At 73.6% G+C, this 46550-nt stretch carries 35 protein-coding genes and 2 pseudogenes; 12 read left to right on the forward strand and 25 right to left on the reverse strand.

Features of this window, described 5'->3' with window-relative positions; translation table 11 throughout:
• Positions 1–157 precede the first annotated feature (157 nt).
• Positions 158–1321, forward strand: a complete 1164-nt coding sequence (locus tag ACGFWJ_RS34830) for a serine hydrolase domain-containing protein (RefSeq protein ID WP_392956667.1) — start codon at positions 158–160, stop codon at positions 1319–1321.
• Positions 1322–1323: 2 nt separating this feature from the next.
• On the opposite strand, the pseudogene ACGFWJ_RS34835 reads toward ACGFWJ_RS34830, so the two are convergent.
• From ACGFWJ_RS34835 to ACGFWJ_RS34850, 4 genes and pseudogenes are all read right to left on the reverse strand, one after another.
• Positions 1324–1479, reverse strand: a pseudogene (locus tag ACGFWJ_RS34835) (MarR family transcriptional regulator); the annotation flags it as partial.
• 165 nt (positions 1480–1644) lie between these two features.
• Positions 1645–3336, reverse strand: coding sequence for a hypothetical protein (locus ACGFWJ_RS34840; RefSeq protein ID WP_392956668.1), 1692 nt, complete (start codon positions 3334–3336; stop codon positions 1645–1647).
• Positions 3333–4055: an ABC transporter ATP-binding protein gene (locus ACGFWJ_RS34845; protein WP_392956669.1), complete on the reverse strand. Its 723-nt coding sequence runs from the start codon at positions 4053–4055 to the stop codon at positions 3333–3335. The genes ACGFWJ_RS34840 and ACGFWJ_RS34845 overlap by 4 nt, the downstream gene beginning before the upstream one ends.
• Positions 4056–4141: 86 nt before the next feature.
• Positions 4142–5038, reverse strand: a complete 897-nt coding sequence (locus ACGFWJ_RS34850) for an NAD-dependent epimerase/dehydratase family protein (RefSeq protein ID WP_392956670.1) — start codon at positions 5036–5038, stop codon at positions 4142–4144.
• A 151-nt stretch (positions 5039–5189) separates the two neighbouring features.
• Between ACGFWJ_RS34850 and ACGFWJ_RS34855 the strand changes: the two genes are divergently transcribed.
• Positions 5190–6149, forward strand: a complete 960-nt coding sequence (locus ACGFWJ_RS34855; RefSeq protein WP_387864847.1) for a GlxA family transcriptional regulator — start codon at positions 5190–5192, stop codon at positions 6147–6149.
• A gap of 25 nt (positions 6150–6174) precedes the next feature.
• On the opposite strand, the gene ACGFWJ_RS34860 is transcribed toward ACGFWJ_RS34855, so the two are convergent.
• Together ACGFWJ_RS34860 and ACGFWJ_RS34865 are read right to left on the reverse strand one after the other, a co-directional pair.
• Positions 6175–6726, reverse strand: coding sequence for a GNAT family N-acetyltransferase (locus ACGFWJ_RS34860; RefSeq protein WP_392956672.1), 552 nt, complete (start codon positions 6724–6726; stop codon positions 6175–6177).
• Positions 6727–6787: 61 nt separating this feature from the next.
• The gene (locus ACGFWJ_RS34865) at positions 6788–7948 is read right to left on the reverse strand and encodes an FAD-dependent monooxygenase (protein WP_392956674.1); all 1161 of its coding nucleotides are present in this window, start codon (positions 7946–7948) and stop codon (positions 6788–6790) included.
• Positions 7949–8093: 145 nt separating this feature from the next.
• Between ACGFWJ_RS34865 and ACGFWJ_RS34870 the strand changes: the two genes are divergently transcribed.
• Positions 8094–8810, forward strand: a complete 717-nt coding sequence (locus ACGFWJ_RS34870; RefSeq protein ID WP_392956676.1) for a TetR/AcrR family transcriptional regulator — start codon at positions 8094–8096, stop codon at positions 8808–8810.
• A 356-nt stretch (positions 8811–9166) separates the two neighbouring features.
• On the opposite strand, the gene ACGFWJ_RS34875 is transcribed toward ACGFWJ_RS34870, so the two are convergent.
• From ACGFWJ_RS34875 to ACGFWJ_RS34885, 3 genes are read right to left on the reverse strand one after another with little or no spacing between them, the layout of a single operon-like run.
• Positions 9167–9952, reverse strand: coding sequence for a heme ABC transporter ATP-binding protein (locus ACGFWJ_RS34875; protein ID WP_392956677.1), 786 nt, complete (start codon positions 9950–9952; stop codon positions 9167–9169).
• A complete protein-coding gene (locus ACGFWJ_RS34880) occupies positions 9949–11025 on the reverse strand; it encodes a FecCD family ABC transporter permease (protein ID WP_392956678.1) in 1077 nt (358 codons plus the stop codon). Before ACGFWJ_RS34880 ends, ACGFWJ_RS34875 begins: the two co-directional genes overlap by 4 nt.
• Positions 11022–12065, reverse strand: a complete 1044-nt coding sequence (locus ACGFWJ_RS34885) for a hemin ABC transporter substrate-binding protein (RefSeq protein ID WP_392956680.1) — start codon at positions 12063–12065, stop codon at positions 11022–11024. Before ACGFWJ_RS34885 ends, ACGFWJ_RS34880 begins: the two co-directional genes overlap by 4 nt.
• A gap of 130 nt (positions 12066–12195) precedes the next feature.
• On the opposite strand from ACGFWJ_RS34885, the gene ACGFWJ_RS34890 reads away from it, so the two are divergent.
• Together ACGFWJ_RS34890 and ACGFWJ_RS34895 are read left to right on the forward strand one after the other, a co-directional pair.
• Positions 12196–13602 (forward strand): HtaA domain-containing protein, encoded by a 1407-nt coding sequence (locus tag ACGFWJ_RS34890; RefSeq protein WP_392956681.1) that lies wholly within the window; start codon positions 12196–12198, stop codon positions 13600–13602.
• Positions 13603–13646: 44 nt separating this feature from the next.
• Positions 13647–15206, forward strand: coding sequence for an HtaA domain-containing protein (locus ACGFWJ_RS34895; RefSeq protein WP_392956683.1), 1560 nt, complete (start codon positions 13647–13649; stop codon positions 15204–15206).
• A gap of 459 nt (positions 15207–15665) precedes the next feature.
• Here the strand turns inward: ACGFWJ_RS34895 and ACGFWJ_RS34900 are convergent, their stop codons facing one another.
• Positions 15666–16127 (reverse strand): hemerythrin domain-containing protein, encoded by a 462-nt coding sequence (locus tag ACGFWJ_RS34900; RefSeq protein ID WP_392956684.1) that lies wholly within the window; start codon positions 16125–16127, stop codon positions 15666–15668.
• Positions 16117–16917, reverse strand: coding sequence for an alpha/beta hydrolase (locus ACGFWJ_RS34905; protein ID WP_392956685.1), 801 nt, complete (start codon positions 16915–16917; stop codon positions 16117–16119). Before ACGFWJ_RS34905 ends, ACGFWJ_RS34900 begins: the two co-directional genes overlap by 11 nt.
• Before the next feature lie 483 nt (positions 16918–17400).
• On the opposite strand from ACGFWJ_RS34905, the gene ACGFWJ_RS34910 reads away from it, so the two are divergent.
• Both ACGFWJ_RS34910 and ACGFWJ_RS34915 read left to right on the forward strand, forming a co-directional pair.
• Positions 17401–18009 carry an ArsR/SmtB family transcription factor gene (locus tag ACGFWJ_RS34910; RefSeq protein WP_392956687.1) on the forward strand — a complete coding sequence of 203 codons (609 nt, stop codon included), beginning with the start codon at positions 17401–17403 and terminating at the stop codon, positions 18007–18009.
• Positions 18006–19313, forward strand: a complete 1308-nt coding sequence (locus ACGFWJ_RS34915) for an MFS transporter (RefSeq protein WP_392956688.1) — start codon at positions 18006–18008, stop codon at positions 19311–19313. The genes ACGFWJ_RS34910 and ACGFWJ_RS34915 overlap by 4 nt, the downstream gene beginning before the upstream one ends.
• A 336-nt stretch (positions 19314–19649) precedes the next feature.
• On the opposite strand, the gene ACGFWJ_RS34920 is transcribed toward ACGFWJ_RS34915, so the two are convergent.
• Positions 19650–19970, reverse strand: a complete 321-nt coding sequence (locus ACGFWJ_RS34920) for a hypothetical protein (RefSeq protein WP_392956689.1) — start codon at positions 19968–19970, stop codon at positions 19650–19652.
• 92 nt (positions 19971–20062) lie between these two features.
• Positions 20063–20737: a heme oxygenase (biliverdin-producing) gene (locus ACGFWJ_RS34925; RefSeq protein ID WP_392956691.1), complete on the reverse strand. Its 675-nt coding sequence runs from the start codon at positions 20735–20737 to the stop codon at positions 20063–20065.
• Here ACGFWJ_RS34925 and ACGFWJ_RS34930 point away from each other — a divergent pair.
• Positions 20736–21254, forward strand: a pseudogene (locus tag ACGFWJ_RS34930) (HEAT repeat domain-containing protein); the annotation flags it as partial. The gene ACGFWJ_RS34925 and the pseudogene ACGFWJ_RS34930 overlap by 2 nt on opposite strands.
• Positions 21255–21320: 66 nt before the next feature.
• Here ACGFWJ_RS34930 and ACGFWJ_RS34935 read toward each other — a convergent pair.
• Positions 21321–21485, reverse strand: a complete 165-nt coding sequence (locus ACGFWJ_RS34935) for a hypothetical protein (protein WP_392956714.1) — start codon at positions 21483–21485, stop codon at positions 21321–21323.
• A gap of 169 nt (positions 21486–21654) precedes the next feature.
• Positions 21655–21870: a cold-shock protein gene (locus ACGFWJ_RS34940; protein WP_387641639.1), complete on the reverse strand. Its 216-nt coding sequence runs from the start codon at positions 21868–21870 to the stop codon at positions 21655–21657.
• A gap of 186 nt (positions 21871–22056) precedes the next feature.
• Between ACGFWJ_RS34940 and ACGFWJ_RS34945 the strand changes: the two genes are divergently transcribed.
• Entirely contained in the window at positions 22057–22821 is a 765-nt protein-coding gene (locus ACGFWJ_RS34945; protein WP_392956693.1) for a methyltransferase domain-containing protein, read from the forward strand.
• A gap of 39 nt (positions 22822–22860) precedes the next feature.
• On the opposite strand, the gene ACGFWJ_RS34950 is transcribed toward ACGFWJ_RS34945, so the two are convergent.
• On the reverse strand, positions 22861–23808 hold the full coding sequence (locus ACGFWJ_RS34950; RefSeq protein WP_392956694.1) for a hypothetical protein: 948 nt from the start codon (positions 23806–23808) through the stop codon (positions 22861–22863).
• 202 nt (positions 23809–24010) lie between these two features.
• Between ACGFWJ_RS34950 and ACGFWJ_RS34955 the strand changes: the two genes are divergently transcribed.
• Complete coding sequence (locus ACGFWJ_RS34955; protein ID WP_392956696.1) at positions 24011–25180, forward strand: serine hydrolase domain-containing protein; 1170 nt, start codon at positions 24011–24013, stop codon at positions 25178–25180.
• Positions 25181–25246: 66 nt separating this feature from the next.
• On the opposite strand, the gene ACGFWJ_RS34960 is transcribed toward ACGFWJ_RS34955, so the two are convergent.
• The 3 genes from ACGFWJ_RS34960 to ACGFWJ_RS34970 form a co-directional block, all read right to left on the reverse strand.
• A complete protein-coding gene (locus ACGFWJ_RS34960; RefSeq protein WP_392956698.1) occupies positions 25247–26326 on the reverse strand; it encodes an arylcarboxylate reductase in 1080 nt (359 codons plus the stop codon).
• Positions 26323–27285, reverse strand: a complete 963-nt coding sequence (locus ACGFWJ_RS34965; RefSeq protein ID WP_392956699.1) for an ACP S-malonyltransferase — start codon at positions 27283–27285, stop codon at positions 26323–26325. Before ACGFWJ_RS34965 ends, ACGFWJ_RS34960 begins: the two co-directional genes overlap by 4 nt.
• Positions 27286–27654: 369 nt before the next feature.
• Positions 27655–28416: a thioesterase II family protein gene (locus ACGFWJ_RS34970; RefSeq protein WP_392956701.1), complete on the reverse strand. Its 762-nt coding sequence runs from the start codon at positions 28414–28416 to the stop codon at positions 27655–27657.
• A gap of 470 nt (positions 28417–28886) precedes the next feature.
• Between ACGFWJ_RS34970 and ACGFWJ_RS34975 the strand changes: the two genes are divergently transcribed.
• Both ACGFWJ_RS34975 and ACGFWJ_RS34980 read left to right on the forward strand, forming a co-directional pair.
• The gene (locus ACGFWJ_RS34975; protein WP_392956713.1) at positions 28887–30713 is read left to right on the forward strand and encodes a BTAD domain-containing putative transcriptional regulator; all 1827 of its coding nucleotides are present in this window, start codon (positions 28887–28889) and stop codon (positions 30711–30713) included.
• A gap of 102 nt (positions 30714–30815) precedes the next feature.
• Positions 30816–31478 carry a class I SAM-dependent methyltransferase gene (locus ACGFWJ_RS34980; RefSeq protein ID WP_387641617.1) on the forward strand — a complete coding sequence of 221 codons (663 nt, stop codon included), beginning with the start codon at positions 30816–30818 and terminating at the stop codon, positions 31476–31478.
• 50 nt (positions 31479–31528) lie between these two features.
• Here ACGFWJ_RS34980 and ACGFWJ_RS34985 read toward each other — a convergent pair whose 3' ends face one another.
• The 6 genes from ACGFWJ_RS34985 to ACGFWJ_RS35010 all read right to left on the reverse strand — a co-directional run.
• The gene (locus tag ACGFWJ_RS34985; RefSeq protein WP_387641615.1) at positions 31529–32629 is read right to left on the reverse strand and encodes an HAD-IIIC family phosphatase; all 1101 of its coding nucleotides are present in this window, start codon (positions 32627–32629) and stop codon (positions 31529–31531) included.
• A 35-nt stretch (positions 32630–32664) separates the two neighbouring features.
• The gene (locus tag ACGFWJ_RS34990; RefSeq protein ID WP_392956703.1) at positions 32665–33780 is read right to left on the reverse strand and encodes an acyl-CoA dehydrogenase family protein; all 1116 of its coding nucleotides are present in this window, start codon (positions 33778–33780) and stop codon (positions 32665–32667) included.
• Positions 33773–34054 carry an acyl carrier protein gene (locus ACGFWJ_RS34995; protein WP_392956705.1) on the reverse strand — a complete coding sequence of 94 codons (282 nt, stop codon included), beginning with the start codon at positions 34052–34054 and terminating at the stop codon, positions 33773–33775. The genes ACGFWJ_RS34990 and ACGFWJ_RS34995 overlap by 8 nt, the downstream gene beginning before the upstream one ends.
• A gap of 68 nt (positions 34055–34122) precedes the next feature.
• Entirely contained in the window at positions 34123–34992 is an 870-nt protein-coding gene (locus tag ACGFWJ_RS35000) for a 3-hydroxyacyl-CoA dehydrogenase family protein (RefSeq protein WP_392956707.1), read from the reverse strand.
• 17 nt (positions 34993–35009) lie between these two features.
• On the reverse strand, positions 35010–41276 hold the full coding sequence (locus tag ACGFWJ_RS35005; protein ID WP_392956709.1) for a type I polyketide synthase: 6267 nt from the start codon (positions 41274–41276) through the stop codon (positions 35010–35012).
• A 31-nt stretch (positions 41277–41307) separates the two neighbouring features.
• Positions 41308–46550: type I polyketide synthase (locus ACGFWJ_RS35010; RefSeq protein WP_392956711.1), on the reverse strand; the 5243-nt coding region annotated here is incomplete at its 5' end.

The following is a 46550-nucleotide window of genomic DNA, read 5'->3' on the forward strand; positions in this document are numbered from 1 at the left end:
CGGGGGGGGGGGGGGCGGGCCGGGCGCGGGGGGGGGGGGGGGGGGCCCGGGGGGGGGCCCCGCCCCCCCCCGCGCCCCCGCGGGCCGCCCCCCCCCCCCCCCCCCCCCCCCCCCCCCCCCCCCCTCCGCCCTTCCTCTTCCCACCCGTGGAGTCCCGATGAACGAACACACCCCGCAGCGCACCGCGCGCCGCACCCGCATGGTGCGGTACGCCACGACGGCCACGGCCGCCGCCGGGCTCGCGCTGACCGCTCTCGCCCCGACCGCGGCCTCCGCCGCACCGCGCCCGGACTCCGTGCAGCAGCGCCTCGACGCACTGGTGAAGGACGACGGGATGCCCGCCGCCCTCGCCACCGTCAAGGGGCGCGACGGCCGCAGCCGCACCTACACCGCCGGTGTCGGCGACCTGGCCACCAAGGCCAAGGTCCCGGTCGACGGGCAGATCCGGGCCGGCAGCAACACCAAGGCGTTCACCGCCGTCGTCGTCCTGCAACTGGTCGCCGAGGGCAGGATCGGCCTCGACACGGCCGTCGACACCTACCTGCCGGGTCTCCTGCGCGGCGACGGCATCGACGGCCGGAACATCACCGTCCGCCAGCTGCTCCAGCACACCAGCGGCCTGCCCGACTACCTGGACGCCCCCGCGCTGGCCGACTTCGTCCCCATCCAGTACCGCTACTTCGAGCCGCGCGAACTCCTCGACGGGGCACTGGCCCAGAAGGCGCTGTTCGCCCCCGGGGCCGACTGGATGTACAGCAACACCAACTACCTGGTGGCCGGCCTGCTGATCCAGAAGGTCACCGGCCGCCCCTACGACGAGGAGGTCACCAAGCGCGTCATCGACCGGATCGGCCTGCGCCACACGTACGTCCCGGCCCCCGGGGAGACCGCCCTCCGCGAGCCCCACCCGCACGCCTACCTGGCCGCCGAACCGGGCGTGCCGCGCTTCGACTACACCGAGATGGACTCGTCGATGGCCTGGTCCGCGGGGGCGGTCGTGTCCACCGACACCGACCTCAACACCTTCTACAGCGCACTCCTGACGGGCCGCCTGCTGCCCGCCGACCAGCTCGCCCAGATGCGCACCACGGTCCCCGCCGAGCTCCTGGGCCCCGGTGTCCGCTACGGCCTCGGGATCCAGAGCAGGCCACTGACCTGCGGCGGCCTCGCCTGGGGCCACGGCGGCACCTCCGCGGCCCACAAGAACCGGGGCGGCGTCACGGAGGACGGCCGCGCCGTCAGCATCACCGTCACCACCGTCCCGGACGCACCCACCGCCAAGCACATGACGGACGCGGTCGACGCGGCCCTCTGCCGCTGACTCCCGCAGGCCCTGTTCGCCCTCGATGCGAGGACTTCCTCACGACTCGGCGCCGCGGCACCGCCGTTCACCCGCTTGAGGACCCAGTACGGCGGCTGCGTGACGTCGACCCTGGCATCTCGCAGGTGCCGGGTGAGGGCCGCGTGGGCCAGGCCGGACCTGCTCCGCTCATGTCCCGCCCCGCCGAGGCGAGTTGACTGCGCCGGCCGCCCGCCCACGTCGCGAACGTGCCGAAGACGTCCGTCGGTTGATCCGGCGGTCCTCCCACACACCGCAGGGCCGGAAGGCTGTCCTCGCAGCCTCCCGGCCCTGCCGTCCGCCCGCTACAGCTGGCCCACCGTGCCGAGCCGGGTCTGGGCCGGGAGTTTGGCCGCTCTGCCCTTTGCCCAGTGGAACAGGGCGATCGCCACCGTCAGGGCGATCGCCACGGACTGGGGCAGGGAGCCCGCCGAGCCACTGCGCAGGGCTGCCGAGAACGGGACGGCCAGCACGGGGACCGCGACGGCGGGGCCGGCGGCGTGCCAGGCGGTGAAGAATGCGAGGCCGCTGCTTCCGCCGCCCGAGGCCGCGGAGCGGTAGAGCAGGTCCTGGCGGGCGGCGCCGCGGCAGGCGTTGACCAGGCCGGCGGCGACCAGGGGCGGGACGGCGACGAGGGTCAGCCAGGCGGTCGGGCCGCCGCCGAGGGCGAGCACGGTCGCGCAGCCGGCTGCGGCGAGGGCGAGGCCGAGGGCGGTGGGCACCACGGCGTGGCGCAGCATGAGGCCGGCGAAGGGGTACGGGGACCAGGAGGCGCGGCGGACGTCGTCGGTCTCGATCCGGGCGGGCTCGAGGAGTTGGGCGACGGCCAGGTAGTCGAAGGCGAGGGCGACGGCGGTCACGGCCCAGGACAGGACGCCCTGGGTGTCGTGGGCGAGGACGGCGCAGAACACGGCGGGGACGGTGAGCAGGACGGCGCGTCCGAGTCGGGCGGGTGCGCGGAGCAGGGAGAGGGTGTCGCGCCAGTACAGGATCAGCCAGGGCTGTCGGGGTGCGGGCAGTCGGACCCGGAGCTGTCGTCCGCTGCCGGACGCGTTGGTGACGGCGAGCCGCGCGGCGCGGAGTTCGACGGTCTGCAGCGCGGCCAGTACCCCGGCCGCGGTGCGGGCGCGTTCGCGCAGCAGGGGCAGCGGGAGGGTGGCGGCGGCCCGGTCGGCGAGCACCAGGCAGGCGACGGTCGGCAGGACCAGCAGGGCGGCGGCGATCGCGCCTCCGGGGACGGCGGCGGGTGTCGGGGCCAGCGCGGCGAGCGCGGCCCAGCCCCACGGGCCGGACCACAGTTCCACGCGTTCCAGCCAGTGGACGGGGTGCCCGGCGACGGCCAGCGCGCTCTGTGCCGCGAGTGCCAGGATCAGCACGGTCACCACGGGGGTCAGCCGGCGCACCCAGCGGGCGGCCCGGGGGCTGCTCTGCACCAGCAGGCCGGCGCAGACACCGAGCAGCGGCAGGCAGGCCCCGCCGGCCAGGCACCAGCCGAGGGCGGCGGGCAGTCCGACGCGCACGGTCAGGCCGAGTGCCACCATGCCACCGACGGCGATCACCAGCCCGGGGAAGAGGGCGAGTCCGCAGGAGAGCCAGAACCAGGGCCGCAGCACCGGCCGGGGTCGGACGGGGTGGGCGAGCAGCCAGTCGGTGGTGGCGCGCGGGGGTACGACCGGCCCGCGCCAGAGTCCGTCGCGGACGGCGATCAGCAGGGTCGCGAGTCCGGCGGCGGCGATTCCGCTGGGCATGGCGGCGAGCAGGTCGGGGCCGTGCGCGGTGTAGTCGGCGCCCAGCGAGGCGTGGAGGAAGAGGCCGAAGCTGGGGATGCCGCCCCAGATCACCAGGATGAGTACGGTGCAGTAGAGCGCGAAGGCGGCTTGCTTGGCCCGGTTGCGCCGGTGCGGTGCGCGCAGGGCGCGCAGCAGTGCGAGTGCTTCCTCGGTCCAGTCGTCGTCCGCCGTCCATTCAGTGACGGAGTCGGCCTCGGCGCCGCTCACCGGGCGTCCACCGATGCGGCGAGGACGGTCTCGGGTGCGCCCTGCCGGACGATCCGCCCGTCCTCCAGCATCACCACCCGGTCGGCGACCTCGAGTGCGAGGTCGGTGTGGTGGGTGACCAGCAACACCGCGACGCCGTCGGCGAGTTCGGCCTTCAGGAGTTCGGCGAGCCGCCGTCGTGCCTCGGGGTCGAGGCGCTGTTCGGGTTCGTCGAGCAGCAGCAGGTCGCGGGGGCGGACGAGTGCGCAGGCCAGCAGCAGGGCCTGCATCTGGCCGGAGGAGAGGGCGGAGGGCAGCGCGTCGGCCCGTTCGGTGAGCGACCGGTTCTCGAGGACCTGCGCGACCCAGTCGGCGGCGTCGGCGACGCCGTGGGCGACGGCGACCAGCAGGAGGTGTTCGCGCACCGTGAGGTCGGGGTAGCAGGCCACGGTGTCGCCGACGACGGCGACCCGGGCGCGTATCCGGGGGTCGTTCTCGTTCATCGCCAGGCCGTCGAACCGGACGGTTCCCGCAGTGGGCAGGTCACGGCCGGCGGCCACCCGCAGCAGCGTCGACTTTCCGGACCCGTTGTGGCCGACCAGTGCGACGCACTCTCCGGCCGCGAGGTCGAGGTCGACGGGGTGGAGCACTTCCCGGTCGCCGTACGACCGGCTCACCCCGGTCAGCTGCAGCAGCGCCTTTCGCGCGGTGGCGCGCGGAGCGGCGGACTTCTTGGCCATGTGGACGACGCCTCTCGACAAGTGGATCGCCCACAGTATGGCCCGCTTCCGCCGCACCGCGTTCCGGTCGCCCCGTGCGGGGCCCGTCAGGCGGTCAGTGCTTCGCGCAGTGTGGAGGCCTTGAGGCCGAAGGTGTCGCGGATGTCACTGTCGTCCACCTGGAACGGGCGGTCGGACATGTAGCTCATCTCGATGAACTCCCGCCACAGCGGCTCGCCGAGCGACATCAGGGTCATCTCCCGTTCGGTGAGCGACTCCAGGCGCGGTTCGGGTGCTCCGTGCAGCTCGGCGAGGACACTGGCGGCCTGGCGCGGCGTGGCCGTGATGACCGGCGCGTTCCAGGCCCGGCCCCAGGCCCGCTCGTCGCGGGCGACCGCGACCAGTGCCGTGGCGACGTCCTCGGTGTAGGAGAACGAGTGCACCGCGTCGGGGTTGCCGTGGACAAGGGCCAGCTCGCCCGCCCGGACGCGCGGGGCGACGAGCAGCGTGAACGCCGAGACGGCGCCGGGGCCGAGGTACTGGCCGGCCCGGACTTCGGTGGCGCGCAGCCGCCCTTCCCGGTGGGCCTGTTCGGCCTGCCGCCACAGTTCGGCCCGTACCCGGCCCTTGCGGGTGTGCGGGGCCAGCGGGGTGCGTTCGGTGATCGGGCCGGTGGTCTGCTGGTAGCCGTAGAGGTTGCCGAGCATCACGTAGTCGGCGCCGGCCCGTTCGGTCGCGGCGAGGATCGACGTGAACAGTGGCGGCATGGTCTCCGGCCAGGTGTGGTAGGCGGTCATGGCGGCGTTGAAGACGGTGCCCGCGCCGGTCAGGGCCTCGGCGAGTTCGCCGGTGCGGCCCGCATCGAGGGCGATTCGCTCGATGCCGGGGTGGTCGGGGCCGCCGCCGCTGCGGGTGATCAGGCGGACGTGCTGCCCGCTGTCGGCGAGCTGCCTGGCGGTCGCGATCCCGGTCGCGCCTGCTCCGATGACGACAGATTCGGTCATGATTCTGGCTCCGATCTTCTTCAAGAACCAACGGTGGAACGCCCTTTGAGGGGGGCGTGGTGCGCGGGGGCCCGGCCGCGGGCTCTACTCTGCCGCGGGTCGGGGGCGTAGGGTCAGTGGCCTGATAGCCACGACCTCCAAGGATTCAGCCATGCACCGTGTCGCTGTCCTGGCCGTCCCGCCGGTCAAGCCCTTCGATCTGTCGATGCCGTCGGTGCTGCTCGGGGCCGCCGAGTCCGGCGGACGGCCCGGCTACGAGGTGACGGTGTGCACGGCCACGCCCGGGATCCTCCCCGCCTCGGGTGGCATCGACGTGGTGGTCGGGCGCGGGCTGGAGGTGGTGGCGGCGGCGGACACGGTGATCGTGCCGTCGACCGCGAGTCGGTACGACGCGGAGCCGGCCGCGCTGGACGCCCTGCGCGAGGCGGCGGCCGCGGGCAAGCGCATCGCCTCGATCTGCAGCGGCGCCTTCGTCCTCGCCCAGGCGGGACTGCTGGACGGCCGCAGCGCCACCACCCACTGGGCACTGGCCGAGGAACTGCAACGTGCCTTCCCCGCGGTGCGGGTGGACGCGAACCGGCTGTTCGCCGAGGACGGGCGGATCGTCACGGGCGCGGGCTCGGCCGCCGGGCTCGACCTGTGCCTGCACCTGATCGGCTCCGACTACGGCGCCGGCGCGGCCAACGCGGCGGCCCGGGCCGCCGTCGTCACGCCGGTGCGCCACGGCGGGCAGGCGCAGTTCGTGCAGACCCCGCTGCCGGCCGCGACCGGCTCGCCGCTGGACGCGGCCCGCAGCTGGGCGCTGCAACACCTGGACCGGCCGATCTCGCTGCCCGAGCTCGCCGACCGGGCCCGGGTCAGCGTACGGACGCTGACCCGCCGCTTCACCGCCGAGACGGGTGTCACGCCGTTCCAATGGCTGCTCCAGCAGCGGCTGTTGCGGGCGCGCGAGCTGCTGGAGACCACCGAGCTCACCGTCGACCAGGTGGCCGGCCGCAGTGGCCTCGGCTCCGGCGAGTCCCTCCGCCAGCACCTGAACCGGCAGCTCGGCATGACCCCGGCCGCCTATCGCAGCGCCTTCGCCCACCGCCCGGCAGCGAACGCGAGTTGAGCCGGCAGCGAGCGCGGATTGGGACTCAGACGGCCCGGTCGAGGACCAGCTCGTGCTCGACCGACGACTCGTCGCCGGGGACGGGAACTGACTGCCCGCTGCGAATGAAGCCGGTCTTCCGGTAGAAGGCCTCGGCACGCTCGTTGTCCTGGTGCACGTACAGCCGGACGCGGGAGACCTTGGGATCGTCGAGCCCGTCGGCGTAGGCGATCGCCGCGTCGAACAGGGCGCGGGCCAGGCCGCTGCCGCGCTGTTCCTGGCGGACGAACACGCCGACCAGGTGGGCCTGGTCGGCCTCGATCTGCCCACCGAGGACATCCTTCCGGCCGGCGCGTTCGACCAGTACCGTGACCGCCCCGTCCAGCCCGCCGTCCGCCCGCTCGGCGACGAACTGGCGGGCGAGCAGCTCGCCGCCGCCCGCCGCGCGGTCCTGCCAGAACTCGTCCGGCCTGGCGGCGGCGGCTTCGTACGTATCCAGGAAGGCGATGTTCGCGACCGGGTCGCGCAGCGCGTCCAGCCGGAGGTGTTTGACGCTCTGCCAGTCCTCGGCCGTGGTGGCTCGTATCAGGTGGTTCATGCACGAGATCTTCGGGGCACCTCGAGAACGCGGGCAACCGCATTACCGCCCCGACGGGGGCTCACCCGGGCTCCGGCAGGTCCATCGTGGCGACGTCCTGGCCGAGTCGGAGCATCCGGTCGAGGATCCAGCCGCGGCCCAGCAGGGCGTTGCGCACCCGCAGTCCGGCGGCGGTGCGCGGGGCGAGGAAGGGGCCGGTGCGGTCGCCGCCGCGCTGGCAGCGCTCGGCGTAGGGGCGCACCGCCCGCTCGTAGCGGGTGAACGCGGTGCGGAAGTCGCCGTCGGCGCGGGCGAGTTCGGTGGCGAGGACGTACGCGGCGACCAGCGCCGTGCCGGTGCCCATGCCGCCGATGGTGGCGCCGCAGGCGGCGTCGCCGAGCAGCGCGATCCGGCCGTTGGACCAACGGGGCACGTCGGCACGGCTGATCGAGTCGAAGTACAGGTCCTCGGCCTCGCGCAGGGTGTCCAGCAGGTGCGGGACGGGGCGGCCGAGGTCGGCGAAACGTTGCTGCAGAAGGGACTTCAGGGCGCCGGTGTCGTGCCGGTCATGGTCGAGCCGCGGCGAGGCGAACAGCAGGAAGGCACCGGCCCGCGCCGGGTCGCGGGGGTCGGCTCCGGCGGCGGCGAGCCGGCCGGGGGTGTTGATGCCGGTGCTGCCGGCGGGCAGGCCGAGGGTGTTGGAAAACCCCCAGGTGGCGGCGTAGTAGCCGAGGTGGCGGACGTAGTCCTGTTCGGGTCCGAAGGCGAGGGAGCGGATCCGGGAGTGCAGCCCGTCGGCGCCGATCACCAGGTCGAAGCGGCGTTCGGGGCCGTACCGGAAGGCGACCCGGACGCCGCCGTCGTCCTGCTGGAGCGCGGTGACGGTGTCGCCGAACAGGTACTCGGTGGTGGATTCGCTGTGCCGGTACAGGAGTTGGGCGAGTTCGCCGCGCGGGATCTCGATCTCGCCGCCGGCGAAGTCGGCGGGCAGCCGGAGCCGGACGCGGCCGTGCCGGTCGGTGAAGGTCATCGGGCTGCCGCCGGTGTCGAGCTTGCGGAGCTCGTCCAGCACGCCCATCCGCCGCAGCACCGCCAGGTGGGTGGGCCCGCGAAAGTCGACGGCCTGGCCACCGGGCCGCAACGCGGGGGCGAGTTCGACCACCGTGGGCCGGTGGCCGTGCCGGCCGAGCCAGTGGGCGAGCGCCGGCCCGCCGATGCCGGCGCCGGAGATCAGGATCTGCATGGTATTTCCCCCTCGGAAGGCAGGTCCGACGGGCCCTCCCCGGGCCCGGAGCAAAAAGTGTGTCTCGCGGACACTGTTTGCTGCTGTGTACGGTAGACACAATTTCTGGCCGGACGCAAGGCCGGCCCGGCACCGGGGAGGGCCCGTGAACGACCAGGCGGAGCAGGACGCGGCGGTACGGCTGCTGTGGGGCCCGCCGGCCCGGCCGACCCGGGGGCCCAAGCCGGCCCTCAGCCTGGAGTCGATCGCCCGGGCCGGGATCGAGATCGCGGACGCCGAGGGCCTGGCGGCGGTGTCCATGCAGCGGGTGGCGGGGCTGCTGGCGTACACCAAGATGTCGCTGTACCGGTACGTGCCGGGCAAGGCCGAACTGATCGCCCTGATGGTCGAGTACACGGTCGGCGAGCCCCCGCCGCCGAGCGCGGCCCCCTGGCGGGACCAGCTCACCGACTGGGCGCACCGGATGGCGGCCCTGTTCGCCGCCCACCCATGGGTGCTGGACGCGCTGTCCGCCGGCCCCCGGCTCACCGGCCCGCGCGAACTGGCCTGGCTGGAACGGGTCGTGGCGGCGCTGGACGGCCAGGGGCTGAGCGGCGCGGAGCGGATGGACGCGGCCGTGCTGCTGGTCGGCCACGTACGGGCGATCGCCGCCCAGGAGCGGCAGTCCCGGGAGGGTTCGCCGGAGGCGGAGCTGCTGCGCGCGCTCGGCGGGCTGGTCGCGGCCCACGCGGACCGCTACCCGGCCCTCGTGTCCGCCATGGCCGAGCCGGGCGAGGGCCGCGACAACGCCTTCGACTTCGGCATCGAGCGGATCCTGGACGGCCTGGCCGCCCTCATCGACCGCCGGGCCCAGCACCCCTGACGGGCCTTGTCACCTCGAGGACGGCCAACCGGAGCATCAGATCCGACGATCACACCAGCACTGGTGATGCGGGGTCAGGGATGCGGACGGCGCGGCCCGGCGCGGTGCCGACCGCGCCGGGCGGGGGCCCTGGTGGCGCTGACGGCGCCGGCCAGGACGAGGGGGGTGAGCAGCAGAACCATGGTCAGGTGCATACAGTGCCTCCGGGTGGTCCGGTTACTGCTGGTTGCCGTTCCCGTGCCGGGCCCGGACATATGGGCCGCCGGCGCGGGATCACCCGCCCGGACCGCGTCGCGATCCGGATCTCCCCCGGTCGGTCGTCGCCCAGGAGTGGATCTTCCCGGGCCGACGATCCGTCAATCTGCTTCGCGGGGGCGCTCGGGCAGCACGATGGGCGCGCCCCCGCGCGGGTGCGCCAGCACCTCGACGGGGTGCCGGTAGACCCGGCTGAGCAGAGCGGCATCCAGGATCTCCCCGGTCGGGCCGACGGCGACGGTGCGTCCGGCGTCCAGCAGGGCGATCCGGTCGGCGTGCGCGGCGGCCAGCGTGAGGTCGTGCAGCACCACGATCACGCCCCGGCCCGCTTCCGCGCGCTCCCGGGCGATCCGCAGGACCAGTTCCTGGTGGCGCAGGTCGAGCGCGGCGGTGGGTTCGTCGAGCAGCAGCAGCGGGGTGTCCTGGGCGAGGATCCGGGCCAGCGCGACCCTGGCCCGCTCGCCGCCGGAGAGCGCGGTGAAGGGGCGGGCGGCCAGGTGGGCGCAGTCGGTGGCGGCCATCGCCTCGGCCACCACCTGCTCGTCCTCGCCCGCGGCGGGCGTGCCCACCCAGGGCGCGCGGCCCATCCGGACCACCTCCCCGGCCGCGAACGGGAACGACACCTCGTGGTGCTGCGGCAACAGAGCACGGCGGCGGGCGAGTTCGGCCGGCCGGTACCCGGCGAGCGGACGGCCGTCCAGCCGCACCTCGCCGCTGCTCGGCCCGCGGTCCCCGGCCAGCACCGACAGCAGGGTGGACTTCCCGGCGCCGTTCGGGCCGAGCAGCGCGAGGATCTCGCCCCGGCGCACCGTCAGCCGCACGTCCGTCAGCAGCGGACGGCCGCCGGCCTCGCAGCCGATCCCCTCTGCGTGCAGAAGCTCCGTCATGCCCAGCCTCCCTGGCGGCGTCGGGTGCGGCGCAGCAGCCAGAAGAAGAACGGGCTGCCGATGAGTGCGGTGAGGACGCCGAGCGGGAGTTCGGCGGGCGCGGCCAGGGTGCGGGCGGCCAGGTCGCCGGCGACCAGCACGAGGGCGCCGCCGACGGCGGAGGCCGGCAGCAGGAAGCGGTGGCCCGGCCCGGCGAGCATCCGCAGCAGGTGCGGGACGACCAGGCCGACGAACCCGATGATGCCGCTGACGGCGACGGCGGCGGCGGTGAGCAGCGCGACCACGGTGATCAGCACGATCCGCATCCGCTCGACGTCCACGCCGAGGTGGCGGGCGGGCCGTTCGCCGAGGGCGAGCAGGTCGAGGCGGCGGGCGTAGCGCGGGGCGACGGCGAGGCCGAGGGCGGCGAACGGCAGAACGGCGAGCACCTTGCTCCAGCTCGCCTGGGAGAGCGAGCCGAGCTGCCAGAACGTCACCTGGCTGATCGCGGCGGTGTCGGCGGTGAACAGCAGCAGGCCGATCAGCGCGCCGCAGAACGCGTTGACGGCGACGCCGGTGAGCAGCAGGGTGACCACCTCGGTGCGGCCGCCGCTGCGGGACATCGCGTAGACGGCGCCGACGGTGAGCAGTCCGGCGGCGAACGCGGCGGCGGTGACGGTCCAGCTGCCGAGGGCGTCCAGGCCGAGCACGATGCAGGCGACGGCGCCGACCGCGCCGCCGGAGGAGACGCCGATCACGGCGGGTTCGGCGAGCGGGTTGCCGAACACGCCCTGCATCAGCGCGCCCGCGCAGCCGAGCGCGGCGCCGACCAGCAGGGCGAGCACCACCCGGGGCAGCCGGACGTTCCACAGCACCGATTCGGGGACCCGCTCCAGCGGGTGGCCGCCGAGGTGGGCTCGGTGGGCGAGCGAGGCGAGGATGTCGCCGAGCGGGATCCGGTACGCGCCGGTGCCGGCGGCGAGCAGCGCGCAGGCCAGCAGGGCGACGCCGAGGGCGGCCAGCAGCAGCGGCTTCCTGTTACGAACTGCCTTTCCTGTCAGTGCAGTTGAAGGACTTTCCAGGGTCGCGGTCACTTGCCCTCCCGGTGCAGCTGGGCGGCGATCTCCCGCAGCACCTGCGGGGTGCGCGGCCCGTAGGACAGCAGGCGCCCGTCGTCCACGGCGACGATCCGGTGGTCGAGTCCGGCGGGGGTCTGGGCGACGCCGGGGAGTTTCAGCAGCCCCTCTGTGCCTCCCACCGATTCGAGCCCTTTGCTCATCACCAGGATCGCGTCGGGCGCGGCCTTGACCAGGGCTTCGCTGGTGAGCGGGGTGAAGTCGCCGGTGAGGTGGGCGGCGGTGCCGGCGTCCTCGCCGCCGGCGGCCTCGATCAGGGAGGGCGCGCCGGAGTCGGGGCCGCCCAGCAGGAACACCGAGGCGCTGCCGCGCAGGTACAGGAACGCCACCTTGGGCCGGGCCCCGCCGGTCGCCGGGATCTGTGCCTGCACCTCGGAAATCTGCTGTGCGGTACGGGACTTGAGCTCCGCTCCGGCCTCGGGGACGCCGAGCGCGGCGGCGACCCGGTCGATCCGGGATCCGATGTCGTCGAGCTTCTTCGCGTCGTCCAGCACGATCACCGGGACGCCGGCGGCGCGGATCTGTTCGACGGCCTCGGCGGGACCGGTGCTGCGGTCGGCGAGCACCACGGTGGGGCGCAGCGAGAGCACGCCTTCGGCGGAGACCTCGTGCGCCTGGGTGATCACCGGCAGCCGGGCGGCCTGTTCGAAGGTGGTGGACACGTCCCGGGCCACCGCGTTCGGGCCGAGTCCGAGGCTGAAGACCAGTTCGGCGAGGCTCCCGTTCAGCGGGATGATCCGCTCGACGCTGCCGACCGTCACCTGGCGGCCGTCGGCGGACGGCACGGTGACGGGCAGTCGGGGCGTCGGCGTGCCGGGCAACGCCTCGATCCGGTCAGGGTTCGCCGCGCCGGCCGCCTTCGGTGCGGTACCGGGCGCCTTCGGCGCGGCGGCGGGTTCGCCGGTGGCGCAGGCGCTCGCGCCGAGCAGCAGGGCGAGGACGCCGAGGGCGGCTCCCGCACGGGCGCGCAGGCTTCGTGGACTTCGGGTGGTGCTCAACCTCGGGCCTTTCCAGGTGCGTTGACGTCCCGACGGCGCCGACCGAGGGGTCGAGGGCGGAACACTTGACCCATATATTAGGTTAGCCTTACCTCACTTCAACACCCCCCTCCCCTAGGAGTGATCCGCCATGCCCGTCTCCGGACGGCCCCCCGCTCCCCGCAGCCGCCCGCGCGCCGCCCTCACCCTGCCGCTGGCCCTGCTGCTGACGCTCCTCTGCCTCCCCGGACGGGCCGCCGCGGCCGACGCGACCGTCTCCGGCGGACGACTGGACTGGGGGATCAAGGCGAGCTTCCTCACCTACGTCACCGGCCCGGTGGCGAACGGCAAATGGGCCCTGACCGGCGGCGCGTCCACCGTCGGCGGCTCGGCGTTCCGCTTCCACTCCGCGACCGGCAGCTACGACCCGGGGACGGGCCGGCTGGCCGCCGCCTTCCAGGGCGGCGTCCGCTTCACCGGCCACCAGGAGAACGGCGGCAACGCGCTCGACCTGAGCATCTCCCGGCTCACCGTCAGATCCGCCGAGGACGGCAGCGCCGCACTGTACGCCGACGTCAGCTCCAAGTCCCGCCAGACCGGCCGGACTTCGTCCACCGAACAGGCCCGGCTCGCCGACCTCTCACTGTCCGGGGTCCCGCTCAAGGGCGCGTCCGGCACCGTCACGCTCAGCCAGGTGCCCGCCACCCTCACCTCGGCCGGCGCCAACGCCTTCGGCGGCTTCTACCCGGCAGGCACGGCACTCGACCCGCTCACCTTCTCCGTCACCCTCAAGTCCGCCGCGCCCTCCACACCCCCCGCCGCGCCGTCCTCCTCCGCTCCTTCCGGCTCCGCCCCGCCCGCCGCCACCTCCTTCAGCAACGGCGCACTCGACTGGGGGGTCCGCCGGACCTTCCGCGACTACGTCACCGGCTCGATCGCCCAAGGGAGTTGGCAGCTCACCGACGGCGCGGCGGACGGCGGAGCGTTCTTCCGCTGGACGCCCGGCCACGGCACCTGGGACGCCGCCACCAACACCCTGGACGCGTCCTTCACCGGCGCCGTCCACTTCACCGGCCTGCGCCAGGGCGACACCCTCGGCCTCGACCTGACCTTCGCCAACCCCCGCCTGACCGTGACGGACGGTCAGGGCCGGCTGCTCGCCGACGTCAACGGCCGCACCCCCGACGGCTCCACCCGCACCTCCCCCGCCACCGAACTCGCCACCTTCCCCGCGGCCGAACTCAAGGCCGAGAACGGCCTGCTCACCGCCACCGACCTCCCCCTCACCCTGACCACCCCCGGCGCCCAGGCCTTCGGCTCGCTCTACCCGGCGGGCACCGAACTCGACCCGCTGACCTTCGCCGTCGCCCTCGACCCGGCGGCCGCCCTTCCCCCGCTCCCCGACCTCGGCAGCCCCGCCCCGAGCTCCAGCGCCGGCCCCAACTTGGTTGCCGCCCACACCGACAACGGCTTGTCCACCAGCACGCTCGCCCTCCTCGGCGCCCTGCTCGCCGCCGCCGCGGCCACCGCGCTCGTCGTCCGCCGACGCCGCCCCTGACCACCTCTCCCCCTTCTGCCCCTTCCTCCTGGAGTCCTTCACCCATGTCCCGGACCGCCACGTCCCACCGCAACCGCACCCGCCTGGCCGCCCTCGCCGCCGTCACCACCGGCATCGGCCTGACCGCCTTCGGCCTGCCCGGCCTCGCGTTCGGCGCCGGCGCCCCCACCGCCGTCACCTACGACACCGGCTCGCTCGACTGGGGCGTCAAGGCCAGCTTCCGCAACTACGTCACCGGCCCGGCGGGCGGCGGCAGCGTCGAACTGACCGGCGGCGCAACCGTCAACACGGACGGCTCGTACCACTTCAACCTCGCCTCCGCCGGCTACGACACGACGACCCACTCGCTGAACGCGGCCTTCGACGGCGGGGTCCGCTTCCTCGCCCACGGCGGCGCGCTCGACGTCGCCATCAGCGACCTGCGAATCACCACCAGCGGCAGCACCGGCACCCTCACCGCCGACACCGCCTCCAAGGAGACCGTCGGCGCCCCCACCCCGACGCTCCGCCAGGACGTCCCACTGGCCACCTTCACCGTCGCCCGCGACACCACCAACGGCACCGCCACCCCCGCCAAGCTGACGGCGGAGGGCGCCAAGGCCTTCGCCGGCTTCTACCAGGCCGGTACCGAACTGGACCCGCTGTCCATCGTCCTGAAGCAGTCCACCACTTCCCCGGCCCCGACCCCGACCCCGACCACCGAGCCGTCCTCTCCGCCCACCACCCAGCCCTCGACCGAACCGACCACCGAGCCGTCGACCCAGCCCAGCACCTCCCCCTCTCCCTCCACCTCCGCCAGCCCCTCCCCCTCGACCTCCCCCTCCCCCTCGGCCTCCGCCTCCACCCCGGCGAGCGACGAACTGGCAATCGTCGACGGCCGTTTGGAGTGGGGCGTCAAGGAAGGCTTCCGCAGCTACGTGACGGGGCCGATCGCCGGCGGCAAGGTGCAGTTCGACGACGGCGCGAACGACTACCGCTTCGGGTCGGCCACCGGCAGTTACCGCACCGACAACCACGCGCTGACGGCCGACTTCGCGGGCTCGGTCCGCTTCCTCGGCCACCAGGCGGCCGACGGCCACTACGAGTTGGACACCCGACTCTCCAAGCTGGGCCTCCGGGTGGACGCCGACGGCGCCTACCTGGTCGCCGACGTCTCCGCCGCCACTCGCGGGGGCGGCTCGCCGGTCTCCCTCCGCGCGGTGCGCCTCGCCCAACTCGACCTCTCCAAGGCCGACTTCAAGCCCGTCAACGGCGTGGTGACGCTCCGTCAGGTCCCGGCCAAGCTCACCGCCGACGGCGTCCCGGCGTTCGGCACCTACCGCGCGGGCGAGGCCCTCGACGCGCTGACCATCACCCTCTCCTTCGACCGCAACGCCACCCTCCCGACCCCGGGCACCGCCCCGACCACCGGCACCACCAGCACCACCAGCACCACCGGCACCACCGGCACCGGCGCGACCCTCACCAGCACCGACAGCCCCAGCGGCGAACTCGCCTTCACCGGCGGCGGCACCGGCTCCATGCCGCTGCTCGCCACCGCCGCCGGCCTGGTCCTGCTGGGCGGCGCCACCACCGTCCTGGTCCGCCGCCGCACCACCGGCTGACCGATCCCGGCACCGGGCCCGGACGGGAGTCGAGGCTCCCGCCCGGGCCCGACCCGTTGCGGTGACACCGGCGCACGCTCGAAACGTCACCGTTCGACCCGGACTCGCCCAGAGGCCGGAGCCACTTGAACCCCGAATTCGAACAGCACCATCATCGGACGTGGTCCACCTCCGCAAGCAGCCAACTCGGCCCACAGGAGTGCCACTTGACCGACCCCACCGCAACCCACCTGCCCGGGCCCCGCGCTACGCCGGCTGCCAGAAGCCACGAACCACATCGCGCCCTTCGGCTCGTGTGGTTAGGGCCGGTCGCGGTTCGTGATACGGGTCCGTCTCACCGCTTTCACCGAAACCTCGGCGGTCGCGGTTCAGGATCCGGGCGAGGCGGTGGCGGTTCCGCTCGAACCCAGGTGGGATTCCCGGTCGCGTCGTCGGCGGGCGGCGCGACCGGGACGCGGCTCAGCTAATCGGGCCGAAGATCTCGGTGCGGTCGAAGTCGGCGTCCATGCCGTCCAGCACCGCCCCCAGTTGCTTCTCCTCGTACTTGAAGTGCGTCTCCATGACCGCCTCGATCCCGTCCAGGTGGCGGTGTGCCACCTCCGGGTCGGTCGAGTCGGCCACCGCCTTCTGCAATCCACCGATGAGGTGCTCGATCATGTTGTGGTCCTGAGTCAGCTTCGCGACCACTGGCGCCAGGTCGGGTCGCGCCCGTACCAGTTCCGGGAACAGCGAACCGTCCTCGGCGCGATGGTGGCCGGACAGGGCAGCGCAGAACCCGTGGCAGAACAACAGCAGGTCGGTGGCGGCGTCGGCGGGGTCGCCGCCGTCCAGCCCCGCCCGCGCCAGCGCCAGCGCATTGCGCAGCTTGCCGTGCACCCGCTGCAGTTCCCCGCCCCAGGCGGTGATGCGGTCAGTCGGCAAGAACGCCCTCCCGTCGCAGCCAGGCCGCGCACGCGGTCGTCCAGGACGCGGTGTGCGGCTCGCGCGCAATGAACTTATGCGGCTCGCCGCCGTATTCCACGCCATCGGCCAGACCGACGCCGTGGCTGCCGCCCGGGTAGACGTGCAACTCCACCGGTACCGCGGCCGCCGCCAGCGCCCGGGTCCACTCCAGGGCGTTGGGCAGGCCCGCCAGGTCCTGAGCGGTGGCCCATACGAAGGTCGGACACACCGACGCGTCCGCATGCTTGGCCGGGGACAGCTCGTCCTTGATGGGCAGCAGGTCGCCTAGCAGGTTCTCGACCACCGACGGCGGCAGCAGGTCGAGGTCGGCCAGCGCATAGGCCAGGATCGCGAAGTCCGGTCGGGGCGGGTCGGCGACGCCCTCCTCGATGGACAGGACCCGGCCGGTCATGAGCAGGCCGGCGAGTTGGCCACCCGCGCTTGATCCGATGACGCCGGCCCGGCCGACGTCGAGGCCGTGGTCGCCGTTGCGGATGTGGTCCAACCCGGCCCGGGCGTCTTCGAGCGGGGCCGGGAACCGGTCCGGCAGCAGCCGGTAGGGCAGGACGAAGGCGTGGATGCCGAGGTCGGACAGCCAGCGCGCGTAGCCTTCGCCCTCGTGCGGTGGAAGTTCCCGGAAGCCGCCGCCGGGCAGGACGAGGACGGCGGGTCGGGGGCCGAAGAACCGGTCCTCGGCGGGGTAAAGCGTGATTTTCTGTGAAATTGGGGTGGGAATGGCCGGAGCCACCTTCCGATACGACGCCTCCATGCCTGACGATCCATCCGCCACCGGCACGCGACGCTGCCTGAAACTATAACCTTCAAGGCCAGATGGGCAGTTGCGTCGCGCTGCCGCAATGGCGTCAGGATGAGCACGCAGTCTCCGAGGACCGCGAGTCGGCGTCATCGCCTCACACTGCGTTCTCGGCAACGTCAAGCGGCGCCTTGTGTATGCCGCCTTCTCAAGCAGCCGCGCGGCGGCCCCTCCGACCGGGATGCTGGTTACTCGTAACCGGAGACTCGCCGAGACCAACGACGACCTCGTCGCCGCCCGAGCGAGCCTCCGGCGCATGATCCGAATCGAGAACTCGTAGCAGCTGTCTGGTCCTGGACCTGCCGCGTGACCAGCGTCCTGACCTGGCCGATCAGCCCACCACCAGCAGGTGATCGCACCTGCTCCGCTGGGACGCGCATCCGGTGCGGGAGATGTGAGACTTGACTCTCACACTATGTGAGAGGAAACTCTCACGTCATGGATTCTGGTAATCGTCTGGGCGATATCGAGATCACTGATCCGCAGGCGATGCGGGCGCTGGCGCACCCAGTGCGGCTGGCGATCCTCGAACGCCTGCAGCGGCACGGGCCGGCGACGGCGACGCAACTCGCGCCCGATGTGGGAGCAACCCCGTCAGTGACCAGCTGGCATCTGCGGCATCTGGCGAGCTTCGGGCTGGTCCGCGATGCCGAGCCCGGCCCGGACCGTCGCCAGAGGCGGTGGGAGGCGGTAGCTCGGGGCTTCCGGTTCGAGGCGCCGGAGGATCCGGACGATGAGGAGGGCTGGTCGGCTGCGCGGGTCCTGTCCCGGGAGATGTTCCTGCGCTCGGGCGACCTGCCGAACCGGTGGGCTGCCGAGGTCGAACCCAAGCTCGAACCGGTGTGGCGGCGGCTTGCAGGCCTGGCCAACACCCGTGTCGTCGTCTCCACCGACGAACTCGCCGCCATTGAGGACGCAATGGAGCACATTCTCGCCCCCTACGTGATGCGCGACGAGGCCGCGCGGCCGGCCGACGCCCGTGGCGTCAGGCTGCTGCGTTACGCCCTGCCCGAGGGTGCCGAGGATCAGACCGGCGGGACGCCATGAGCGCGGCGGACCAGTCCTTACCCGTATCGCTGTGGCGTGATCGACGGTTCCGTCGTTTCTGGGCCGGTCAGTCGATCTCGCAGTTCGGCGACCGGATCACCGAACTGGCCCTGCCACTGATCGCGGTGGGGGCGCTGCACGCTTCGGCCAATCAGGTGGCGTTGCTGACCGCGCTTATCTGGACCCCGAACCTGCTCGCGATCGTCCTCGGCGCCTGGGTAGACCACCGCGTCCACAAACGGCGCCTGATGGTTCTCGCCGACCTGGTGCGGGCGGCGGTGCTGCTCTCTCTCCCCGCCGCCTGTCTCATGGGGGCAGTGACGCTCGGCCAGTTGTATGTCGTGGCCTTGCTGACGGGCGCGGCTGGGGTGCTGTTCAACACTGCCTATCCACCGTTCTTCGCCCACTTGGTGCCACGCTCCTCCTACGTCGACGCGAACAGCAAGCTCAGCGCCAGCCGTTCAGCGTCGTACGTCGCCGGACCGGCTATCGGTGGTGCTCTGATCCAGGCGTTGACCGCTCCTGTCGCCGTCGTCGTCGACGCCCTGACGTTTCTGGCGTCTGCGGTTCTGGTCGGTCGGGTTTCGATCGACGAACCGCCAGCCCCCCATGACCAAGCGGCATCCTCGCTGCTGCGGCGTGCCAGGGAGGGACTGGTCTTCGTCGTCCGTCACCCGGTGCTGCGGGCGAGCCTCGGGTGCGCGGCGACCGTCAACTTCTTCACCTTCGTCGCGGGCAGCGGGCTGATCGTGCTGTTTGCCAGCCGAAACCTCGGACTGACCGCGGGAGCCATCGGCATGGCGTTCGGGATCGGCGCCACCGGCTCGCTCCTTGGCGCGGTAATCGCCCCGAAGTTCTCTCGAAGGCTCGGCGTTGGCCGCAGCATTGTTGTGGGCGCCGTACTGTTCCCGGCACCGATCGCCATCGCCGCTGCTGCGAGCGGCCCCCTATGGGCTCGCGCCGGAACCTTGGCGGTGGCCGAATTCCTCTCCGGAGTCGGCGTCATGCTGTTCGACGTCAACCTCAACTCCCTCCAGGCGGACGTGATTCCCGACGGCATGCGCAGTCGAGTCGCCGGTGCGTACAGCACGATCAATTACGGCTTACGCCCTGTGGGCGCCGTCGTCGGCGGTCTCCTCGCCACCCTCGTCGACCTCCGGGTGACCCTGCTCATCGGGGCCGTGGGCGGAGCGCTGTCCCTGCTCTGGCTGCTGCCCTCGCCGATACCACGCATCCACTCCCTGACTCCCGACAATCCGGTAGCTCCGGACAGCGACACGGACGCGCGACCATTGCCTTGCTGATCACCGCAGAACCACCCGGGTTCATGCCAACGCCGCCCAGACCCGACTGCCCGAAAATCGCTGTCACCATCACCGTCCTGGTCTCCCACCGCCTCGGCCCCGCCACCGCCTGCGACCGGGTGTTCGTGTTCGACGAGGGCCGGATCGTCGAAGGCGGCAGCCACCGGGAGCTGATGGAACTCGGCGGCGCCTACGCGAAGATGTTCGACATCCAGGCCGCCGCCTACCGCACCCCTGCGCCCCCGCAGCCGCGAGCTCCGGGCGGTGAGACCGGGCCCCACCCGCCCGCCCGGTCGTCAGGCCTGGTGCGGATGCCCCTCGGCGGGTGCTCTGGTCCTACGAGGCCCCGTCCGGGGCCTGGCGTTCCGCGGCGAGGACGGCGAGTTCGCGCAGGTGGACGAAGTACTCGCGGGCCTCGGCGTCCTCGCCGAGCGCGGGGAGGACGCGGTGGACGGCCGCGATGCCGTTCCGGAGGGCCTCGCGGCGACGGTGGTCGAGCGGGCCGGTCAGGGCGGAGGACACGCAGCCGGCCAGGTGACTGTCGAGCAGGACCAGGTCTTCGCCGTCGAGGGCCTGCCGGTAGCAGCTGCGCGGGAACGGCAGGGCGAGGAAGTCCTGCCACAACTGGTTCAGCCGGTCGGGGTGCGTGTCGCTCATGGCGTCGATGATGCCCGAACGAACGGCGCCGGTGTCACCCCGTCCCGGCCTGCGGAAGAACGCCCATCGAACAGCGAGCTTTTGACGGTCCGTCAGGCCACCGGCGCGTGCCGCCGGCCGAGCTCCGCGAATATCTCGCCGTTGAGCGTGAACGCGCGCTTGCACTCCTCGGCGACCCGCCCGCGCTCCGCCTCGTCCATCAGCTCGCCCGCGGCGTCCAGCTTGGCGCGGTAGTCGCGCTTGAACGCGGCGGGGTTGTCGATCTCCTCGAAGACGTAGAACCGGACGCCGTCGCCCTTGCGCGCGAAGCCCCAGGTGCGTTCGGCGACGCCGCGGATGATCTGACCGCCCGACAGGTCGCCGAGGTAGCGGGTGTAGTGGTGGGCGAGGTAGCCGGCCGGCCAGTCGGCCGCGAGGGTGTGGATCCGCTCGGCGCAGGCGGTGGTGGCGGGCAGCGGGGCGAGGGTGTCGCGCCAGTCGGGGCCGGCCAGGTGGTCGAGGTCGCGTTCGATGGCGGCGGTGCGCAGCAGGGCCCGGTCGAGGAGCGGCCCGGCCACGGGGTGGTCGGCGAGATCGGCCGGGTGCGCCTCCAACGCCCGGTAGACGTAGAGGAGTTGGCCGGTGAGGTCGGTGTAGGCCTCGATGCCGAGCCGCCCGCCGAGCAGGTCACTCATGAAGGAGGACTGTTCGGCCGCCTCGTGCTCCTCCGCGCTGGCGGTGCGGAGCTGGGTGGAGAACGGGACGGGCAGCAGGGTGGGGCTGGGCATGGGGCAGGGCCTCCAGAGATCGACTTCCCCCGACAACAAAGGTGAGCCTAACCTAAGTTACGCCGTTGCCGACACCCTGTCGGCAAACCCTCCATGCGTCCCGATCCGCGTCGCCGTCGGGCACCCTTTCCACCGTGCCGCGTTTCTGGCGCTCGTCGCGGGCCTGGCCCGCCGCCGGCACCTCGGCGACGGCAGCCGCACCGGCCTGCTGCGTGCTGCCCGCGCCGACGACCAACCGGTCTTCGAACCGTCCGGCTACCTGGCGAACTGGTCGGTCCAGGCTGCTCGCGAAGCCCTGGCGGCAGACGCCGAACTGCTGGTGCCGCTGCTCGGCGATCCCGACCCGGAGGTCCGGCAGCACGCCGCCTACGCCCTGGCTGCGGCCCTGGGCAGGTCCGAGCCGGTCATGGAATCCCTGCACTCCCGCTTCGAGGCCGAGGGCGATCCTGCGGTGCGCGCCTGCCTCGTCCTGGCGATGGGCCGGCTTGCCCGGGAAGACCGCGACCCGGCCACCATCGACCGGATGTACGCCCGGTGGCAAGACCCGTCCCGGCCCGCCGAGGTCCGGATGTGCGCGGCCCTGTCATGGCTCTGCCTCACCGACGGCCCCGTCACCGACGACCTGCGCGCCTTCCTGGACGCCTCCGCCACCGACGACCTCGTTGCCCTTCTCGGCCCGGTCCCGTGGATGATCCGCGTCGACGACGAGGGTGACGGACTGCGCTGTTGCCTCGACCAGATGCACCACCCCGAGAAGTACCTCCACTTCACCGGCTGCCTGGACCGAACAGCCCCTCGGGCCGAACTCCCGACGCCGGCGGCCGGGGCGGCGATCGAGACCCGACGGGGGCGGCCGCGCACCCGGACGACGGACGTTCGGCCACGGCGCCCCCGGGTACAGCGCCCCCGACCGGCAACTAACCGACGACCTGGACCCTGTCGGCCTGGAGCCCCTTCTGCCCCTGGACCGCCTCGAAGGTGACCTTCTGCCCCTCCGCCAGAGACTTGAAGCCCTGACTCTCGATTGCCCTGAAGTGCACGAACAGGTCCGCCGATCCGTCCTCGGGCGAGATGAACCCGTAGCCCTTCTCGTCGTTGAACCACTTGACGGTGCCGTTCTGGCGCTCGGCCATGTCTCCTCCTGTGATGGTGTGGCTACTGTCTGCAGCTATGGCGTGATCATTCCACAGGGCGCTGCCGAACGAGAGTTGATCGCCGGAGGCCGGTTCACCCGAGCCGCCGGACCTTCCGGCGGGCCTGGTGGACACCGCGCGAAAACCTCTACCGGCAGCCGGGAGGGGCAGGGTTGAATGCATGCCATGGACGCTTCATTCGATGCCCTCCTCGACGAGGCGGCTGGCGCCCCGGTCGACGGCTGGGACTTCTCCTGGCTGGACGGCCGGGCCACCGAGCAGCGCCCCTCCTGGGGCTACCAGCGGCTGCTGGGCGAGCGGCTCTCCGCCGCCACCGCCGCGCTCGACCTGCAGACCGGCGGCGGCGAGGTGCTGGCGGGTGCCGGGCCGAAGAACTTCCCGCCCACCCTGGCCGCCACCGAGGGCTGGCCGCCGAACGCGGCCCGGGCCACCCGCCTGCTGCACCCGCTCGGCGCCGCCCTGGTGACGCACCAGCAGGGCACCCAACTGCCGTTCTGCGACGGCGCGTTCGACCTGGTGACGAGTCGCCACCCGATCGCGGTGCAGTGGCCGGAGATCGCCCGCGTACTCACCCCCGGCGGCAGCTACTTCGCGCAGCACGTCGGCGGCCGCTCCAACGTGGAGCTGACCGCGTACTTCCTCGGCCCGTTCGAGGTGGGCGACTCGCGCGAGCCGGAGGTGGAGTCGGCGCAGGCCCGGGCGGCGGGGCTGGAGATCGTGCAGTGCCGCAACGAGCGGCTGCGGCTGGAGTTCTTCGACGTCGGCGCCGTGGTCTGGTTCCTGCGCAAGGTGGTCTGGGCGGTGCCGGACTTCACCGTCGAGCGCTACCGCGAGCGCCTGCGCGAGCTGCACGACCACATCGCGCGTGAGGGCGCGTTCGTCTCCACCACCTCCCGCACCCTGATCGAGGCCCGCAAACCCGCCCCCTGACGCCCACCGCTTGACGCCCACCGCCTGACGCCCACCGCCTCAGCGTGCGAGCCACCGCACGGGGTGCCCGGCCGGTCCCCTGGTCAGCCAGCTGCCGTCGCCGAGCGGCTGCAGGTCGTAGGCATGCTCACCGTGGGTGGTCAACTCGCCGAGGACCCGGCCGTCGTGGGCATCGACGCGGTAGGTCCGGAACCACTCCTGCTCGTCCTCGGTCTCGCCGGCCAGGACGAGCAGCAGGGTGTCCGCGTCCAGGTACCCGCCGCTCCACTCGACGACGGCCTCCGGCTCGGCGTCGTCGCCGAAGTCGCCCAGGGCGAGGGTGAGTTGCACCTCGCCGCCGGGGAGCGCGAGCACGGTGGCGTCCTCCTGCCCGTGATCGACCGTCAGCAGGTGGCGGCCGTCGGGCGACATGCCGATCGGGCAACGGTCGTCCCACGGCAGGTGCTCGACCCGGAGGCCGGCCTCGGTCAGTGTGCCCCGGTACACGGTGGTGCCGTCCTGGCCCTCGCCGACGTCGAGCAGCATCGCCCCGCTCGCCCGGTCCACCCACTGCTCGCCGCCCTGACCGACCGTCTCCAACTCGGCCCGCCCGAGCAGCGCGCCGGTCGCGGCGTCCAGCACCGTCCAGAGGTCGGCCTCGCCGCGCCCGGCCATCACGTCCGGCTGGTAGACCCAGACGCTCCGCCCGTCCGGCGCCAGTGCGCAGTTCGGCGCGTAACTCCACGACCTGCCCTGCTCCGGCGCGGACCCGAAGCGCCACACCTGCTGTCCGTCCGCCGCCACGCACACCACGCCGTCCCGCGTGGCGTAGTACGCCCGGGCGAGGTCGGCCGGCACCGCCAGGCTCACCAACTCGTCCCCGGCCACCGGCCGGAAGACGGCGACGGGCGCCAGTTCGCCCACCGCGCTGCCGGAGGGCCGGTAGGCGCATATCCGGCCGTCCACCAGGCGCGTGACGACGGGACGGTCGTGCGAGGAGTCGTTCATGCCCGGGACGTTAGCGGGCGCCCGTGACACACCCCGCGCTCCCCGTCGTTCGACGGGGTCACGGCGCACCCCCTTCCATCCGAAGAATGATCTTCCATTCCGGTCTCTCCTCCCGGCGAGTGATGCCGTGGGGGCGCCGGAGCCGTGAGGCTGTCGGCGACGAACCCCCTTCTGATCTGAGCGTTTGTCGAAGGAGACTCGTGTGAAGAATTACCGATCCGCGCTGCGGCTGGCCGCGTCCTTGCTGGCGGGTGCGTCGGTGTTCGCCCTGGCGCCCACGGCCGGGGCAGCCACCGCGGGCAGCCCGGTCCCGCCGCGGGCCGCGCTCCAGCAGGGGCTGGACGCGCTGACCGTGCGGGCGGGTGCGACCGGCGCGGTCGCCGAGGTGCGCGACCACGGGCGGGCGGTGTGGCGCGGCACGTCGGGCGTCGCCGACCTGACCACGCGGCAACCCGCGCCGGTGGACGGGGAGTTCCGGGCGGGCAGCGTCACCAAGACGTTCGTCGCCACCGTCGTGCTCCAGCTCTCGGCGGAGCGCCGGGTGGGCCTGGACGACCCGATCGAGCGCTACCTGCCGGGCACGATCCCGAACGGCGCGAACATCACCGTACGCCAGGTGCTGAACCACACCGCGGGCCTGTTCGACTTCCTGGAGGACCCGAAGTTCGCGTACGAGTCGGACGACGCGCTGCGTCAACTCCTCGCCGTGGACCGGTGGAAGACCCTCGCCCCCCGCGACCTGATCGCGATCGGCGTCTCGCACCCGCCGTACTTCCCGCCCGGCCAGGGCTGGCACTACTCCAACACCGACTACCTGGTGCTGGGCGAACTGGTGCGGCAGGTCACCGGCAACGACTGGCGGACGGAGGTCAACCACCGGGTGCTCCAGCCGCTGGGCCTGCGCCACACCTTCCTGCCGGGCACCTCGACCACCGTCCCGGGGCCGCACAGCCACGGCTACCTGGCACTGCCGGACGGGCCGGCCGACATCACCGAGCTGAACCCGTCGATGGCGGGCGCGGCCGGTGAGATCATCTCCACCACGGACGACCTGGCCCGCTTCAACGCGGCGCTGCTCGCCGGCCGGCTGCTGGCACCCGCGCAGCTCGCCGAGATGACCACCACGGTGGCGGCGGACGAGCAGCCCCCGACCCGCTACGGCCTGGGCCTGATGCAGCTGCGGACCTCCTGCGGCGAGGTCTGGGGCCACCCGGGCGGCATCCACGGCTACGTCACCTACCTGTTCGGCGACCGCTCCGGCACCCGCCAGATCGCCATCTCGGCGAACCCCTACGACCCGCAGAAGGGCGCCGAACTGACCCCGGCCGTCCTGAGCCTGATCGACCTCACCTTCTGCGGCCCGAAGTCCTGACCCGCCCGACCGCCCCACTCCCCACCCGAGCGGGGCGGTCCCCCGGCCCGCCACGATGCCCCTGGCTCAGTAGAGGCCCTCGGGGGACGAACTGGCGATCTGGAGGGGGCGGATGTTGGCGACGCCGTCGGTGGGCCAGTGGTCGGTCGGGTGACGGAGGGCCTGGTCGCGTTCCAGGATGTTGGGGAGGAAGAGGTCCTCGTGGAGGACGGTGAGCCGTACCTGGCCGACCGTGCCGGGGGCGACCGTGGTCATGGGGTCGGCCTTGTCGACCACCGCCATGGTGACCTGCGGGTAGTTCGGGACGTAGCTGATCAGTTCGCCGTCCCGCTCGATGTCCAGCAGGGCCGCGTTGCCGAAGGTGTTGCCGTAGGTCAGCCCGCAGATCCCGCCTTGCAGGGCGGCGGTGAAGGTCCGGTACATGTCGGCGCTGATCTGGGTGCCGCTCAGGCGGACGCCGTCGAGGGCGGCGACCAGTTCGGGCCGGTGCTGGCGGAGGGCCTGGAAGAGGGCCGGGGTGGTGTTGACGTAGTGGACCCGGCCCGGCGCGAGGACGTCGGCGATCTGCTCCAGCAGGTGGGTGGTGTAGTCGCCGACCTCGGCCATGCGTCCCGCCCGGATCAGGCGCTTCACCCATCGGGGGTCCATGTCCACGGCGTACACCTGGCCGGCGTGGAGTTCGGAGACCTCGTGGACGCCGTTGCCGATCAGGTGCGGTCCGGTGGGAGTGGCCTGCAGCCAGGTGCGGCCCGGTGCGAAGCCCTCCCGGACGAAGGACCAGCGGCGCCAGAGCGCCCGGTGCCGCAGCATGTCGGGGGTGTAGAACGCCCGGCAGGGGGTGCCGGTGGTGCCGCCGGTGTCCCAGACCCGGCCGACGAGCGGCCTGGGCACCGACAGCGGGACGAGGTCCGCGGGGTCCTGCGTGCGCAGCCGGTCGAGCGGGAACGGGCCGAAGGCCACGAGCTGGTCGTAGCGGGTGATGTCGCGCGGGTCGAAGTCCAGCTCGGGGGCCTGCCCGAGCCAGTAGGGGCTTCCGGTCACCGGGTCGAAGTGCCGCCGGACCACGGTGCGGGTCCACTCGTCGAGGTCGGTGTCCAGCCATCGCGCGATCTGGGTGTCCGGGTCGGTGCCGGTGAGGGCGGTCACGACAGGGCCGGGGCGCCGGAGAGGTCGATGCCGAGCTCGTAGGCGGTGGTCAGGGCCTGCTCGACGTGCTCGGGCCGCTCGATGTGCACCACCGGGAAGGGGAACGCGAGGATGCCCTCGGGAATCGAGGGTCCCATCACCAGCCCGAGCTGTACGCCCTGCTCCTTCATCCCGGTGTAGACGTCGACCAGGCTGATCGGGTCCGTGGAGTTGCGCTGGAAGAGGTCCCTGACGTCGGCGCCGGTGCGCAGGACCTTGGGCTCCAGGCAGGACAGCAGGGGGATCTCGGGGTCGCCGAAGGGGATCGCGTCGATCCGCGGGGCCATGAAGTCGCGGTAGGGCCGGCGCAGCGGGGTGTGGACGGCGATGGTGCGGCCGGGGAGCGGGACGACCGTTCCCGGCGGGACCTCGGCGGCGAGCGCGCCGAGTGCTTCGGCGTGGCCGGCGAGCATCATGATGCGCTTGGTGCCGTCGGCCGTGGGGCCGAAGTCGCCCGCCAGGTAGATGCCGGGGACGTTCTCGCCGGGGTGGGAGGGGGCGCCGTCGTCGAGGGAGCCGAAGGCGATGGCTATGCCCTGCCGAGGGTCTTCGGCGGGCGGTTCGGGGGTGTCGCGGGATCCGGCCAGCATCTCGAACAGTTCCCGTCGCCCCAGCGATCCGGCGAGGCAGCTGGCGGTCATCGCGCCGAGGCTGAGGCCGCCGATGGCCGCGGGGCGCAGGTTGAACGAGGCGAGCACGTCGTGCACGCCGATCGCGAGGGCGGCTTCGCGGACCGTGCCGACGCTCTGGCGCTCCTCCTGGGCGGTCGGGAGGTCCTCCTCCAGGATCTGTCCGACCGTCAGTCCGGTCCACGCGGAGACTTGCTCGTACCAGTCCCGCACGACCTCGTAGGTCCGGTAGAGCTCCAGGCCGTGCGGCTCGGTCCCGACGCCGCCGCCGAACAGGTACCCCAGACTCATGACAGCTCCTGTGAATGGTGTGAAAGGAGGGAACGGTGGTGCGGATTGGGCGTGGTGCGGCAGAGTGAACCCGGCCGCACAATGCCGCAGAATCCGGCGTCCGACCGGACGCTCGGTAACCGGTCTCGCGACGCGATATCGAGACGATATCCGGATCTGGGAAAATCTCCGGCAGCACAGTGGCGGAGTTGAATTTCCCGCCTTCGAAAGGGATTTTCTCGGCCCGCGGCAACTCCAGGTGGACTCGCACGGCGGGAGACGGAGGAAACGGCACACCCCGTCCTCTCCCAGGACTCGGGGAATTCCGGGAGAACACGGGGTGTCCGTACCCCTGAGCCGGGCACGTCCGTTTCCCCGCCGTCCGGGCGTTCAGGCGCGCAGCGCGCCGGTGAGGTGGTCGCGGAGCACGGCGGTCACCTCGTCCGCCCGGCTGCTGAGGTAGAAGTGCCCGCCGGGGAAGACCTTGAGGTCGAACGCGGCCGTCGTGCGCTCGCGCCAGCGCCCGACCTCGGGGACCGGCGCCCAGCGGTCCTGGTCCCCCACCAGGGCGGTGACCGGGCAGCCGACCGCGGCGTCGCGGTCGGCGCGGTAGGCCCCCACCGCGCGGTAGTCGCCGCGCAGCGCGGGCAGCACCATCGCCAGCAGTTCCTCGTCCTCCAGGAGTCGGGCGTCGGTGCCGCTCATGGCCCTGAGCTCGGCCACGATGCCCTCGTCGTCGACCGGGTGGGAGGAGTCGGGCCGGTCCGCGGACGGCCCCTTGCGGCCGGAGAGGAAGAGGTGGTCGATCCGGCCGCCCGCGCGCTCGATCCGCCGGGCCACCTCGAAAGCGACGAGCGCGCCCATGCTGTGCCCGAAGAGGGTCAGGGGGAGGTCGTCCCAGCGGCGCAGCGCTCGGGCCACCTCGTCGGCGACGCGGTGCAGGTCGTGGACGCCGGCTTCCTCCCGGCGGTCCTGCCTGCCGGGGTACTGCACGGCCAGGACGTCGACCGGGCCCTGCAGTGCGGCGGACACCGGGAAGTAGAAACTCGCCGAGCCGCCGGCGTGCGGAAAGCAGACCAGGCGGCGGGTGGCCGCCGGCGAGGGGTGGAAGCGACGGCACCACAGGTCGCTGTCCAAAGAGAGGGAGGTCATGTCGGCCTTTCATTCTCTTCTCGAAATCCGCGCGGTGCCGGCGGGCGGGGTGTGGTGCTCGGTCAGGACATCCTCCGCACCGACGGGCCGTCGGGTGCGCGCTTATACGGAGAGCTTCGATCGACGGCGATCGGCGACTCACGGGCACCGCATATGACAGCAGCCTGCCATACCGCTCGGAATGTCAGCAAGTACTCACCGGAGCGCATCGATCCGCTCATGTCCGGGGTCAATTCCGGCCATCTTCTCCGGTGATTGGCGAGGACGTTGCGAAACGGAGCAATCCGGTGGGCTTTACTTGGCTCCGACTCGGCGGCACCGGTCCGACAGGACCGCGTTGACGCGTACACGGTCCCCCAAAGAGGCTGGAGGCAGCGTTGTTCACCGGCCGTGCGACGAAGAGGACTCTCCCCTTGAACTTCCTGTTGCTGGGCCCGCTGTCCATCCGGTTGAACGCGTGCGAGGTGCACGTGTCGGCGCCGAGGCAACGCGTGGTCATGGCAGCGCTCCTCTTCAACGCCAACCGGGTGATCTCGGTCGACCGGATCGCCGAGTACGTCTGGGACGGCGCCCCGCCGCCGAGTGCCGCCGCGACCATCCGCACCTACGTGATGCGCCTGCGGCAGTCGCTGGGCGAGATCGCCTCCGCCCGGATCCTCACCCGGGCGCCCGGCTACCTCCTCGAACTCGGCGAGCACGAGAGCGACCTCGGGCAGTTCACGGCCCACCGCCGGCGCGCGGCGGAGCTGGCCGAGCGCGGAGACCTGGAGGGCTCCTCCGCCGCGCTGGCCGAGGCGCTCGCCCTGTGGCGCGAGGAGCCGCTGGCGGACATCCCGTCGCAGACGCTGCGCGACGTGGAGGGCCGCTACCTCCAGGAGCTCCGCCTGCAGACGATGGAGCTGCGGTTCGACGCGGAGCTGGCGCTGCTGCGGCACGCCGAGGTCGTGCCGGAGCTGGTGCGGCTGGTGCGGAAGCACCCCTTGCGGGAGGCCCTGGTGGGCAAGCTGATGCTGGCGCTGTTCCGCTCGGGACGGCAGTCGGAGGCCCTGGACCTCTACCGGCGCACCCGGGTGCTGCTCGTCGAGCAGCTCGGCACCGAACCGAGCGCCGATCTGCGCGAGGTCCACCGGCGCATCCTCTCGGTCCCCGACCGGCCCGGTACGCCCGGCTCGCCGGAGCAGCCCGCGACGGCCCGGGCGGCGGCCCCCGCGTCGGCGCCGGCCGCCGTCTGGGACAGACCCTTCCGGCCGAGTCCGGCGCAGCTCCCCTCGGTGCCGCTGCCGCTGTCGGCCCGCTCCGGTGCGCTGACCCGGCTGCAGCACTTCCTCACGACCGGCTCGATGCCCGCGGGCATGGTGGCGACGGCGGTGGTGACCGGCCGGGGCGGTGTCGGCAAGAGCGCGCTGGCCCTGCACGCGGCGCACGCGGTACGCGGCGCCTCGGTGCACGGCCAGCTCTACGCGGATCTCGGCGGAGCCGCCCGGCCGCTGACCGCCCGGGCGGTCCTGCCGCGGTTCCTGGCGGACCTCGGGGTGCCCCGGGACGAGATACCCGAGGAGTCGTCGGAGCGGGAGAGCCTCTACCGCTCGCTCACCGCGGGCCGTCGCCTGCTGGTGGTGCTCGACAACGCGTCCAGCACCGCGCAGGTGCGGCCGCTGATACCGGGCAGCGGGGGCAGCAGGCTGCTGGTGACCAGCCGGCGGCGACTGGCCGACCTGGAGGGGGCGCGCACCCTCCAGCTCGGCCCGCTCGACGAGGCCGGGTCGCTGGAGCTGCTGGGGAACATCGTCGGCCCGGCCAGGGTCGGTGCCGAACCGCAGGCGGCCCGTGCGGTGCTGACGGTCTGCGCGGGCCTGCCGCTGGCGATACGGATCGCGGGGACCCGGCTGCTGGAGCGCCCGCACTGGAGCATCGGGTACTTAGCCCGACGGCTCACCGAGGCCCCGCAGCTGCTGGACGAACTGCACGCGGGCGACCTCGGTGTCCGGCCCTGCCTCGACGCCGACCACGCCGGGCTCCGGCGGACCGCTCCGGCCGGGATCGACCCGGCCGAGGTGTTCACCGCGCTGGGGGCCGCCGGAGCGTGTTCGGTCTCCGGCAGCCGGGTCGCGATGATGTTCGGCTGCTCCGAGGAGCAGGCCGAGGAGGCCCTGGACGCCCTGGTCGAGGCGAACCTGCTGGGCGCGCCGACGGCGGGCCGCTACCGACTGGACGCCCTGCTGCAGGCCTACGCCCACGAGCGGGCGCAGGCGGTCGCCGTCCGGCAGCACGACCAGCCGTACATGCGCGCCGGGTGACCTCCCGGCGGCCCGCCCGTCCCTCGCCCCGATCCTTTTCGACCTGATCTCCCCCGACCCGATCTCCCCCGACCCCGATCACCTCCGAGAGGACCCTTCGCCATGGCCGACCAGACAACAGCCACCCGCGACCTGCTCGCCTACGTCCGGGAGGTCTCCCTCCGTGACGACGATCTGCTCAGGGAGCTGCGGGAGACCACCGCGGACCTGCCGGGCGGCACCGCCATGCAGGTGATGGCGGAGGAGGGCCAACTGCTGGCTCTGCTGGTCGGGTTGACGGGGGCCCGGGCGGTGCTGGAGATAGGCACCTTCACCGGCTACAGCACCCTGTGCATGGCCCGCGCCCTCCCGGCCGACGGGGTGCTGGTGTCCTGCGACATCGAGGAGCGGTGGCCGGCCATCGGCGCCGAGTTCTGGAAGCGGGACGGGGTCGACTCGCGGATCGACCTGCGGATCGGCGATGCCGCCGCGACCCTGGACGCGCTGCTGGCGGAGCGCGGACCGGAGAGCTTCGACCTGGTGTTCATCGACGCGGACAAGACCAACTACGTCCGCTACTACGAGACTTCGCTGGCGCTGCTGCGCGCCGGCGGTCTGATCGTGGTCGACAACACCCTCTTCTTCGGCCGGGTCGCGGATCCGGCCGCCGTGGACCCGGACACCGCCGGGGTCCGGGCGCTGAACCGGGCCCTGCACGAGGACCCCCGGGTGGAGCTGTCGCTGCTGATGATGGCCGACGGGATCACCCTCGTCCGCAAGCGCTGAAAGCAGCGGGCCGGGGTCCGGCGCTCCCAGGAGCGCCGGGCCCGCGGCCGTCACGGTGTTCCCGGGCCCCCTTCCGGCGTGGTCAGGTCGGGTGCGTCCACGCTGATGACGGTGGACACCACGCGCGGGCCGGGGACCAGGTGCAGGCGCTGGAGTCCGGTGTCCTCCGGGGCCGGCGCGAGGACGTCGGCGCACGGGCACGGGGCCTCGTCCAGGCCCTCGAAGCCCGCGAACCGGTAGGCGATCTCCATCATCCGGTTGCGTTCGGTCGCCCGGAAGTCCGCGACCAGGTGGACCCCGGCCCGGGCGGCGGCGTCGGCCAGCCAGTTCAGCAGGGTCGCGCCGGCGCCGTAGGCGACGACCCGGCAGGAGGTGGCGAGCAGCTTGAGGTGCCACAGGCCCGGGTGCCGCTCCAGCAGCAGGACGCCGACCGCGCCGTGCGGGCCGAACCGGTCGGTGAGGGTGACCACCAGGACCTCGTGCCGGGGGTCGGTGATCAGGCCGCGCAGCACCGCGTCCGGGTAGTGGACCCCGGTCGCGTTCATCTGGCTGGTGCGCAGGGTGAGTTCCTCGACCCGGGACAGCTCCTCGCCGGTGGCCCGGCCGATGCGCATCCGCAGGTCCAGGGAGCGCAGGAACTCCTCGTCGGGGCCGGGGGCGGCCGCCCGCTCGGCCTCGCGGCGGAAGCCCGCCTGGTACATCTGGCGCCGCCGCCGGGAGTCGACGGTGCTGGTCGCGGGGGTGAACTCGGCGAGTTCGGGGAGGTCGAGGACCTGCTCGGCCGGGTAGCAGCGGACGTCGGGCAGGTGGAAGGCCACTTCGGCGCGTTCGGCGGGCCGGTCGTCGACGAAGGCGATGGTCGTGTGCGCGAAGTTCAGCCGGTCGGCGATCCGGCGCACCGACTCGGACTTGGCGCCCCACCCGATCTCCGGCAGGACGAAGTACTCGGCCAGGCCGAACGCCTCCAGCCGGGCCCAGGCGTGCTCGTGGTCGTTGCGGCTGGCGACGGACTGCAGGATGCCGCGGGAGTCGAGCTCGATCACCACCTTGCGCACCTCGTCCGGCAGGTGCACCTCGCCGTCCTCCAGCAGGGTGCCCTGCCAGAGGGTGCCGTCCAGGTCCCAGACCAGGCACTTGACGGTCTCAGCCATGTCGTCCTTCCTCGTCTCGTCGGCCGCGGGACCGCTCACAGTGCCCCCGTGGCGGAGAGGGCGTGCTGCGCCAGCATCAGCCGGCACAGCTCGTTGCTGCCCTCGATGATCTCCATCATCTTGGCGTCCCGGTACGCCCGGGCCACCGTGTGCCCGTCCCGGGAGCCGGCCGAGGCCAGTACCTGGACGGCCGTCGCCGCGGCCTGCGCGGCCTGGGTCGCGCTGACGTGCTTGGCCAGCACGGTCGCCACCACCTGGTCCGGCGACCCTTCGTCCCAGCAGCGGCTGGCGTGCTCGCAGACCCGGGTGGCCACCTGCTCGGCCGTGTAGAGGTCGGCGAGGTGTCCGGCGACGAGCTGGTGCTCCGCGAGCGGTTTGCCGAACTGCTCCCGTCCGGCGGCGTGCGAGGCGGCCGCCGCCAGACAGGCCCGCAGGATGCCCACGCACCCCCAGGCGACGGACATCCGCCCGTAGGCCAGCGCGGTCGTCACCAGCAGGGCGGGCGGCAGTCCGTGACCGCCCAGGACGGCGTCGGCGGGCAGCCGCACCCCGTCGAGGTGCACGTCGGCGTGCCCGGCCGCGCGGCAGCCGAGCGGGTCGGCGATCCGCTCGATCCGGACGCCGGGCGCGTCGGCGGGCACCACGACGGCCACCGCGCCGTCCTCGTAGCGGCCGACGATGACCAGCAGGTCGGCGTAGTGGGCGGCGGTCACCCATTTCTTGTGTCCGTCGACGACGACCGTGTCGCCGTCGCGGCGGACGGTCGTCGTCATCGCCGAGAGGTCGCTGCCGGCGCCGGGCTCGCTGAAGCCGACCGCCGCCAGCTCGCCGCCGGTCAGCCGGGGGAGGTGAACGGCCGACTGCTCGGCGGTGCCCAGGCGCTGGATGGTCCACGCCGCCATGCCCTGGGAGGTCATCACGCTGCGCAGCGAGCTGCACAGGCCGCCCACGTGGGCGGTGTACGCGCCGCTGTGCGTGCTGCTGAGCCCCCAGCCGCCGTACTGCGACGGGACTTCGGCGCACAGCCGGCCCTCGGCGCCCAGCTCGCGGAGCAGGGCCCGCGGGATGAGGCCGGTCCGGTCCCACTCCCCCGCCAGGTCGCCGACCCGCAGGGTGACGGCGGTCATGGCGCCGCTCAGATCCTCACCCATGCTGGCCCCCCACGGCGGGCTCCTGGAGCCGGGCCACCAGCTCGGCCATCCGCCGCACGGTGCGGAAGTTGTCCAGCCGCAGGTCCGCGCCGCGGACGGCTATGGCGTAGGTCTTCTCCAGGTGCACCACCACCTGCATGGCGAAGAGGGACGACAGCCCGCCGGCGTCGAACAGGTCGGTGTCGGCGTCCCAGGCGGTTCCGGTGCGTCCTTCCAGGAACTCCAGCAGTTCCTTCTCCAGGGCGTGGGTGTCGGGCGTGTTCGTCGTGCTCATGGCCGTCTCCTTTTCGGGGTGATCCGGGGTGACCGGGGTGATCGGGGTGATCCGATGTGGTCGGATGATCAGGTGTAGTCGTAGAAGCCGCGCCCGGACTTGCGGCCCAGCCGGCCCTCGCGGACCAGCCGGAGCAGCAGTTCGGTGGGGCGGCAGCCGTCGTCGCCGGTGCGTTCGTGGAGCACGGTGAGGGAGTCGACGAGGTTGTCGATGCCGATCAGGTCCGCGGTGCGCAGCGGGCCGGTGGGGTGTCCGAGGCAGCCCTGCATCAGGGCGTCGACGTCCTCGGCGGTCGCCGTGCCCTCCTGCACGACCCGGGCCGCGTCGTTGATCATCGGGTGCAGGATGCGGCTGGTCACGAAGCCGGGCGCGTCCCGGACGACCACCGCCTTCCGCCGCAGTGCCGTGAGCAGGGCCGCCACGGCGGCCATCGCGAAGTCCCCGGTCCTGGCGCCGCGGACCACTTCGGCGGTTCCGATCAGGTAGGGCGGGTTCATGAAGTGGGTGCCGACCAGTTCCTCCGGCCGTTCCAGGGCCCCGGCCAGTTCGTCGACGGGGATGGAGGAGGTGTTGGTGATCAGCAGGGTGCCGGGCCGGACCAGTCCGGAGACCTCGGACAGGACGGCGGCCTTGATCGCGGCGTTCTCGGTGACCGCCTCGATGACGGCGGTGGCTCCGGCGGCGGCCTTGAGCGAGGTGCCGGTGGCCAGGGTGCCGAGGGGCGTCCCGGCGGGCAGTGCGCCCATCAGCTCGGCCAGCCGGAGTTCGCCGCCGATCAGGTCCGCGGCCCGGTCGAGCCGTTCCCGGTCGACGTCGACCAGGTGGACCGGCAGGCCGTGCCCGAGAGCGAGGACGGTGATTCCGACGCCCATCACCCCGGCTCCCAGCACCGTGAGGGCGTGCCGCGGGGGGGAATCGTCATAGGGGGCGGTGGTCAACGGGTTCTCCTTCGTTCTCACTGGCCGTCGGGGGTACGGAAGGTGTCGGGGGTGCGCAGGGTCGCGTCGAGCCAGTCGGCGACGGCGTCGCCGGTGGTCGCGACGTGCTGCTCCATGAGCGAGAAGTGGTCTCCGGGAACGTCGACGACGGCGTCGGCGCCCTCCCAGGACGCGCGCCACTCACCGGCGTCGGCGGACGGGCTGCCGAGCGGGGTGGAGGCGCGGACCAGCAGCAGCGGGGCGCGGACCGCCGGGGGCTTCCAGTCGTCGAGAAGCCGGAAGTAGCCGCCCATCGCGGTCAGCCGGGTCCCGTCCATCGGGGCCGCCCGCTCCTCGCGGGCGAACATGCCGCCCAGCAGGACGTCGTTGAACTGGGTGATGCCCCGGTTGTCGGAGAGGTAGGTGTCCAGCAGCACCACGGCCGCCGGGCCCGCGCCGCGCCGCTCCAGCTCGGTGGCCACTCCGTGGGCGAGCGTGCCGCCGGAGGAGGAGCCGGCCAGGACGAGCGTTCGTCCGGGCAGTTCCCGGAGCAGGGTCGTCGCCTGGAAGTCCAGCAGGGCCGACATGTCGGCGGGCAGTTCCTCCTCGGGGGTGAACCCGGGGGCGTCCAGGGCGGCGACGGCGTAGCGGTCCCGGAAGCGGGAGGCGAAGCGGGCGTACTGGTGGGCGCCGCCGAGGGCGACGATGGAGCCGAAGCAGACGAGTACGGGGGCGTCGGCGCGCTCGTTCAGGTGCAGCAGCCGCGGGCCGGCGCCGGCGGCGGCGAGGTCGCTGCCGCTGTGGAAGGCCGGGCGCAGGGCGGAGGCGTTCTTGAGCAGCGCGATGCCCTCGTCGACCCGGCCGAGTGCGCAGGCCCGGCGGAACAGCACGCTCGCCGGGTCGGTGTCGGTGTCGGTGTCAGCGGCGTCGGCCACGGGTGCCGCTTCGGGCCGGGGGGTGTCTTCCGTCCGGGCCTCGGCGGCGAGGCGTGCCGCGAGCGCGGCGGGGGTGCCGCTGTCGAAGACGGCGGAGGGCCGCAACCGCACTCCGGTGGCGGCGGCCAGCCGGTTGCGGAGTTCGACCGCGGTCAGCGAGTCGAAGCCGACGGAGAGGAAGGGCGCTGTCGCGGACAGTGCCCCCGAGTCGGTGTGGCCGAGGACTTCGGCGGCCTCGGTGAGGACGAGTTCGCGCAGGATCAGCTCGCGTTCCCGCGCGTCGGCGGCGGTGTCGAGCCGGTGCCGCAGCGCCGCGGTGGCGCTCGGCGCCGCCTTCGCCCCGGTCGTCGCGGCCGGGCCGCGCCGGACCAGGGAGCGCAGCATCGGGTGGACCGGGCCGTCGTCGCGCACGGTGAGGTCGAGGTGGGCCAGGACGACGGGGCTCCCGTCTCCCGGCGGGGCGGCGTCCGCGGCGCACACGGTGTCCAGCAGGGCCATGGCCTCCTCGTCGGAGAGGCCGCGGGCGCCGCGCCGGTCGATCCGCCGCCGGTCGGGGCCGGCGAGTGCCGCCGTCATCCCGCTCACCCGCTCCCAGGGCCCCCAGGCCAGGGACAGGCCGGGGAGCCCGAGCCGTCGGCGTTCCGCGACGAGGGCGTCGAGTGCGGCGTTGGCGGCCGAGTAGGACGCCTGGCCGGGGCTGCCCAGCACGCCGGCGGCGGAGGAGAAGACGACGAACGCGGCGAGGTCCGCTCCGCGCGTCAGCCGGTCGAGGTGGCGGGCGGCATCGAACTTGGGCCGCAGGACGGCGGCCATCCGCTCCGCCGTCAGCCCGTCCAGCAGGCCGTCGTCGAGCACTCCGGCGGTGTGCACGACGGCGCACAGCGGACGGCTCTCGGGGATGGCGGCCAGGGCGGCGGCCAGGGCCCGGCGGTCGGACACGTCGCAGGCGAGGGCGGTCACCTCGGCTCCGGCCCCGGCCAGCTCCGCCGCCAGCTCCGGCAGGCCGGGGGCGTCGGCGCCGCGGCGGCTCAGCACGAGGAGGTGGCGTACCCCGTGCGCGGCGACCAGGTGCCGCGCCAGGACGGCCGCGAGGGCGCCACCGCCGCTCAGCAGCACCGTCCCCTCGGAGGGCCCGAACGCGCCGGCCGACCGGATCGCGGACGCGGGGGCGGGGGCGGGGGCGGGGGCCGTGGGCCGTACCAGTCGCGGGGCGTACAGGACGCCGCCGCGCAGCGCCGCCTGCGGTTCGCCGGTGGCGAGGAGGTCGGCGAGCGCGTCGCCGAGACCGTCCTGGTCCGGCCCTTCGGTGTCCAGCAGCACGAACCGGTCGGGGTGTTCGAGCTGAGCGGCCCTGAGCATGCCCCAGACGGCCGCCGCGCCGGGGTCCGCCGGCCGCGCGCCGAGCGAGCCGGTCGCTCCCCGGGTGAGCACCACCAGGGGCGTCCGGGCGGTGCTGTCGTCGGCCAGGTGGGCCTGGAGGCGGTCCAGCACCCCGGCCGCGACCGCGTGCACCGCTGCGGGGTCCGCGTCCGAGGCGGGGGCGCCGACGGACGGCGGGCAGGTCAGCAGCACCGCGTCGGCTGTCGCGGACCGGGGTTCGACGGGGAAGGCGTCCGGCAGCAGCCGCTCGTCCCGCGGGCCGAGGAGGCCCCAGCGGGTGACCGGGCGCGGACCGGGCCCGGCGGTGACGGGCGTCCAGCCGACGTGGAAGACGGAGCCGGAGGACGCCCGCAGCGCGGCGGTGGACGCCGTCCGCAGGGTGAGCGAGCCGACCGTCGCCACGGTGCGCCCCGAGGGATCGGTGATCCGCGCGGTGACGGCGTCGGGGCCGTCGGGGCGCAGCCGGACGCGCAGGACCGGCGCGTCGGAGGCTTCGATCGCGACGCGCTGCCAGGAGAACGGCAGGGGGACGCCGTCGGCGGGCTCCGCGGTCGCGGCGCCTTCGCGCAGACCGGTCGTTTGGAGGGCCGCGTCCAGGAGCGCCGGGTGCACGCCGAAGCCGTCCGCCCCGGTGCCGGGGAGGCCGTCGGGCCGGGCCACTTCGGCGTGGATCGCGTCCGCGGTGCGCCAGGCGGCGCGCAGGCCCCGGAACGCCGGGCCGTAGGCGACGCCACGGGCCTCGAGCAGCCCGTACAGCTCCTCCACGTCCAGCGGGACGGCGCCGGGCGGGGGCCACGCGCCGGCCGGTCCGGCCATGTCGTCCGGATCGGCCGAGGAGTCCCGGGGACCGACCGTGCCGGTCGCGTGCCGGGTCCAGGGCCGGTCGGCGGCGCCGGGGGCGGCCTCGGGACGGGAGTGGAACTCCACCGGGCGCCGGCCCGTGCCGTCTTCGGCACCCACTCGTACGCGCAGCTGTACGGCGTGGTCTTCGGGCAGCAGCAGCGGGGCGGCGAGGGTCAGTTCCTCCACGAGGGCGCAGCCGTGGTGGCGGCCCGCGTACGCGGCCAGCTCCACGAGGGCCGCGCCGGGCAGGATGACGGCTCCGGCCACGGCGTGGTCGACGAGCCAGGGGTGGGTGGCCGGAGAGAGCCGGCCGGTGAAGAGGGTGCCCGCGTCGTCGGGCAGTTCGATCGCGGCGCCGAGCAGCGGGTGGTCCGCGGCGGATTGGCCGGTGGCCGCCTGGTCCCGGTCGGCCGGCAGGGCGTCGAGCCAGTAACGGCGGCGCTGGAAGGCGTAGGTGGGCAGGTCCACCCGCTGGGCGCCGGTTCCCGCGAACAGCCGTTCCCAGTCGACGCGCAGGCCCCGGACGTGTGCCCCGGCGAGGGCGAGCTGGAGCCGGCGGAGCCCTCCGGCTCCGCGCCGCAGGGTGTCGAGCACCACCGTCTCCGGGGCGCCCTCGTCGGCGGCCGTGTCCTCGATCCCGTACATCAGGGCCGGCTGGGGGCTGGACTCGATGAAGACGCGGTGGCCGGCCGCGAGGAGCGCGCGGGTGGCCTGCTCGAACTCGACGGTCTGCCGGAGGTTGCGGTACCAGTACTCGGCGTCCAGGGCCTTGGTGTCCAGCAGGCCGCCGGTCACGCTGGAGTAGTACGGCACCGCGCCGGACAGCGGCACGATGCCGTCCAGGTCGGCGAGCAGGCGCTCGCGGATCTCCTCCACGTGTGCGGAGTGCGACGCGTAGTCGGCTTCGATCCGAGTCGCCCACACCCCTTCTTCCAGGAGCTCCTCCACCAGCGCCGTGACCGCGTCCGCGTCGCCCGACACCGCTGTCGACGACGGGCCGTTGACCGCGGCCACCGAAAGCCGGCCCGCGACCCGCTCGCGCACCACGTCCACCGGCAGGGGCACCGAGGCCATACCGCCCCGGCCCGCCAGCGTCCCCACCGCGCGGGAACGCAGCGCGACCACCCGCGCCCCGTCCTCCAGACTCAGACCACCCGCCACCACGGCGGCCGCGATCTCGCCCTGCGAGTGGCCGACCACGGCGTCCGGAACGACGCCGAACGCGCGCCACACCTCCGCGAGCGACACCATCACCGCCCACAGCACCGGCTGCACCACATCCACCCGCGCCAGCAGCGCCTCCGAACCCAGCGCCTCCGCCAACGACCAGTCCACGTAAGGCGCCAGAGCCCGCTCGCACTCGGCCATCCGCCCGGCGAACACCTCCGACTCACCCAGCAGCTCGACCGCCATGCCCACCCACTGCGAACCCTGGCCCGGGAACACCAGCGCCGAACGGCCGGGGAGCGGCCCGCCGCCGACCGGCACGGCCGCCGAGCCCTTGCCCCGCGACAGGGCGGCGAGACCGGCCAGCAGCTCGTCCCGGTCCGCCCCCACCACCACCGCACGCTCCGCGAACCGCGAACGGCCCGCCAGCAGCGAACGGCCCACGTCCAGCACGCTCAGGCCCGGTTCCGCCGTCACCCGTTCGTGCAGCGCCGCCGCCTGGGCGCGCAGCGCCTCCGGGGTGCGCGCCGACAGGATCCAGGGGACCGCGGCGGGCTGGTCAACCGGCGTGTCGGTGGAAGCCGTCGGGTCGGCCGGGGCCTGCTCGAGGATGACGTGCGCGTTGGTCCCGCTGGCGCCGAAGGAGGACACCCCGGCCCGGCGCGGCCGTCCCGTCTCCGGCCAGGGGGTGGCCTCGGTGAGCAGGGAGACGGCTCCCTCGGTCCAGTCGATGCGGGGCGAGGGGCGGTCGACGTGCAGGGTGCGCGGCATCACGCCGTGCCGGATCGCGAGCACCGACTTGATCACCCCGCCGACGCCCGCGGCGGCCTGGGTGTGGGACAGGTTGGACTTCAGCGATCCCAGCCGCAGCGGCCGGCCGGCGGGCCGGTCCTGCCCGTAGGTGGCCATCAGCGCCTGGGCCTCGATGGGGTCGCCGAGGACGGTGCCGGTGCCGTGTGCCTCCACCATGTCCACCTCGGACGGGGCGAGTCCGGCGTGGGCGAGCGCCCCGTTGATGACGCGCTGCTGCGCGGGCCCGTTCGGGGCTGTCAGCCCGTTGCTGGCGCCGTCCTGGTTGACGGCCGAGCCGCGGATGACGGCCAGCACCGGGTGCCCGTTGCGGCGGGCGTCCGAGAGCCGTTCCAGCAGGAGCAGGCCCAGGCCCTCCCCGAACCCGGCGCCGTCCGCCGCGGAGGAGAAGGACTTGCTGCGCCCGTCGGGTGCCAGGCCGCGCTGGCGGCTGAATCCGACGTACAGGCCGGGGGTGGACATCACGGTCACCCCGCCGGCCAGGGCGAGGGTGGTGTCGCCGGAGCGCAGTCCCTGGCAGGCGAGGTGCACGGCGACCAGGGAGGACGAGCAGGCGGTGTCCAGGGTGACCGCCGGGCCTTCCAGGCCCAGCGTGTAGGCGATCCGGCCCGAGGCGACGCTGGGGATGGTGCCGGTGCCGAGGAAGCCCTCCACTTCGTCGGGCACCCGGCCGAGGCGTGACCCGTACTCGCTGTAGATCACTCCGGTGTAGACGCCGGTGCGGCTGCCGCGCAGGGCCGCCGGGTCGATGCCCGCGCGCTCGATCGCCTCCCAGGACGCTTCCAGCAGCAGCCGCTGCTGCGGGTCCATGGCGAGGGCCTCGCGCGGGGAGATGCCGAAGAAGCCGGCGTCGAAGCCGGTCGCGTCGTGCAGGAAGCCGCCTTCGCGGACGTAGAAGGTGCCCGGGGCGTCGGGGTCGGCGTCGAAGCCGCCCTCGACGTCCCAGCCCCGGTCGGCGGGGAACGGCGAGACCGCGTCGCGCTCCTTGACCAGCAGGTCCCACAGGTCTTCCGGGGTGCGCACGCCACCGGGGTAGCGGCAGCTCATCGCCACGATGGCGATGGGCTCGGCGGAGTCGTCGCGGAGCCGCCGGTTCTCCTGCCGCAGGCGCTGGTTGTCCAGCAGCGAGGCGCGCAGGGCGGCGACCACCTGGTCCGTGTCGGTGGGCATGGGGTTGGGCTTCTCCTTCTGCGGCTGTCGGTCAGTCACGTTCGCCGCCCAGGGCCATCCGGACGAGGTCGTCGACGGCCATGCCACTGATGTCGTCGGCGGCGGGAGCCGGCGTCTCCGGTGCGTCCGGTCGGTCGGCGAGGTCCAGCAGCGCGTCGAGCAGGCCCGCCCGGCGCAGGGCGGCGGGTGGGATCGCGGCGAGCAGGGAGCTGATCTCGTGGTCCGCGCGGTCCGGCGTCCTGGTGCTCTTCCCGGTGGCGGGGCCGCCCGGGCCGTCGGGGACCAGGCGCCCGGCGAGATAGGCGGCGACGGCGGCCGGGGTGGGGTGGTCGAAGACCAGGGTCGCGGGCAGCCGGCGGCCGGTGGCGGCGCCGAGCCGGTTGCGGAGTTCGACGGAGGTGAGCGAGTCGAAGCCGAGGTCCTTGAACGCCTGGTCCGGCTCGACGGCCCCCGCTCCGCCGTGGCCGAGGACGTCGGCGGCCCGGCTCCGCACCAGGTCGAGCAGGGTGGCGAGGCGCTCCTCCGGGGTGAGGTCGGTCAGCCGGCGGCGCAGCGAGTCCGCTTCGGCGGCGTCCGCCCCGGAGGCGGGGCGGCGTGCGGCCCCGGGGACCAGCGCGGAGAGCAGGGCCGGGACGGGCCCGGTCCGGGCCGCCGTCCGGAGCCGGCCGAGATCGATCTTGACCGGGACGAGCAGCGGTTCGTCCAGGGCGAGCGCCGCGTCGAACAGGGCCAGGCCCTCTTCGCTGCCGATGGCCGCGGTGCCGCCCCGGGACATCCGCCGCAGGTCGGTGGCGCTGAGCGTGCCGGTCATGGTGCTGCGCTGCGCCCACAGGCCCCAGGCGAGCGACTGGGCGGGCAGGTGCAGGGCACGCCGGTGCTGGGCGAGCGCGTCGAGGAAGGCGTTGGCGGCCGCGTAGTTGCCCTGCCCTGCGTTGCCGACCGTGGCGGACGCGGAGGAGAAGAGGACGAAGGCCGACAGCGGCAGCTCACGGGTGAGGGCGTGCAGGTTGAGGGCCGCGTCGACCTTGGGCCGCAGGACGTGGCGCATCCGGTCGGGGGTCAGCGACTCGACCGTCCCGTCGTCCAGGACGCCGGCCGCGTGGACGACCGCACTCAGCGGACGGTCGGCGGGGATGCCGGCGAGCAGGGCGGCGAGCGCGTCCCGGTCGGCGACGTCACAGGCCTCCACGTCCACCCGGGCGCCGTGTCCGCGCAGTTCGGCGGCGAGGTCGGCCAGGCCCGGGGCGTCCGCGCCGCGCCTGCCGACGAGCAGCAGATTCCGTACGCCGTGCGCGGTCACGAGGTGCTGGGCCACCAGGCCGCCGAGCGCGCCGCCGGCCCCGGTGACGAGGACGGTTCCGCCGGCCGCGCCGATACCGGACGGTGCGTCCGGGCCCGGGTCCGTGGCGACGGCGGCCCTGGTGAGGCGGGCGGCGAGGAGCCGTCCGGCGCGGATCGCCAGCTGGGGTTCCGTTCCGGCCAGTGCCTGGGGCAGCAGGTCGGTCACGGCGGCCGGGTCGTCGGTGTCGATCAGCAGGAAGCGGTCCGGGTGCTCGGACTGGGCGGAGCGGACGAGGCCGCGGACCGCGGCGCCGGTGAGGTCGGTGACCTCCTCACCGGCCTCCGTGGAGACCGCGCCCCGGGTGACGAGCACCAGGCGCGAGTCGGCGAAGCGGTCGTCGGCCAGCCAGTCCTGGACGAGCCGCAGGGCGTCGTCCAGCGCGGTGTGCACGGAGGCGGCGTCGGGCGGGGACTGCAGGCGCGGGGCGTGGTCGCACCAGGCCAGGACTGCGGCGGGCGACGGCGCTCCCCCGTCCAGTGCGGCACCGAGCGCGGCCAGGTCCGGATGGCTGTCCGGGAAGAGTTCCCGGCCACCGAGGACGGCCCAGCCTCCGAGGAGGTCGGCGGCTGCGGTGGCGGGCGCCGCCGACCACTGCAGCCGGTAGAGGGACTCCGGGCCGCCGCCGGGGCGGAGGGCGTCCAGGTCGATCGGGCGGACGGCGAGCGCCTCGACCGACACGACCGGGAGGCCGTGCGGGTCGGTCGCCTCGATCGACACCGATCCGTCCGGCCGGAAGCCGAGCCGCACCCTGAGCGCGGTGGCTCCGGAGGCGTGCAGCCTGACCCCGTTCCAGGAGAACGGCAGTCCGGCGGAGGGCCGGTCCGGACCCGGCCCGGTCTCCGGCTGGGCGCTCAGGAACAGCCCCTGGAGGGCGGCGTCCAGGAGCGCGGGGTGCACGCCGAACGCGGAGGCGGACCGGTTCCGGTCCTCGGGCAGACGCACCTCGGTGAAGATCTCGTCGCCCCGGCGCCAGGCGGTGGTGAGCCCGCGGAAGGCGGGTCCGTAGCCGTAACCGGAGGCGTCGAACCGCTCGTACAGGTCGTCGACGGGGATCGGGACGGCACCGGGCGGCGGCCAGACACCGGCGTCGGCCGGTACGGGTGCGGGCGACGGTTCGCGGGTAGTGGCGTCGGCGGTGAGCCGGCCGGTCGCGTGCGCGGTCCAGTGCGGGGTGGCCGCGTCCTCCCGGCAGGAGAACAGGTCCAGCGAACGGCCGCCGTCCGCGTCTGCGGCGCCGACCCGTACTTGCACGCGGACGGCGGTGTCGGCGGATATCAACAGCGGCTGCTGGAGCGTCAGTTCCTCCACCGCGTGGCATCCGGCCTCGTCCGCGGCACGTACGGCAAGCTCCGCGAAGGCCGCGCCGGGCAGCAGGACCGCACCGGCCACGGCGTGGTCGGCGAGCCAGGGGTGGGTGCGCAGCGAGATCCGGCCGCTGAGCAGCAGTTCACCCGTGTCGGCCAGCTCGATGGCCGCCCCGAGAATGGGGTGGTCGGCCGGGTCGAGCCCCGCCGAGCCCACATCGGCCGCCGTGGCGGGCGCCGGCTCGGGCCAGTATCGGGTGCGCTGGAAGGCGTACGTCGGCAGTTCGACGCGCCGCGCCCCCGGGAACGCCCCCGACCAGTCCACCCCCAACCCGCGCTCCCAGCCGCGGCCCACCGCGCGCAGCACCTGCGCCGGGCCGCCCTCCCCGCGACGCAAGGTCCCCAGCACCACGGCATCCGCACCCGCCGCCTCCACCGACTCCCCCACCGCCACGCCCAGCACCGCGTGCGGGCTCGACTCGACGAAGAACCGGAAACCCTCCCCCAGCAGCACCTCGGTGGCCTTCCCGAACTCGACGGTCTCCCGGAGGTTGCGGTACCAGTACTCGGTGTCCAGGGACTTCGTGTCCAGCCAGCCACCCGTCACCGTCGAGAAGAACGGCACCCCACCCGAAACCGGCACGATCCCGTCCAGGTCGGCCAGCAGCTGCTCGCGGACCTCCTCCACATGCGCGGAGTGCGACGCGTAATCGACCTCGATCAGCCGCGCCCGCACCCCCTCCCCCACCAGGGTCTCGACCAGTTCCGCGACCGCGTCCGCGTCACCCGACACCACCGTCGACGACGGACCGTTGACCGCCGCCACCGACAACCGGCCCATCCGTTCGCGCACCACGTCCGCCGGCAGCGGCACCGACGCCATACCGCCACGCCCCGCCAGCGCGCGGATCGCCAGGGAACGCAACGCGACCACCCGCGCCCCGTCCTCCAGACTCAGACCACCCGCCACCACGGCGGCCGCGATCTCGCCCTGCGAGTGGCCCACCACCGCGTCCGGAACCACGCCGAACGAACGCCACACCTCCGCCAGCGACACCATCACCGCCCACAGCACCGGCTGCACCACATCCACCCGCGCCAGCAGGGACTCCGAACCCAGCGCCTCCGCCAACGACCAATCCACGTACGGCGCCAGCGCCCGCTCGCACTCCGCCATCCGCCCGGCGAACACCTCCGACTCGCCCAGCAGCTCCACCGCCATCCCGACCCACTGCGAACCCTGACCCGGGAACACCAGCGCCACCCGACCGTCGACCGGGCGACCGCCGTCCCACGCTCCCGAGTCGTCGTCGGCCATCCGGCCCAGCAGGGTGTGGAGCTGGTCCCGGTCCCCGACCAGTGCCTTCCGGTACTCGAAGGCGGTGCGCCCGTACAGAGCGAAGCCGATGTCGCGCGGGTCGGAGCCGGGGCTGCCGTCCAGGTGGCGGCGCAGCCGGTCGGCCTGGGCGCGCAGTGCCTGTGGGCTCTTCGCCGACAGCAGCCAGGGCACCGCCGAGGCGGGGGTGCGCTCGGCCGGCGGGCCGTCGTCGTCCAGCGGGGCGTGCTCGAGGATGGTGTGGACGTTGGTGCCGCTCAGGCCGAAGGAGGACACTCCGGCCCGGAAGGGGCGGCCGTGGAGGGGCCAGGGCTGCTGCTCGGTCGCGAGGGCCAGCGCTCCGCGCGTCCAGTCGACGTGGCCGGATGGCCTGCCGACGTGCAGGGTGCGGGGCACCTGCCCGTGCTGCATGGACAGCACCGTCTTGATGACTCCCGACACACCCGATGCCGCCTGGGCGTGGCCGAGGTTGGACTTGAGGGAGCCGACCAGCAGGGGCCGGTCGGCGGGCCGGTCCTGGCCGTAGGTGGCCAGCAGGGCCTGGGCTTCGATGGGGTCGCCGAGGGTGGTGCCGGTGCCGTGCGCCTCCACCACGTCCACGTCGGACGCGGTCAGCCCGGCGTCCGCCAGCGCCGCCCGGATCACCCGCTGCTGCGAGGGGCCGTTGGGGGCGGAGAGTCCGTTGCTGGCACCGTCCTGGTTGATGGCGGAGCCGCGTACCACCGCCAGTACCGGGTGTCCGTTGCGGCGGGCGTCCGACAGCCGCTCCAGCAGCAGGACGCCGACCCCTTCGCCCATGCCCATGCCGTCCGCGTCGTCCGAGAAGGCCTTGCAGCGGCCGTCCTCGGCGAGTCCCCGCTGACGGGAGAAGCTGATCAGGGCACCGGGGGTGGCCATCACGGCGACGCCGCCGACCAGGGCGAGCGAGCAGTCGCCGCCGCGCAGCGCGCGGCCGGCGTAGTGCATGGCGACCAGGGAGGAGGAGCAGGCCGTGTCGACGGTCACCGCGGGGCCTTCGAGGCCCAGGGTGTAGGCGACCCGGCCGGAGACCACGCTGGGCGCGCTGCCGGTGAGCAGATGGCCGTCTCCTTCCTCGGACTGGGCGACGACGGCCGCGTAGTCGGCGTAGTTGACGCCGGTGAACACTCCGGTGCGGCTGCCGCGCAGGGTGGCCGGGTCGATGGCGGCGCGTTCGATCGCCTCCCAGGTGGTCTCCAGCAGCAGCCGCTGCTGCGGGTCCATGGCGAGGGCCTCGCGCGGCGAGATGCCGAAGAACTCGGCGTCGAAGTCGG

The sequence above is a fragment of the Kitasatospora sp. NPDC048407 genome, from assembly GCF_043200475.1.
Lineage (GTDB): Bacteria > Actinomycetota > Actinomycetes > Streptomycetales > Streptomycetaceae > Kitasatospora.

Bases quoted from the DNA above. Each gene is read 5' to 3' on its own strand.
- ACGFWJ_RS34895 (WP_392956683.1), top strand. From the start codon at position 13,647: ATGTCCCGGACCGCCACGTCCCACCGCAACCGCACCCGCCTGGCCGCC.
- ACGFWJ_RS34830 (WP_392956667.1), top strand. From the start codon at position 158: ATGAACGAACACACCCCGCAGCGCACCGCGCGCCGCACCCGCATGGTG.
- ACGFWJ_RS34865 (WP_392956674.1), bottom strand. From the start codon at position 7,948: ATGCAGATCCTGATCTCCGGCGCCGGCATCGGCGGGCCGGCGCTCGCC.
- ACGFWJ_RS34925 (WP_392956691.1), bottom strand. From the start codon at position 20,737: ATGCCCAGCCCCACCCTGCTGCCCGTCCCGTTCTCCACCCAGCTCCGC.
- ACGFWJ_RS34985 (WP_387641615.1), bottom strand. From the start codon at position 32,629: ATGGCTGAGACCGTCAAGTGCCTGGTCTGGGACCTGGACGGCACCCTC.
- ACGFWJ_RS34970 (WP_392956701.1), bottom strand. From the start codon at position 28,416: ATGACCTCCCTCTCTTTGGACAGCGACCTGTGGTGCCGTCGCTTCCAC.
- ACGFWJ_RS34940 (WP_387641639.1), bottom strand. From the start codon at position 21,870: ATGGCCGAGCGCCAGAACGGCACCGTCAAGTGGTTCAACGACGAGAAG.
- ACGFWJ_RS34875 (WP_392956677.1), bottom strand. From the start codon at position 9,952: ATGACGGAGCTTCTGCACGCAGAGGGGATCGGCTGCGAGGCCGGCGGC.
- ACGFWJ_RS34845 (WP_392956669.1), bottom strand. From the start codon at position 4,055: ATGGCCAAGAAGTCCGCCGCTCCGCGCGCCACCGCGCGAAAGGCGCTG.
- ACGFWJ_RS34950 (WP_392956694.1), bottom strand. From the start codon at position 23,808: ATGAACGACTCCTCGCACGACCGTCCCGTCGTCACGCGCCTGGTGGAC.
- ACGFWJ_RS34965 (WP_392956699.1), bottom strand. From the start codon at position 27,285: ATGAGTCTGGGGTACCTGTTCGGCGGCGGCGTCGGGACCGAGCCGCAC.
- ACGFWJ_RS34990 (WP_392956703.1), bottom strand. From the start codon at position 33,780: ATGGGTGAGGATCTGAGCGGCGCCATGACCGCCGTCACCCTGCGGGTC.
- ACGFWJ_RS34995 (WP_392956705.1), bottom strand. From the start codon at position 34,054: ATGAGCACGACGAACACGCCCGACACCCACGCCCTGGAGAAGGAACTG.
- ACGFWJ_RS34850 (WP_392956670.1), bottom strand. From the start codon at position 5,038: ATGACCGAATCTGTCGTCATCGGAGCAGGCGCGACCGGGATCGCGACC.
- ACGFWJ_RS34915 (WP_392956688.1), top strand. From the start codon at position 18,006: ATGAGCGCGGCGGACCAGTCCTTACCCGTATCGCTGTGGCGTGATCGA.
- ACGFWJ_RS34910 (WP_392956687.1), top strand. From the start codon at position 17,401: ATGGATTCTGGTAATCGTCTGGGCGATATCGAGATCACTGATCCGCAG.
- ACGFWJ_RS34945 (WP_392956693.1), top strand. From the start codon at position 22,057: ATGGACGCTTCATTCGATGCCCTCCTCGACGAGGCGGCTGGCGCCCCG.
- ACGFWJ_RS34890 (WP_392956681.1), top strand. From the start codon at position 12,196: ATGCCCGTCTCCGGACGGCCCCCCGCTCCCCGCAGCCGCCCGCGCGCC.
- ACGFWJ_RS34980 (WP_387641617.1), top strand. From the start codon at position 30,816: ATGGCCGACCAGACAACAGCCACCCGCGACCTGCTCGCCTACGTCCGG.
- ACGFWJ_RS34855 (WP_387864847.1), top strand. From the start codon at position 5,190: ATGCACCGTGTCGCTGTCCTGGCCGTCCCGCCGGTCAAGCCCTTCGAT.
- ACGFWJ_RS34920 (WP_392956689.1), bottom strand. From the start codon at position 19,970: ATGAGCGACACGCACCCCGACCGGCTGAACCAGTTGTGGCAGGACTTC.
- ACGFWJ_RS34860 (WP_392956672.1), bottom strand. From the start codon at position 6,726: ATGAACCACCTGATACGAGCCACCACGGCCGAGGACTGGCAGAGCGTC.
- ACGFWJ_RS35005 (WP_392956709.1), bottom strand. From the start codon at position 41,276: ATGCCCACCGACACGGACCAGGTGGTCGCCGCCCTGCGCGCCTCGCTG.
- ACGFWJ_RS34905 (WP_392956685.1), bottom strand. From the start codon at position 16,917: ATGGAGGCGTCGTATCGGAAGGTGGCTCCGGCCATTCCCACCCCAATT.